Origin of the sequence: Micromonospora sp. NPDC049523 (assembly GCF_040676775.1) — a bacterium.
GTDB lineage: Bacteria > Actinomycetota > Actinomycetes > Mycobacteriales > Micromonosporaceae > Micromonospora_G.
The window spans coordinates 56,230-113,900 of the sequence record NZ_JBFAPP010000009.1 but is presented as its reverse complement, the minus strand read 5'-3'; the positions used below and the strand labels follow the sequence as shown (position 1 = coordinate 113,900).

At 70.5% G+C, this 57,671-nt stretch carries 48 protein-coding genes and 1 riboswitch (2 of these 49 only partly in view); of the genes, 25 read left to right on the top strand and 23 right to left on the bottom strand.

Annotated elements, in window-relative coordinates; translation table 11 throughout:
* Both AB0J90_RS16135 and AB0J90_RS16130 read left to right on the top strand, forming a co-directional pair.
* On the top strand, window positions 1-4,371 hold the end of the coding sequence (locus AB0J90_RS16135; protein ID WP_363596446.1) for a LamG-like jellyroll fold domain-containing protein. Its footprint begins 6,810 nt before the window's first position; only the last 4,371 of its 11,181 coding nucleotides appear in the window; the start codon falls outside the window, past its left edge; its stop codon occupies window positions 4,369-4,371.
* A 9-nt stretch (window positions 4,372-4,380) separates the two neighbouring features.
* Entirely contained in the window at window positions 4,381-4,953 is a 573-nt protein-coding gene (locus AB0J90_RS16130) for a suppressor of fused domain protein (RefSeq protein WP_363596444.1), read from the top strand.
* Between the two features lie 136 nt (window positions 4,954-5,089).
* On the opposite strand, the gene AB0J90_RS16125 is transcribed toward AB0J90_RS16130, so the two are convergent.
* Entirely contained in the window at window positions 5,090-5,290 is a 201-nt protein-coding gene (locus AB0J90_RS16125; protein WP_363596442.1) for a DUF397 domain-containing protein, read from the bottom strand.
* Window positions 5,291-5,297: 7 nt separating this feature from the next.
* Window positions 5,298-6,149 carry a helix-turn-helix transcriptional regulator gene (locus AB0J90_RS16120; protein ID WP_363596440.1) on the bottom strand — a complete coding sequence of 284 codons (852 nt, stop codon included), beginning with the start codon at window positions 6,147-6,149 and terminating at the stop codon, window positions 5,298-5,300.
* 114 nt (window positions 6,150-6,263) lie between these two features.
* On the opposite strand from AB0J90_RS16120, the gene AB0J90_RS16115 reads away from it, so the two are divergent.
* The 3 genes from AB0J90_RS16115 to AB0J90_RS16105 all read left to right on the top strand — a co-directional run bounded on the left by AB0J90_RS16115 (window position 6,264) and on the right by AB0J90_RS16105 (window position 9,223).
* Complete coding sequence (locus AB0J90_RS16115) at window positions 6,264-6,644, top strand: hypothetical protein (RefSeq protein ID WP_363596438.1); 381 nt, start codon at window positions 6,264-6,266, stop codon at window positions 6,642-6,644.
* 121 nt (window positions 6,645-6,765) lie between these two features.
* Complete coding sequence (locus AB0J90_RS16110) at window positions 6,766-7,167, top strand: SCP2 sterol-binding domain-containing protein (RefSeq protein WP_363596436.1); 402 nt, start codon at window positions 6,766-6,768, stop codon at window positions 7,165-7,167.
* Window positions 7,157-9,223, top strand: coding sequence for a glycogen debranching N-terminal domain-containing protein (locus AB0J90_RS16105; RefSeq protein ID WP_363596434.1), 2,067 nt, complete (start codon window positions 7,157-7,159; stop codon window positions 9,221-9,223). The genes AB0J90_RS16110 and AB0J90_RS16105 overlap by 11 nt, the downstream gene beginning before the upstream one ends.
* 25 nt (window positions 9,224-9,248) lie before the next feature.
* Here AB0J90_RS16105 and AB0J90_RS16100 read toward each other — a convergent pair whose 3' ends face one another.
* The 3 genes from AB0J90_RS16100 to AB0J90_RS16090 all read right to left on the bottom strand — a co-directional run bounded on the left by AB0J90_RS16100 (window position 9,249) and on the right by AB0J90_RS16090 (window position 11,230).
* Window positions 9,249-9,587, bottom strand: a complete 339-nt coding sequence (locus tag AB0J90_RS16100) for an XRE family transcriptional regulator (protein ID WP_363596432.1) — start codon at window positions 9,585-9,587, stop codon at window positions 9,249-9,251.
* Complete coding sequence (locus AB0J90_RS16095) at window positions 9,584-9,907, bottom strand: type II toxin-antitoxin system RelE/ParE family toxin (RefSeq protein ID WP_363596827.1); 324 nt, start codon at window positions 9,905-9,907, stop codon at window positions 9,584-9,586. The genes AB0J90_RS16100 and AB0J90_RS16095 overlap by 4 nt, the downstream gene beginning before the upstream one ends.
* Window positions 9,908-10,003: 96 nt before the next feature.
* Window positions 10,004-11,230 (bottom strand): DUF4032 domain-containing protein, encoded by a 1,227-nt coding sequence (locus tag AB0J90_RS16090; protein ID WP_363596430.1) that lies wholly within the window; start codon window positions 11,228-11,230, stop codon window positions 10,004-10,006.
* A gap of 135 nt (window positions 11,231-11,365) precedes the next feature.
* On the opposite strand from AB0J90_RS16090, the gene AB0J90_RS16085 reads away from it, so the two are divergent.
* From AB0J90_RS16085 to AB0J90_RS16075, 3 genes are all read left to right on the top strand, one after another.
* Window positions 11,366-12,148: a phosphatase PAP2 family protein gene (locus AB0J90_RS16085; RefSeq protein ID WP_363596428.1), complete on the top strand. Its 783-nt coding sequence runs from the start codon at window positions 11,366-11,368 to the stop codon at window positions 12,146-12,148.
* A gap of 10 nt (window positions 12,149-12,158) precedes the next feature.
* Entirely contained in the window at window positions 12,159-13,427 is a 1,269-nt protein-coding gene (locus AB0J90_RS16080) for an APC family permease (RefSeq protein WP_363596426.1), read from the top strand.
* Window positions 13,428-13,560: 133 nt separating this feature from the next.
* The gene (locus AB0J90_RS16075) at window positions 13,561-15,345 is read left to right on the top strand and encodes a carboxypeptidase regulatory-like domain-containing protein (protein WP_363596424.1); all 1,785 of its coding nucleotides are present in this window, start codon (window positions 13,561-13,563) and stop codon (window positions 15,343-15,345) included.
* A 112-nt stretch (window positions 15,346-15,457) separates the two neighbouring features.
* Here AB0J90_RS16075 and nagA read toward each other — a convergent pair whose 3' ends face one another.
* Genes nagA through AB0J90_RS16060 form a run of 3 tightly spaced genes read right to left on the bottom strand, consistent with a single transcriptional unit; the run spans window position 15,458 to window position 18,479 of the window.
* Window positions 15,458-16,567, bottom strand: coding sequence for an N-acetylglucosamine-6-phosphate deacetylase (gene nagA, locus AB0J90_RS16070; RefSeq protein ID WP_363596422.1), 1,110 nt, complete (start codon window positions 16,565-16,567; stop codon window positions 15,458-15,460).
* Between the two features lie 11 nt (window positions 16,568-16,578).
* A complete protein-coding gene (locus AB0J90_RS16065) occupies window positions 16,579-17,553 on the bottom strand; it encodes an ROK family protein (RefSeq protein WP_363596420.1) in 975 nt (324 codons plus the stop codon).
* Window positions 17,550-18,479, bottom strand: a complete 930-nt coding sequence (locus AB0J90_RS16060) for a sugar isomerase (RefSeq protein WP_363596418.1) — start codon at window positions 18,477-18,479, stop codon at window positions 17,550-17,552. The genes AB0J90_RS16065 and AB0J90_RS16060 overlap by 4 nt, the downstream gene beginning before the upstream one ends.
* A 191-nt stretch (window positions 18,480-18,670) precedes the next feature.
* Between AB0J90_RS16060 and AB0J90_RS16055 the strand changes: the two genes are divergently transcribed.
* The 4 genes from AB0J90_RS16055 to AB0J90_RS16040 all read left to right on the top strand — a co-directional run bounded on the left by AB0J90_RS16055 (window position 18,671) and on the right by AB0J90_RS16040 (window position 22,120).
* Window positions 18,671-19,456 (top strand): DeoR/GlpR family DNA-binding transcription regulator, encoded by a 786-nt coding sequence (locus AB0J90_RS16055; protein ID WP_363596416.1) that lies wholly within the window; start codon window positions 18,671-18,673, stop codon window positions 19,454-19,456.
* Window positions 19,457-19,635: 179 nt separating this feature from the next.
* Window positions 19,636-20,577, top strand: a complete 942-nt coding sequence (locus AB0J90_RS16050) for an ATP-binding cassette domain-containing protein (RefSeq protein ID WP_363596825.1) — start codon at window positions 19,636-19,638, stop codon at window positions 20,575-20,577.
* On the top strand, window positions 20,574-21,584 hold the full coding sequence (locus AB0J90_RS16045; RefSeq protein ID WP_363596414.1) for an ABC transporter permease subunit: 1,011 nt from the start codon (window positions 20,574-20,576) through the stop codon (window positions 21,582-21,584). Before AB0J90_RS16050 ends, AB0J90_RS16045 begins: the two co-directional genes overlap by 4 nt.
* 116 nt (window positions 21,585-21,700) lie before the next feature.
* Entirely contained in the window at window positions 21,701-22,120 is a 420-nt protein-coding gene (locus AB0J90_RS16040; protein ID WP_363596412.1) for a DUF3263 domain-containing protein, read from the top strand.
* A 35-nt stretch (window positions 22,121-22,155) separates the two neighbouring features.
* Here AB0J90_RS16040 and AB0J90_RS16035 read toward each other — a convergent pair whose 3' ends face one another.
* Window positions 22,156-22,371, bottom strand: a complete 216-nt coding sequence (locus tag AB0J90_RS16035; RefSeq protein WP_326562283.1) for a hypothetical protein — start codon at window positions 22,369-22,371, stop codon at window positions 22,156-22,158.
* Window positions 22,372-22,653: 282 nt separating this feature from the next.
* Between AB0J90_RS16035 and AB0J90_RS16030 the strand changes: the two genes are divergently transcribed.
* Window positions 22,654-23,496, top strand: a complete 843-nt coding sequence (locus AB0J90_RS16030; RefSeq protein WP_363596410.1) for a hypothetical protein — start codon at window positions 22,654-22,656, stop codon at window positions 23,494-23,496.
* Window positions 23,497-23,699: 203 nt separating this feature from the next.
* On the top strand, window positions 23,700-24,191 hold the full coding sequence (locus AB0J90_RS16025; protein ID WP_363596408.1) for a GNAT family protein: 492 nt from the start codon (window positions 23,700-23,702) through the stop codon (window positions 24,189-24,191).
* A gap of 26 nt (window positions 24,192-24,217) precedes the next feature.
* On the opposite strand, the gene AB0J90_RS16020 is transcribed toward AB0J90_RS16025, so the two are convergent.
* Complete coding sequence (locus AB0J90_RS16020; protein WP_363596406.1) at window positions 24,218-24,796, bottom strand: CGNR zinc finger domain-containing protein; 579 nt, start codon at window positions 24,794-24,796, stop codon at window positions 24,218-24,220.
* Between the two features lie 208 nt (window positions 24,797-25,004).
* On the opposite strand from AB0J90_RS16020, the gene AB0J90_RS16015 reads away from it, so the two are divergent.
* A complete protein-coding gene (locus AB0J90_RS16015; protein ID WP_363596404.1) occupies window positions 25,005-25,718 on the top strand; it encodes a type 1 glutamine amidotransferase domain-containing protein in 714 nt (237 codons plus the stop codon).
* Window positions 25,719-25,796: 78 nt separating this feature from the next.
* Here the strand turns inward: AB0J90_RS16015 and AB0J90_RS16010 are convergent, their stop codons facing one another.
* The 8 genes from AB0J90_RS16010 to AB0J90_RS15975 form a co-directional block, all read right to left on the bottom strand.
* Complete coding sequence (locus AB0J90_RS16010; RefSeq protein ID WP_363596402.1) at window positions 25,797-27,062, bottom strand: DUF1996 domain-containing protein; 1,266 nt, start codon at window positions 27,060-27,062, stop codon at window positions 25,797-25,799.
* 194 nt (window positions 27,063-27,256) lie between these two features.
* Window positions 27,257-29,548 (bottom strand): AAA family ATPase, encoded by a 2,292-nt coding sequence (locus tag AB0J90_RS16005; protein ID WP_363596400.1) that lies wholly within the window; start codon window positions 29,546-29,548, stop codon window positions 27,257-27,259.
* A gap of 78 nt (window positions 29,549-29,626) precedes the next feature.
* Complete coding sequence (locus AB0J90_RS16000; protein ID WP_363596398.1) at window positions 29,627-30,259, bottom strand: hypothetical protein; 633 nt, start codon at window positions 30,257-30,259, stop codon at window positions 29,627-29,629.
* Between the two features lie 38 nt (window positions 30,260-30,297).
* A complete protein-coding gene (locus AB0J90_RS15995) occupies window positions 30,298-30,894 on the bottom strand; it encodes an ATP/GTP-binding protein (RefSeq protein ID WP_326563112.1) in 597 nt (198 codons plus the stop codon).
* 178 nt (window positions 30,895-31,072) lie between these two features.
* The gene (locus AB0J90_RS15990) at window positions 31,073-31,573 is read right to left on the bottom strand and encodes a DUF742 domain-containing protein (RefSeq protein ID WP_363596396.1); all 501 of its coding nucleotides are present in this window, start codon (window positions 31,571-31,573) and stop codon (window positions 31,073-31,075) included.
* Window positions 31,570-32,046: a roadblock/LC7 domain-containing protein gene (locus tag AB0J90_RS15985; RefSeq protein WP_363596394.1), complete on the bottom strand. Its 477-nt coding sequence runs from the start codon at window positions 32,044-32,046 to the stop codon at window positions 31,570-31,572. Before AB0J90_RS15985 ends, AB0J90_RS15990 begins: the two co-directional genes overlap by 4 nt.
* A complete protein-coding gene (locus AB0J90_RS15980; RefSeq protein ID WP_363596392.1) occupies window positions 32,043-34,976 on the bottom strand; it encodes a nitrate- and nitrite sensing domain-containing protein in 2,934 nt (977 codons plus the stop codon). The genes AB0J90_RS15985 and AB0J90_RS15980 overlap by 4 nt, the downstream gene beginning before the upstream one ends.
* Window positions 34,963-36,186, bottom strand: a complete 1,224-nt coding sequence (locus tag AB0J90_RS15975; protein ID WP_363596390.1) for a hypothetical protein — start codon at window positions 36,184-36,186, stop codon at window positions 34,963-34,965. Before AB0J90_RS15975 ends, AB0J90_RS15980 begins: the two co-directional genes overlap by 14 nt.
* A gap of 370 nt (window positions 36,187-36,556) precedes the next feature.
* On the opposite strand from AB0J90_RS15975, the gene AB0J90_RS15970 reads away from it, so the two are divergent.
* The 5 genes from AB0J90_RS15970 to paaN all read left to right on the top strand — a co-directional run bounded on the left by AB0J90_RS15970 (window position 36,557) and on the right by paaN (window position 44,984).
* Window positions 36,557-39,415, top strand: a complete 2,859-nt coding sequence (locus tag AB0J90_RS15970) for an alpha/beta fold hydrolase (RefSeq protein WP_363596388.1) — start codon at window positions 36,557-36,559, stop codon at window positions 39,413-39,415.
* A gap of 1 nt (window position 39,416) precedes the next feature.
* Window positions 39,417-40,301: an ABC transporter permease subunit gene (locus AB0J90_RS15965; protein ID WP_363596386.1), complete on the top strand. Its 885-nt coding sequence runs from the start codon at window positions 39,417-39,419 to the stop codon at window positions 40,299-40,301.
* Between the two features lie 137 nt (window positions 40,302-40,438).
* Window positions 40,439-40,571: riboswitch (SAM riboswitch) on the top strand.
* Window positions 40,572-40,582: 11 nt separating this feature from the next.
* Window positions 40,583-41,881, top strand: coding sequence for a threonine synthase (gene thrC / locus AB0J90_RS15960; RefSeq protein WP_363596384.1), 1,299 nt, complete (start codon window positions 40,583-40,585; stop codon window positions 41,879-41,881).
* Between the two features lie 322 nt (window positions 41,882-42,203).
* On the top strand, window positions 42,204-43,244 hold the full coding sequence (locus tag AB0J90_RS15955; protein WP_363596382.1) for a GNAT family N-acetyltransferase: 1,041 nt from the start codon (window positions 42,204-42,206) through the stop codon (window positions 43,242-43,244).
* A gap of 66 nt (window positions 43,245-43,310) precedes the next feature.
* On the top strand, window positions 43,311-44,984 hold the full coding sequence (gene paaN, locus AB0J90_RS15950; RefSeq protein WP_363596380.1) for a phenylacetic acid degradation protein PaaN: 1,674 nt from the start codon (window positions 43,311-43,313) through the stop codon (window positions 44,982-44,984).
* A gap of 64 nt (window positions 44,985-45,048) precedes the next feature.
* On the opposite strand, the gene AB0J90_RS15945 is transcribed toward paaN, so the two are convergent.
* The gene (locus AB0J90_RS15945; RefSeq protein ID WP_363596378.1) at window positions 45,049-45,690 is read right to left on the bottom strand and encodes a GNAT family N-acetyltransferase; all 642 of its coding nucleotides are present in this window, start codon (window positions 45,688-45,690) and stop codon (window positions 45,049-45,051) included.
* A gap of 315 nt (window positions 45,691-46,005) precedes the next feature.
* Here AB0J90_RS15945 and AB0J90_RS15940 point away from each other — a divergent pair, with 315 nt between their 5' ends.
* Both AB0J90_RS15940 and groL read left to right on the top strand, forming a co-directional pair.
* Window positions 46,006-46,209 (top strand): cold-shock protein, encoded by a 204-nt coding sequence (locus tag AB0J90_RS15940; RefSeq protein ID WP_121157415.1) that lies wholly within the window; start codon window positions 46,006-46,008, stop codon window positions 46,207-46,209.
* An 818-nt stretch (window positions 46,210-47,027) separates the two neighbouring features.
* On the top strand, window positions 47,028-48,650 hold the full coding sequence (groL, locus tag AB0J90_RS15935; RefSeq protein WP_363596376.1) for a chaperonin GroEL: 1,623 nt from the start codon (window positions 47,028-47,030) through the stop codon (window positions 48,648-48,650).
* A gap of 53 nt (window positions 48,651-48,703) precedes the next feature.
* Here groL and AB0J90_RS15930 read toward each other — a convergent pair whose 3' ends face one another.
* From AB0J90_RS15930 to AB0J90_RS15920, 3 genes are all read right to left on the bottom strand, one after another.
* Complete coding sequence (locus AB0J90_RS15930; RefSeq protein WP_363596823.1) at window positions 48,704-48,898, bottom strand: hypothetical protein; 195 nt, start codon at window positions 48,896-48,898, stop codon at window positions 48,704-48,706.
* Between the two features lie 249 nt (window positions 48,899-49,147).
* Window positions 49,148-50,140 (bottom strand): GNAT family N-acetyltransferase, encoded by a 993-nt coding sequence (locus AB0J90_RS15925; RefSeq protein ID WP_363596374.1) that lies wholly within the window; start codon window positions 50,138-50,140, stop codon window positions 49,148-49,150.
* A 55-nt stretch (window positions 50,141-50,195) separates the two neighbouring features.
* Window positions 50,196-52,712, bottom strand: a complete 2,517-nt coding sequence (locus AB0J90_RS15920; protein ID WP_363596372.1) for a S8 family serine peptidase — start codon at window positions 52,710-52,712, stop codon at window positions 50,196-50,198.
* 507 nt (window positions 52,713-53,219) lie between these two features.
* On the opposite strand from AB0J90_RS15920, the gene AB0J90_RS15915 reads away from it, so the two are divergent.
* The 3 genes from AB0J90_RS15915 (at window position 53,220) to AB0J90_RS15905 (ending at window position 56,339) form a co-directional block, all read left to right on the top strand.
* Complete coding sequence (locus AB0J90_RS15915) at window positions 53,220-55,034, top strand: glycerol-3-phosphate dehydrogenase/oxidase (protein ID WP_363596821.1); 1,815 nt, start codon at window positions 53,220-53,222, stop codon at window positions 55,032-55,034.
* Window positions 55,035-55,113: 79 nt separating this feature from the next.
* Complete coding sequence (locus tag AB0J90_RS15910; RefSeq protein ID WP_363596370.1) at window positions 55,114-55,707, top strand: hypothetical protein; 594 nt, start codon at window positions 55,114-55,116, stop codon at window positions 55,705-55,707.
* Window positions 55,708-55,772: 65 nt separating this feature from the next.
* Window positions 55,773-56,339: an NADAR family protein gene (locus AB0J90_RS15905; protein ID WP_363596368.1), complete on the top strand. Its 567-nt coding sequence runs from the start codon at window positions 55,773-55,775 to the stop codon at window positions 56,337-56,339.
* Between the two features lie 234 nt (window positions 56,340-56,573).
* Here the strand turns inward: AB0J90_RS15905 and AB0J90_RS15900 are convergent, their stop codons facing one another.
* Window positions 56,574-57,671: the 3' portion of an FAD-linked oxidase C-terminal domain-containing protein gene (locus tag AB0J90_RS15900; RefSeq protein ID WP_363596366.1), read on the bottom strand. Its footprint extends 303 nt past the window's final position; the window shows 1,098 of its 1,401 coding nt (coding positions 304-1,401); the start codon falls outside the window, past its right edge; its stop codon occupies window positions 56,574-56,576.

The window sequence follows — 57,671 nt, the reverse complement described above, 5'->3', positions numbered from 1 at the left end:
GCTCAGGTGGCGCAGGTGTACGGCGGCACGCTGCCGGCGGCGGACGCGCACGTCGTACGCAGCTCGGTGAAGCTGGACCAGAACGGCAACACGAAGGCGAGCACCGACCCGAACGGCAACACCACCTACCACTCGTACGACGAGGCCGACCAGGCGGTCAAGACGACCGCGCCGGCCGTGATGGCGGAGTCGGCGACGCAGGGTTCGGCGCTGGCGAACGCGGTTTCCTGGGCCGGGTACAACACGTTCGGCGAGCCGACCGACAGCAAGGACCCGAACGGCAACTGGTCGGTGACCGGTTACGACCGGGCCGGACGGGTGATCTCGCAGAAGTCCCCGAGTTACACCGCGCCCGGATCGTCCACGCCAGTCGTCGCGGAGACCACCAGCGAGTACGACGACCTGGGGCAGCTCACCAAGACCACCGACCCGCTCGGCAACAGCACCCGCTACGAGTACGACCAGCTCGGTCGTACCTCGAAGGTGATCGCGCCGAACGACGGTGCCAGTACGTTCACCTACGACCTGCTCGGCGATCCGCTGTCGCAGACCGACCCGTCCGGCGCGGTCAGCACCTCCACCTACGACTACCTGGGCCGGCAGCTCACCTCGACCGAGGTGGTCCGCCAGGACGCGACGAACTACACCACCACCTACTCGTACGCCCCGGGTGGCTGGGTGTCGCAGGTCAAGAGCCCCTCGCAGGTGACCACCTCGACCACGTACAACGGGCTCGGTGAGACGTTGACGGTCAAGGACGGGGCGAACAACGTCACCGAGTACCGCTACGACGGTGCCGGTCGGCCGATCCGGACGACGATGCCGGACGGCACGTACAGCACCACCACGTACGACCTGGCCGGACGGGCGACCGCGAGCGGTTCGTACAGCGCCACCGGCACGTTGCTGTCGTCGGAGTCGAGCAGGTACGACCGGGCCGGCAACGTGGTCGCGTCCGTGGACGGCCGGGGCACCACGACCACCTTCGAGTACGACGCGACCGGCATGCTGACCCGGCAACTCCAACCGATCTCCGGGTCGGACGCGATCCAGACCACCTTCGGGTACGACCTGGCCGGCAACCGGACCCGGTTCACCGACGGTCGGGGTGGCTCGTTCCTCACCACGTACAACAGTTGGGGTTTGCCGGAGTCGCAGATCGAGCCGTCGACGACGGCGCACGCGGCCCCGGCCGACCGGACCTTCACCGTCAAGTACGACAAGGCCGGGCGACCGGTTTCCCAGGTGATGCCCGGCAACGTCTCGGTGACCAGCACCTACGACGTGATGGGCCAGGTGAAGCGGCAGGTCGGGGCGGGGGCCGAGGCGACCGCCGCGGACCGGGTCTTCGACTACGACGTGGCCGGTCGGATGACCTCGTTCTCCGGCCCGGGTGGGGCGAACACCCTCACCTACGACGACCGTGACCTGCCCCGCACGATCACCGGCCCGGGCGGCAACTCGACCTTCGGCTACAACTCGGACGGGCAGCTCGCCTCCCGGGTCGACGCGGCCGGCAGCACGTCCTACGGCTACGACGGCGCCGGGCGGCTCGCGTCGGTCGCGAACCCGACGGCCGGTGTGCAGCTCACGACGCTGTACAACAACATGAACCAGGTCTCCAAGATCACCTACGGGGGGACGGGCAACACCCGCAACTTCAGCTACGACGGCCTGCAGCGGCAGACCGTCGACGAGTTGAAGAACCCCGCCGGTGGGTCGATCGCGAAGGTGTCGTACGGCTGGGACGCCAACAGCAACATGGTGTCGAAGTCGACGGTCGGTTTCGCTGGTTCGGCGTCGAACACGTACAGCTACGACCTCGCCGACCGGTTGACGTCGTGGAACAACGGCACGGCGACAACCGTGTACGCGTACGACAAGGCCGGCAACCGGGTGCAGAACGGCAGCAAGCTGTTCACGTACGACCAGCGGAACCGGTTGTTGACGGCCGACGGGGCGAGTTACGTCTACACCGCCCGGGGCACGCTTGCCTCGGCTGGGGGTGTGGCGACGCAGACGGATGCGTTCGGGCAGGTGCGTTCGCAGGGTTCGGCGACGGCGACGCGGACGTACGACTATGACGCGTTGGGTCGGGCGGTGCGGCCCGGGTGGGCGTACGCGGGTCTGGGCAACGACCTGGCCGCGGATGGTACGTCGTTGTATACCCGTGATCCGGGTGGCGGGTTGTTGGGTGTGGCGGTCAACAACAACCGGCGGTATGTCTGGACGGACCTGCATACCGATGTGATCGGTCAGTTCATCGCGACGGACACGACGCTGCGGGGTTCGTCGACGTACGACCCGTTGGGCAAGGTCGTGGCCGAGTCGGCGTTGATCGGTGCGCTCGGGTACCAGTCGGAGTGGAGTGACGCGGCGACGAGCCGGGTCAACATGCACGCCCGCTGGTACAACACCGACACGGGTCAGTTCGACACCCGCGACACAGCGTCGAACTCCCCGGTGCCGGACTCGATCAACGCCAACCGCTACCAGTACGGCGACGCGAACCCGTTGACGGTCACCGACCCGACCGGCCACTGGGGCAACCCGCTGAAGTCGATCGGTAAGAAGATCTCCGGCGCGGCGAAGGCGGTCGCGTCGACCGTTACGCGTGCCGCGTCGTACGTGTACACGGCGGCGAAAGCCGTTGCCACGGTGGTGGTGAAGGCCGTCGTGTCGGTGGCGAAGAAGGTTGTGTCGGTGGCGAAGAAGGTCGTCACCGTCGCGAAGTCGGCGACGAAGAAGGTCGTCAAGGCGGTGAAGAAGAAGGTCGACCAGGGCCGCAAGTATGTGGCGAAAAAGGTCGATCAGGCGAAGAAGGTGGTCAAGAAAACCGTCAACGTGGTGAAACAGGCTGGTAAACAGGTCGTCGCGAAGGCGGCGCGTCCGCTGGTGGTGGCGGCGACCGCGTTGAAGGACTCGTTCTCTGCGGTGAGTAAGTGGGCGGCGGCGAACAAGGACACGTTGCTGGAGTTCGCCGCGATCGGTGGGGCGATCCTCGCCGGGATGGCCTGCACCGCGGTGACTGCGGGTGTGGGTGCGGTGGCGTGCATGGTCGGCGCGGGTGCGTTGATCAACCTGGCGAAGGACGCCGCGCAGGGTGACATCAACTCGATGGGTGACGCGCTCGGTTCGTTGGGTACGGGTGCGTTGTCGGGGCTGGCTGGTGGTGCGGGTGGGTTGCTCGCCGGTAAAGCGGCGGCGGCGGTCGGTACCCGGCTTGGTTCGGGTCTGCTGGGCCGGTTGGCGACCGAGGCGACGGAGAACGGTGTCGACGAGGTCATCAACCAGGCGTTGACGACGGGTCGGATCGATCCGAAGAGCGCCCTGTCCGGCATGGTGCCGGGGTTGAACCTGATCGACCTCAAGGGTGGCGGCGGGGCTGGTTGTTCAACCAACTCGAAGCCGAAGGGGAAGAAGCACAGCTTCGACCCTGCGACGCCGGTGTTGATGGCGGATGGTTCGACCCGCCCGATCGAGGACGTCAACGTCGGTGACCAGGTGGTCGCGACCGACCCGGAGACGGGGGTGTCGCTGGCCAAGCCGGTGACCGAGTTGCACCGCAACACCGACACCGAGTTGACCGATGTGACGGTCACTCGGATCGAGGACAAGAAGAAGAGCCCGAGCAAGTTGGGTGTGAAGGTCGCGGCGGCGGTCGCTGGGTTGGCCGCGGCGGTGGTGTTGCAGACGACCGCGAACCACCCGTTCTGGGACGAGACGACCGACACCTGGGTCAACGCCTCCGAGCTGACCGTCGGCCACGAACTTCGTACGGCTGACGGGGACAAGGTCGTCGTCGACAAGGTCGTCAACTACGACGGCGCCAAGGAGATGCGCGACCTCACGGTCGCCGACATCCACACGTACTATGTGGTAGCCGGCGACGAACCCGTGCTGGTGCATAACTGCGGCGGTGGCGAAGATGGCCACAGTGCGGCATGTCAATGTGCCACTGGTGGGCGACCGATCGGGCCTAATGGGCAGTTCTTGGCAAATCCCAATACGCCCGTCCCGGGCGCGGTGGACGCCAATGGCATGGTACGTGGTACGAATGCGCCCGGTTACACGACGAGTCGGGGCGGTTGGCGTGCAGACACAACGAATGACGCCTGGGCGGACGGTACCCCGGGGCCCAACGGCGGCGTAATGTGTCCACGCCAGGGTCCGAATTGCGTGGGCGAAGTTTTCCGTAATCCGACGGCCGGTCAGCCATCCGGCGATATGGGCCATTACCCCACGGCGCACACGAATCGCCTATATCCAGAGGGCATGAGTCGTGCGGATTTCCTGGACGAATATCAGAAGGATGTGCGAATAGAATGCATACCGTGCAACCGAGGTGCCGGTAATCGGCAGGACGGGTAGGGTATCGGGGTGCCCATACTGATCGATCATCTCGAACGTCGCCTGGGACAGCTGGCCGGTGGCTGGAAGGGCGCTGCCCGTGAAGGGCTGCCAACAGTCAACGTGGCCCGCCTAACCGGTGGCCTCTTCGCGGATACCACCGGCTACGCCACCGTGGGGCTCAGTCGTGTGCCGCTGCACCGTCCTGGTCACGACGCGCACCTCTTCCTGGAGTTCATTGCCGCCGAGCACGGTCCTGAGGACATTTCGCGGAGTATTTTCCCTCGCGCTTTGGAATTTGTCGCGTCAAGGTGCCTGGATACCCGCGAAGCGGTGCTTCGCGGCAACGTTATACCTTTACCGGAAGACATCGTCGGCGGTTCCGGTTTCGTCTCTCTGTATGCAGCGCTCCCCGTTTACTATGACGCGGACTTCAAGTCCGTCGTCGTTGAGAATGGTGATTCGGTAGCTATCGCATGGCTAATCCCCATCACTTCTGGTGAGGCGAAATTCGTTGCGGATCATGGCTGGGAGCGGTTTGAGGGGGAGTTACTCAACCGTGATCCCGATCTGATGGATATGAATAGGGAACAGATTGCCTAAAGAGCATTTCGTAACTCCTATCTTGCGGCGGGCCACTCGGTCATCGAGGGCCCTCGTTGTGGGCGTGCTTGCGTGCAACGAACTCCACCGGACCTGGGCCAGTGTGGCCGAGCTGTAGGAGAGCCGGGTAAGGCGTTCAGTCGGGACCGGTGGTAGGGGTGCGGGTGGCGAAGTGAGCCCACGACATGCGCCCGAAGCTGAGTACGGGCCCACCCGGATCCTTGGAGTCGCGTACGGCGATGGTGTGCGGTAGTTCGGCGACCTCGACGCAGTCGGTGTCGGAGCCGCTGCGGCTGGACTTGCGCCAGACCACGTCACCGAGATCCGCAGCGACCATCAGGGCCTCACTCTCGTTCGTGCTCCGTTGCGATGCGCGCAACGAACTCCACCGACCTGGCCGGGCTGAGCGCCATCTTCGCCAGCTTATCCGCCGAGCGTCGGAAGGCATCGACCTGCGACGGCTCCTCCAGGAAGAGGCTCGACATCCTGTGCTCCAGGTGCACGACGGCCGGGTCACGGACGAAGTCGAGGATGACAAACGGCCCGTCCACGCCGATGTGCCCGCCAACGCCGAACGGCAGTACGGACAACGTCACGTTGGGCCGCTCGGCAGCCTCGACCAGGTGCCGAAGTTGCCGGACCATCACCCTTGGCCCACCAAGCACCCGGCGTAGGGCGGACTCATCCACGATGACGTGCAACTCGGGTGGCTCGTCACGGGACAGGATCGCCTGCCGCCCGAGTCTCGCCGCAACCCTGATCTGGGCATCCGCATCGGGTACATCACAGGCCCGCATGATCGCCTTGGTGTAGTCGGGAACCTGGAGCAGACCGGGCACAAGCATCGGCTGCCAACTGGTGATTCGGATCGCCTCGGTTTCGAAGCGGATGAACGTACGCGACCAGGGTGTTAGCCCCGACCCGTACGTCTCCCACCAGCCTCGGTCCTTGCCGCGTTCGGACATGGCGAGCAGGCGCTTGCGTTCGTCGCCGATCACACCGTAGATCACGAGCAACGAGGCGACGTCCTCCGGCGGGATGCCCTGCTGGCCGGTCTCCATTCGGGACAGTCGGGACGCCTGCCAGCCGAGCTGTGCGCTGACGGCGGCGCCGGTCAGGCCCTTGGCCTTGCGCAGTTGTCGCAGCTCACCGCCGAGTCCACGACCGACAACGGTCGGTGCGTTCTGCTTCGGCATGCCCGCTCGCCTCCACCCCGGGGGTATTGACATCCGTACGCCAGAACGCCAACCTAATCGCAAATTGCGGTGACAAGCAACCTCATGGTGATCATCTGTGTGAGGAGCGTCAACATGAGCGATCTCAAGCCGTACCGCTACGTGCCGCCCTGGGCGCACCCGTACGACCCGGCGGACTCGCCTGGGCCGATCGAGTCGGTGCTGGAGCGGTTCCGGCGCGGGCGGCCGGAGGAGCCACAGCCGAGTGAGGCCGAGGTCGAGGCGGGCCGGTACACGATCGTGCTGGTGCCGCCCGAGGCCGCCGAGAAGATCGGCTACGACCGTACGGACGTGGGACTGCGGATGTTCCGGAACGGCGACTGGGACCACAACCCGGGCGACCTGGACGAGGCGGCCAGCCTGATCCAGGATGCGTGCGGAGAACCGATCAGCCTGGTCGAGCACCACTCCGACCTGACCTACTGGACCGCCCGACTGCGTCCAGCCGTCGAATGAAAGACCAGTTCATCCCATCAGGGTGATGCGGGAGCGACCTCCGCCGGGTCAGGCTGACCCTGACCCGTATCCGCTCGGCGCCCCACCGGGCCGGGTGGCCAGGTGGGAGGGAGGCGAGTGGGTGGACCCGACGGCGGAGTACTTCGCGGGTCCGGCGCGGCAGCGTGCGCACCTGCTGCCCCACGGCTTCTCGGCGACCGTACGCCTCGACCTGCGCCGCCCGGACGGCATGGCCAGTTGGTATCTCACCCTTGGTGAGGACGGCATCTCGGTCTGGCCCGACGGTGAGCGAGAGGCGGACTGCGTGCTTGTCGCCGACGGCGCGGTCTTCGACGGGCTGGTGACCGGCGGCGACGTGACAACGGCCCTGATGCGAAACGACCTGGCGTTTCATGGGTCGCAGCGGATCCTGACCTACTTCGAACGCCTGCTGCCCGGCCCGCCCGACTCGCACGGGCCCGAGCGGGTCACCGGCAGGGGCGGGCGCCATCACGTCGAGGACGGCCAGGACCGTGCACGCTAACCAGATCTCGATCCTGGAGGGGCTGACCTACATCGTCAGCGAGCGCAACGGAGACGTGGCCCCGGCTCCGGGCGAGCCGGCCGGGCTGTACTTCCTCGACACCCGCTTCCTGTCCAAGTGGATTGTGACGATCAACGGAGAGCGCCTGACGCCGCTCTCCGTCGACGACCTGCAGTATTTCGAGGCGAAATTCTTCCTCGTGCCCGGAGAACCTACGCACTACGTCAGTTCGTCCCTATCCGTGATGCGCCACCGGTCGATCGTGGGCGGTCTCGCGGAGAAGCTGAGCATCCTGAACAGCGGCGAGGAGCCGGCCGAGGTGACGATCCGGCTGGAGGTGGCGAGCGACTTCGTCGACGTCGACATGATCAGCCAACCTGGCGTACCCGATGATTCGAAACGGGTGAAGAAGGGCCGGTTCGACCACCAGATCGGTGACCGATACCTCCGCCTGTTCTACGTCCGTGAGAACTTCCACCGGGCGACCGTCATCCAGACCAGTGAGGCGGCGGAGATCGACCAGGACGGGATGACCTTCACCGTCCGGATCCCCTCGCAGGGAAGCTGGTCCACCCAGTTGCAGGTGGTGACCGACCTTCGCCCGCCGGACGCCGAGGACGTCCACGGCAAGGATGCCCTGATCCGCAGGACAAAAGAGGGGATGCGGGAGGAACTGGACCGGTGGATCGCGCAGGCGCCCCGGCTGGAGTGTGATTTCGACCCGCTCACCGAGGCGTACCAGCGGAGTCTGGTCGACCTGGCCGCGCTACGGCTCCCGGGATTCGACGCGAGCGGATGGTATCCGGCCGCGGGCCTGCCCTGGCTGAACACGATTGTCGGTCGGCAGAACATCATCACCAGCATCCAGTCGCTGCCGTACCTGCCGGAGCTGGCAGCGACCACACTCCGGACCCTGGCGACCTTCCAGGGGACCAAGCTCGACGACTTCCGGGAGGAGCAGCCGGGGAAGATCCTCCACCTGACCAGATGGAACGAGGCCGCCGCTTTCCAGGAAACCCCGAACGCCCGGTATTTCGGCTCGGTCGACTCGACGCCGCTGTTCGTGGTCCTACTCGACGAGTACGAGCGCTGGACCGGCGACGCGGCGGTGGTCCGCGAACTGGAGAAGGAGGCACGCGCCGCGTTGCGGTGGATCGACGAGTGGGGCGACCTGGTCGGCGACGGCTACCTCTGGTACCAACCTCCACGGGCGGCGGGCGAGCAGCCCAACCAGTCCTGGAAGGAATCCGAGCTGGCGATCTGCTACGCCGACGGCCGGCTGCCCGGCTTCCCCCGGGCCACCTGCGAGGTGCAGGGCTACGTGTACGACGCGAAGATGCGCGGTGCCCGGCTGGCCCGTACCTTCTGGGGCGACCCCGGGTACGCCGACCGGCTGGAACAGCAGGCCGGTGAGCTGCGGGATCGGTTCGACCGGGACTTCTGGATGCCGGATCGGGGGTACTACGCGCTGGCGCTGGAGGCCGACGGCAGCCAGGTGGACGCGCTCGCGTCGAACCTGGGACACCTGCTCTGGAGCGGCATCGTCGACCAGAACCGGGCGCAAGCCGTGGCTGACCACCTGCTCGGGCCACGGCTCTTCTCCGGCTGGGGAGTGCGCACGCTCGCCGCCGGGGAGGCGAAGCACAATCCGGTCGGTTACCACGTCGGTGCCGTCTGGCCGTACGACAACTCGATCATCGCCGAGGGTCTGCGCCGCTACGGGTTCGCGAAAGAGGCGGGAACCATCGCCATGGCGATGTTCGAGGCCGCGCGCTACTTCCAGGGGCGGCTGCCGGAGGCGTTCACCGGCTACGACCGCGAACTCACCATGGCACCGGTGCGCTATCCCACCGCCACGAGTCCGCAGGGCTGGTCGGCCGGGGCGGTGCTGTCGCTGCTGCGTACCGTCCTCGGTCTGGACGCACACGGGGGCCACCTGGTGGTCAACGCCGCCCTGCCGCCCGGCCTGGGGCAAATCGCCCTGCTCCGTGTCCCCGGGCCGTGGGGTACGGCAGACGCACTCGGCCGCGCCAGCACCTCCAGGCCGTACCCCTGACGGTGGGCTTTTCGCCGCTGAATGCTCAGGCGACGAGGTAGGTGGAGTCGTCGAATTCGGCAGTGACGCGGAGGCGTCCGCCGAGGGCTTCGACGTAGGCACGGAGGACGGATACCGACACCGTGTCGAGTTTCCCGCGTTCGACATCGGAGACCCGGGGACCAGAAACTCCCATGACCTCGGCCACCTCGCGTTGGGTGAGAGCACGGTTGCGGCGCACCTCTGCCAGCCGATACGCGTGGATTTCGTCGTCCAAGCGCTGCTGGCCGGCGGCGCGCTCGGCGTCGGTACGGATCGGATGGCCTGCGGCGCGACGGATGTCCTCGGCGCGACGCTTGGCTTCGTCCCACGATACGGCGCTCATTGATAGTTCCTCGTTTCCAGTTCGGCCAGATGGATGTCGTAGCGGCTGTCGGCGAGGGGTATTGCGGTCTCGTACCAGCCGCGCCAGTTACCGGCCTTGTCGCCGGCGACGAGTAGCACTGCTCGTCGTACCGGGTCGAAGACGAACAAGATCCGAACTTCGCTGGATCCCGTTGATCCTGGCCGCAACTCCTTCATGTTGTGATGCCGCGAGTTCTTCACCCGATCGACCAGCGGGCGACCGAGCACAGGTCCTTCCGATGCCAGGCGGTCGATTGCGTCTTCGACGAGATCGGCCGTGTTGGGATCGTTCTTGGTCAAGTCGTTGAACCACGCCGCAACGTCCTCGACCAGCAGGATCTGCCATCCGCCCACCCCTAGATCTTAACTCCAGGGTTAAGTCCCTGCCAGTGGTTCCTATGCCGTGATGGCTGGTACGGGTACGCCGAGCACGGCCTGTTCGTCCGGGCGGTGGACCAGTACGTCGGCGAGGAACGACTGCACCGCGGGCGCCAGACCCACGTCCCGCCCGGCCTGCTCGGAGAGCCGCCACCGGTGCTCGATCACCTGGACGAACAGTTCCGCCGGCTCCAGTTTCTTGCGCAGATGGCCCGGCACCGCCCGTACGACGGGTTCGAAGACCTCGGTCAGCCAGCGGTGCGCGGACTGTTGCTCGTCGGACAGGTCGCTCTCGGCGCGGTAGGTGTCCAGGTCGTTGAGCAGGCGTCGGGCCTGGTTCTCCTCGGCGTCGAGCCCGGTCAGCCGGAGCAGTCGCCGGCTGTGGTAACCCGCGTCGACCACCTTCGGCCGGACCAGGTAGCGCCCGTTGTCCACGAGGGACATCGCCACCTCGGCGACGTCGAAGCCCATGTCGTTCAGTCGCCGGATCCGGCCTTCGATGTCGTGCCGGTCGTCCCGTTCCACCTGCTGCTCGTACGTGATCTCGTGCCAGAGCCGCTGGTAGCGTTCCGCCACCTGGTCGGCGACCTCCTCCGGGTCGATCGCCTCGTGCAGCAGCCCCGCGGCCTGGAGGTCGAGCGCCTCGCCGAAGATGTTCACCCGGGCGATCTCGATGTCCTCGCTGCGCTGCCCGTTCGACAGTTGCGTACGCAGCGCGCCGGTCTCGGCGTCGACCAGGTAGGCGGCGAACGCACCGGCGTCCCGGCGGAACAGGGTGTTCGACAGCGAGCAGTCGCCCCAGAAGAAACCGGTCAGGTGCATCCGTACGATCAGCGCGGCGAGCGCGTCCAGCAGCCGGGTCATCGTCTCCGGGCGCAGCGTGTGCGAGAACAGCGCCCGGTACGGCAGCGAGAACTGCAGATGCTTCGTGATCAGTACGGGGTCCAGCGGCTCTCCGTGCTGGTCCTGCCGGTCGGCGACGATGGCGATCGCCTGCACGGACGGGAAGTCGATCCGTTCCAGGGCGCGGAGCAGGTCGTACTCGCGTTCGGCGACCCGTTCCCCGGTTTCCTTGACCGCGTACACGGTGTTGGCGAGGCGTACGAAACGTACGATATGCCGGGATATACCCTGCGGAAGTGCCACCAGATGGTCGGCCGGCCACTGCTCCAGCGGCGTCGACCACGGTAGGTCGAGCAGCGCCGGGTCAACGAGGGCCGAAGTGATGCGCACGACCCCAAGCATGCCGCCTCCACCCCTCGTACCACCCCCCACCGTGGCCCGTCACACACACCCGGATCCGTGTCGATCCCGCGCCGAACCCGGGGAGGTCCTGTGCGCGCATGAGGGGTGTGGGTGGGGGCGCGGTAGCGTGGGCGGGTGCGAGAGAGCGGGCGGGGGACCGAAACGGTACGGCGATCGGCGCTGCGGCTGCGACCGGTGTACCCGGCCGGCTGGTGGTTCGACGCCCTGCTGCTGATCGGCCTGGCCGGCATCACCCTCGCCCTCGCCAACGGCCATCTCTACGGCATCGACCAGTCCGTACGCGAGTGGAGCGACACCCACCGCCCCGACGTCGCGTACTGGATCGCCCGGGTGTTCAACTACCTCGGCCAGGGCGGCTGGCTGCTCACCCCGCTCGCCGCGATCCTCGCCATCGCCACCGGCCTGCGCTCGCGCTCGATCCGCCCCCTGCTGGTGGTCGCCGCCGCGTTCGTCGCCACGTACGTCACCATCGGGCCGTTCAAGGTCTGGACCGACCGGGCCGCGCCAAGCTCCGAACTGCCGCCCGAAGAGTCGGTCAAGATCTTCAACAGCCACCTGCCGGTCGACGAATACAGCATGTCCTACCCGTCCGGGCACGTCGCCAACGCCATCGTCTGGTACGGCGTGATCTCCCTGCTCCTGGTCGCGCTGCTGCGTACGCTGGGCCGACCGGACCCGCCCGCGGGCCTGGCGCTGGCGATCCGGATCGCGCCCCCGGCGATCGTCTTCTGCACCACCACCTACCTGAGCTTCCACTGGATCACCGACAGCGTCGCCGGGCTCCTGCTCGGCCTCTTCGTCGACCGGATCCTCACCCGCGTGCCCTGGGACGACATCCCGCTGCCGAGGTTGCCCGGCCACGTCGACCGACCCGGAGTGTTCACCTCCACCTCCTAGGCTGCCGCCCGTGGAACAACAGCGGGCAGCATCGGCGCAGCTCGACCGGCGGCTCGGCGTACCCGACGCGGTTGTCATCGGACTCGGCTCGATGCTCGGCGCGGGCGTCTTCGTGGTCTTCGCCCCCGCGACCGCCGCCGCCGGCAGCGGCACCGGCCTGCTGATCGCGCTCGCCCTCGCCGCCGTCGTCGCCTGGTGCAACGCGACCAGCTCCGCCCGGCTCGCCGCCCGCTACCCCGAATCCGGCGGCACCTACGTCTACGGCCGGGAACGGCTCGGCGACCTCGCCGGTTTCCTCGCCGGCTGGGCCTTCATCACCGGCAAGACCGCGAGCTGCGCGGCGATGGCGTTCACCATCGGCGCGTATCTCTGGCCGGGGCAGGCCCGGATCGTCGCGGTGGTCGCCGTGCTCGCCGTCACCGCGGTGAACCTCGGCGGCATCGCCAAGACCGCCCGCGCCACCCGCTGGCTGGTCGCCACCACCCTCGTCGTGCTCGGCGCGGTCGCGGTCATCGGCCTCACCGCCGGCTCCGCCGACCTGGCCAGGCTCGCCGACACCGCCGGCAGCAGCGGGTACGGCGTACTCGGCGCGGCCGGGCTGCTCTTCTTCGCCTTCGCCGGGTACGCCCGGATCGCCACCCTCGGCGAGGAGGTACGCGACCCCGAGCGGACCATCCCGCGCGCGGTGCCGCTCGCACTCGGGCTGGTGCTGCTGGTCTACCTGAGCCTCGCCGCGGTGACCCTGTCCGTGCTCGGCGCCGACCGGCTCGCGACCTCGTCGGCACCGCTCGCCGACGTGGTGAGCGCCGCCGGCCTGCCCGCCCTCGCCTGGCCGGTACGCGTCGGCGCGGGGATCGCCGTCATCGGCGTACTGCTGGCCCTGGTCGCCGGGGTCGGCCGGACCATGCTGGCGATGGCCCGACGCCGTGACCTGCCCGGTGCGCTGGCCGCCGTACATCCCCGTCGACGGGTCCCGCACCGGGCCGAACTGCTGGTGGCGGGCGTGGTGATCATCCTGATCGGCCTCGGTGACCTCCGTACGGCCATCGGCTTCTCCAGCTGCACCGTGCTGGTCTACTACGCGATCACGAACGCCGCCGCCCTCACCCTCGGCCGCGACCCGACCCGTCGGCTCCCCGTACAAGCCCTGGCCGTCCTGGGACTTCTCGGCTGTCTGGTCCTCGCCGTCACCCTGCCACCCGCCAGCACCCTGACCGGCCTCGCCGTACTCGTGGCAGGTGCCCTCTGGCACGTCACCACCCGCCGGACCCGTCGCTGACCGGGAGGCCGCGCGACCGAAAATGTGTCGCCCGCCGCTGCTAACGTCCGGTCCGAATGCACCATCCACGATGGATGGTGCGGTCGGCCGCCGTGCGGGCGGGCGACCATGTGCGTGGTGGAAGCGGGGAGAAATGAAGAGTACGGTGCTGCGCGCGCTTGCCGTGGCAGCGATGGCCGGCCTGCTGGCCACGAACCTTCCGGCGCCGGCCCTCGCAGCGGCGCAGGGGCCCGGCCTGGAGGGCACGATCACCAACCAGCTGACCGGCGAACCGGTGTCCGGTGCGGGAATCGTCATCCAGCACCGGGACGGCTCCGGCTGGAACTTCGCCAACAGCGACAACGCCGGTATGTTCGCGTTCCCGGAGGCGACCGGCGACTACGTCGTACGGGTGATGGCGAGCGGCTACGTCGAGCAGTGGCTCAACGGTCACCAGAACCAGTGGGAGGCTGACACCATCACGGCTCCGGCCACCCTGCAGATCCCGATGATGCCGATCCAGTACGGCGACCTCGCCGGCCGGGTCGTGACCCAGAACGGCGGCGGCCTCGCCGACGTCGGGGTCGAGCTGCGGCGCAACAACAACTGGGTGGCCCACACCGGCACCGATGCCAAGGGGCGTTACCAGTTCCCGAACATCGAGGCCGGGCCCAACTACACGATCAAGTTCATCCTGCCGAGCGGGCAGCAGATCTGGTACGACGGAGCCAGCTCGGAATGGGACGCCACCCCGTTCACCGTCAACCCGGACACGACGACGACCGTCAACCTCACCCGTCCCCCGGTCGGGCACCTGACCATCAGAGCGCTCGACAAGGTGACGCGGCAGCCGATCGTCGGTTACTGCTTCTACCCGCAGGGCGGCCCGCTCAACTGGGCGACCACCTGCACCGACGCGACCGGCCGGGCCAAGGTGCGCGAGTTGCCGGTGGGGGACTACCGCGGCGGCGGTTTCGACCCCAACGAGGTCTACGTCAACGGCCACTTCGAGCCGGTCGCGGTGACCGAGGGCGACACGACGACGGCAACGGTGCGCCTGGAGAAGTCGGTCAGCCTGCGGGTGAACTTCGTCGACGCGGTCACCGGTGAGCCGGTGGACGGGGCGTGCGTCACCATGGTCGACCCGGTGCAGAGCGAGCTCGGCGACAACGGGCACTGCGGGAATCAGGTCGAGCTGAAGAACCTGTTCGCGCAGGACCACTTCCGCCTCTTCGTGTCCCCGTACGACCAGGTGCACGGCGCGCAGTGGGTGTCGAAGTCTGGGGGCGGCACGGGTGACCCGGACCGTGCCAAGGTCTACCGGCCGAAGCCCGGCGAGCGTATCGAGGTGTCCGTCAAGCTCGACGGTGCCGGCACCGTGGCCGGTTTCGTCAAGGATGCCGTGACCGGTGCGGGGGTGGGCAACGTCTGCCCGACTCCGACGTCCCCGTCCGCGTCGTCCGGGCCGAACCCGCTCGCCGGTTGCACCTGGAGCGACGGCCAGTACGCGATCCGCAACCTGGGCCCGTACCAGTGGAAGCTGGCCTTCCCGGCGTACGACGCCCAGCACGCGTGGACCTGGTCAGGCGGGGGCGTCAACCGCGCGTCGGCGACTCCGGTCCAGGTGGTGGCGGGTACGACGACCGCCCTGGACGTCGCGCTGCCCGCGACGGGCACCATCAGCGGGACCGTCACCGTGCCCGCCGGCACCTGCCTGGAGTGCGTGTCGATCACCGCGGTGGACGCGGCGACCGGTGACTACGCCGGCTACCGGCCGGTCGTACGCGCCGACGGAACGTTCTCCATGAAGGGGTTCAACACGCAGGACGTCCGGCTGTTCTACAGCGCCAGCGAGGACGTGGTCGAATACCCGACCCAGCTCCACACCACCGCCGGTGAGACCGTCAGCGGTATCACGATCGTCGTACCGGCCCCGTAGTCCGGTCGTCGGCCAGCGAGCCCGTCCACCCGTGGTGGGCGGGCTCGCTGCTTTCGGCAAGACCTACCGGTCCGACGAACGAGATCCGTGACCCGCCAGCCGAAGAGCTGGATCAGGAGAGCCAGACACCGGCGCGCATCACGCGGACGACCCGCAGGTCCTCGTCGAGTTCGACCAGGTCGGCGCGGTGGCCGGGGATGAGGGCGCCCAGGTTGTCGCCCTGACCGATGGCGCGGGCGGGGGTGGTGGAGGCCATCCGGCAGGCGTCGGGCAGGGCGATTCCGGCGTCGACCGCGCGGCGCAGGGCGGCGTCCATGGTGAGCGTGCTGCCGGCGATGGCGCCGTCCCGGGCAAGCCGGGCCGCCCGGTCGGCGACCACCACCGTCTGGCCGCCCAGCTCGTACTCGCCGTCGGGCATGCCGGCGGCGGCCATCGCGTCGGTGATTAGGGCGGACCGGTCCGCGCCGCCGACGGAGGCGGCGAAGTTCAGCGTGCCGTCGTGCAGGTGGACACCGTCGGCGACCAACTCGCACACCACACCCGCCGCGCCGAGCAGCGCGAAGACCGGGCCGGGTTCGCGGTGGTGCGGCGCACGCATGCCGTTGAACAGGTGGGTGGCGACGGTCGCCCCCGCGTTCACCGCGGCGATGGTCTGCTCGTACGTGGCGTCGGTGTGCCCGACCGCGGCGACCACACCCCGATTGACCAGCAGCCGGATCGCCTCCAGCGCGCCGGGACGCTCCGGGGCGATGGTGACCATGCGGATCGTGCCCTCGCCAGCGTCGAGCAGTTCGCCGAGTTCGTCGAGCGACGGGTCGCGCAGGAACTCCGGGTTCTGCGCCCCGCACCGAGCTTCCGACAGGTACGGGCCCTCGAAGTGGATGCCGGCGAGCACCCCCTCCTTGACCAGCGGCGCGAACGCCGACGTTGCCTGGTGCATCAGCTCGGTCGGTGAGCTGACCAGGCTGGCCAGCAGGGTGGTGGTGCCGTGGGAGAGGTGGAAGTTCGCCGCCCCCCGGGCCGCGTCGGCGTCCCCGGTGGTGAACGTGTGCCCGCCGCCGCCGTGGGTGTGGATGTCGACGAAGCCCGGCACGATCCAGTTTCCGTCCCGGATCGACGGATACTCGGCGACCGCGGTGATCCGCTCGCCGCCGAGTTCCACACACCCCTGCCGGATGACTCCGGTCGGGGTAACCACCTTGCCAGTCACGCGATCCGTCACGAGGGCTCCTACTACCTGTCGGGGGTGGGGGCGGTGTTGAGGGCGTCGAGGGCGAGCAGTGCGGCGCCGAGGCAGCCGGCTTCGTCGCCGAGCGCGGCCCGTACCAGCTCTGGTTCCCGGTGGAAGGTCAACCGGGCGAGTAGGGCGGCGCGCAACGGGACGAGCAACTCGTCACCCGCTTCGGCCAGGCCGCCGCCGACCACCACCACCGCCGGGTCGTAGAGCGCCTGCGCGATCAGCAGCCCGTCGGCGAGCGCCTCGACGGTTTCCTGCCAGATCCGGGTGGCGAGCTTCTCCCCGGCCGTCGCCCGGCGTACGACCTCGGCCGCGCTCGCCGGTTCACCGGCCAGTTCGGTGTAACGGCGGCCGACGGCGGCGGCCGAGGCGATCGCCTCCAGACAGCCGACCTGGCCGCAGCCGCAGCGGGGTCCGTCCGGCCGGACGACGATGTGCCCGAGTTCACCGGCCGCGCCGTGCGCGCCGACGTACGCCGTACCGTCGATGGTGAGGGCTGCGGCGATGCCGGTGCCGATGGCGACGAAGAGCACGTACCGGCCGCCCTGGCCGGCACCGATCCGCGCCTCGGCGATGCCGCCCGCGCGTACGTCGTGGCCGAGCGCCGCCGGCAGCCCGAGGCGTTCGGTGACCAGAGCCCGCAGCGGTACGTCGCGGAAGCCGACGTTCGCCGACCAGACCGCCACCCCGGCGGCCTCGTCCACCACCCCGGGCACCGCGATGCCGACCGCCACCGGGTCGAGCCCGTCGGCGCGGGCCCGGTCGGCAAGTCCCTCGGCCACACCGAGAATGGTCTGGACCACCGCGTCGGGGCCCCGGTCTGCGCGGGTCGGGTGCCGTTCGGTGTGGTGGCTGGTGCCGTCCGGCCGGACCAGCGCGCACTTGATGCCGGTGCCGCCCACGTCGAGCGCGATCACCACGGAGGGATGGGCGGAACGGGTGGACCGGGCCGCCGGGGCGGCCTCGGTCACGTCAGCACCACGGAGCGGGTGAGGTTGCGCGGGGTGTCCGGGTCCAGGCCACGGCTGACGGCGAGGGCCACCGCGAACCGCTGGGCCAGGATCAGGTCGGCCATCGGGTCGAGCGGCGTACGGCCGGCGGCCCAGTCACCGAGCACGGTGTGGGTGCCGTTGGTGCGACTGTGGACGAAGGCGGCGCCGGTGCCGGCGATCTCCTCGGCCAGCCCCTCCGGGATGTCGCCGAACGCCCACACCATGCGGCCGGGTCCGGCGATGGCGATCGGGCCGTGGCGGTAGTCCATCGCCGGGTACGCCTCGGACCAGAAGGTGGCCGCCTCCCGGCATTTCAGGGCGGCTTCCTGGGCGAGGCCGATGGTCCAGCCCCGGCCGAGGAAGGTGGCCTGTTCGATCTGGGCCGGGTCGACCGGCAGCGGTGCGCGTACGGCCACCTCGGCGTCGTGGGCCAGCGCGGTGAGGTTCTCGCCGAGGTGTGCCCGCAGCAGCGCGAGCGCGCTGGTGGCGAAGCGGGTCTGCACCACGGACCGCTCGTCGGCGAAGGGCAGCCGTACGTCCGCGCTGGCGAGGCCGACGGCGGGTGAGTCGGGGTCGCCGACGATGACCGTGGCGGGGGTGCGGCCGTGTACGGCGGCGAGCAGGTCGAGGACCTCGGTGGTGGTGCCGGAGCGGGTGATCGCGATGATCCGGTCGTAGTGGCGCTCGGCGGGGAACTCCGACGCCTGGAACGCGTCGGTCTCGCCCTGGCCGGCGCGTTCGCGCAGGGCCGCGTACGCCATGGCGATGAACCAGGAGGTGCCGCAGCCGACGACGGCGACCCGTTCGCCTCGTCGGGGAAGTGCGTCGGCCGATGGGCCGGCGAGTGCGGCGGCCTGTAACCAGCAGTCGGGCTGGCTGTTGATCTCCGCGTCGACGTACGCCATCAGGGCTCCTCGCTGGCGAGAAATGCTGCGCGATACCGTTCGTTCCGCACGTCTTTCGCGCGTTATTCTGCTCGAAACATGTTCGACCTGGCAACTGTGCGCAGGTTCGCGCAAGCGCTCTCTTTGCGCCACCGTAGTTTCGCGCACTAGTGTGCACGCAATCAATCACCGTACGTGCATGGAGGCTCGCGGTGGACCGGTACGCGAGATGGAACGCCCTGCTGGAGCTGCTGACCGAGAGCGGCCGGGTCAGCGTGGAGGACGCCGCCGCGCGGCTCGACGTCTCGCAGGCGACCATCCGGCGTGACTTCGACCAGCTTGCCCAACAGCAGATGATCAACCGGACCCGTGGTGGCGCGGTCGCCAACGGGGTCTCGTACGACCTGCCGCTGCGCTACAAGACGGCCAAGCACTCGGCCGAGAAGCAACGCATCGGCACCGCCGCCGCCGCGCTGGTCTCACCCGGCACGGTGGTCGGCCTCAACGGCGGCACCACCACCACCGAGGTCGCCCGCGCGCTCGCCGTACGCCCGGACCTCAACACCAGCGCCGACGGCGCACAGCTCACCGTCGTCACCAACGCCCTGAACATCGCCAACGAACTGCTGGTCCGCTCGCGGATGAAGGTCGTCGTGGCCGGCGGTGTCGTACGCCCGCAGTCGTTCGAACTGGTCGGACCCCTCGGCGGGGCGCTGCTGCGCGAGGTCACCCTGGACGTGGCCCTGCTCGGGGTGGACGCGATCGACGTACAACTCGGCGCGGCCGCCCACCACGAGGGCGAGGCGTCGATGAACAACCTGATGGTGGCGCGGGCAAAGCGGGTGGTGATCATCGCGGACTCGTCCAAACTGGGCGGTCACGCCTTCGCCCGGATCTGCCCGGTGGAACGGGTCGAGACCCTGGTGACCGACTCCGGGGCGGACCCCGCGATCGTCGAGGGCTTCCGCCAGGCCGGCGTACACGTCATCACGGCTTGACCAGTATCGGCATTTTGGGTGTTCGGGGCATCTCCCGCTGATATATCGACTACGGTGGCGCGAGTCATGACCGTTCGCACGGGAGGTCGGCGTTGACGGCCGTACTGGAGATCGAGGGTCTGCGGAAGACCTACCGGAGTAGACGTCGTGGCACCCGGCACGCCCTGGACGGATTCGACATGCTGGTCGAGGCGGGGCAGGTGCACGGCTTCCTCGGCCCGAACGGCTCCGGCAAGACGACCACCCTCCGTACGCTGCTCGGCCTGATCAAGGCCAACGGCGGCCGGATGGCGCTGCTCGGCCGTGAGGTGCCGGCCGCCCTGCCCGACGTCGCCGGTTCGGTCGGCGCGATCGTGGAGAGCCCGCAGTTCTTCCCGAACTTCACCGCACAGGACACCCTCTCCCTGCTGGCCGGTGCCGGCGGGGTGCCGCAGGCACGGGTCGCCGAGGTGCTCGAACTGGTCGGGCTCCGGGACCGGAGCAAGGACCGGGTCAAGTCCTACTCGCTGGGCATGAAACAGCGGCTCGCGGTCGCCTCCGCCCTGCTGAAGAACCCCCGACTGCTGATCCTCGACGAGCCGGCCAACGGCCTCGACCCGGGCGGCATCCGGGAGATGCGGGCGCTGATGCGCAACCTGGCCGAGTCCGGCATGACCGTCGTGCTGTCCAGCCACATCCTCGGCGAGGTCCAGCTCATCTGCGACTCCGTCACCATCATCTCGCGCGGCCGGCGGGTCGCCGCCGGTCCGGTCTCCGAGGTCCTCGCCCAGCACGCCGGCAGCGGCCTTCGGGTACGCCTGGAGGCGGCCAGCGAACTGCCGCTGGCAGCCGAGGCACTCACCCAGGCCGGTGCACGGGTGAGCACCGAACCGGACCATCTGATGGTCTACGGCGTGGAGCAGCCCGCCTGGGTCAGCCGTACGCTCGCCGGCCACAACCTCTACGTCAGCGAACTGGCCCCGGTCACCGCCGACCTGGAGAGCGTCTTCCTGGACCTGACCGCCACCGCGCCGGTGCCCGGCCAGCACCGCCAGGTCGACGAGTCCGCACTCGTCGGCGGCGCCGGCACCGATCCAGGACCCGCCGGATCCGGCGGCACGCCGGGAGGTTGGGGAGTATGAGCCTCTACACGACCGAACTGCGCCGGATCTTCAAGCGCCGGGTGACCCGGCTGATGCTGGCCCTGCTCGTCCTCGGGCTGGCCGGCATCGCGATCGCCTTCACCGTGAACAGCCACAAGGTCGGCCCGGCACAGGTGGCCGCCGCGGAAGTCCGGGCCGAGGCGGCGTACCAGGAACAGATGCGGTACCACGCGGAATCCGTACGCGCCTGCGAGGCGGCCCAGGCGGCCGGAGCGGGCACCGACCAGTTCCCGCCCGACTGCGGGCGGCAGTGGGCGCCGACCCGGGACAACTTCCAGGCGCAGTGGTTCATGCCGTACCAGTTCGAGTTCCGTGAGGAGTTCGGCGCCTTCATCGCGATCTTCGCCGGCATCCTGGCGCTGTTCGCCTTTGTCGTCGGCGCCTCGTACATCGGCGCGGAGTGGCACACCGGCGGGATGACCAACCTGCTGCTCTGGCGGCCGAAGCGGCTGACCGTGCTGTTCACCAAGCTGGCCGCGCTGCTCAGCACGCTGCTCGGCCTCAGCGTGGTGCTCGGTGCGCTGTGGACCGCCGCGTTCTGGCTGATCGGCCGGTTCGACGGCGTGACCGGGAAGATGACGCAGGGGGTCTGGGAGTCGTTCGCGCTCTCCGGTCTGCGCGCGGTCGGCCTGGTGCTCGCGGTCGGCGCGATCGCCTTCGGCCTGGCCTCGCTGGGCCGGCACACCGCGATGGCGCTCGGCGTCGCCGTCGGCGTCACCGTGGTCAGCGAGATCGGCGTACGGACCATCATGGGCCTGATCGGCACCCCGTTCGGTGACCGGTACGTCCTGTCCACCTATGCGCTGGCCTGGTTCGAGAAGCGGTGGACCCTCTTCGACTACGACGCGTGCAACTTCCGGGGCGGCGAGTGCGTACCGGGTGAACTCGTCGTCACCTGGCAGGACTCGGGCCTGGTCTTCGGCATCGGCACGGTGGTGGTGCTCGCCGCCGCGATCTGGTCCATGCGCCGCCGCGACGTCACCTGATCCGGGCCGTTCGTCGACGAAGCTCGCGGTTCGGGGATCTGGGAGTTCGGGCCGGGCGCGATTAGGCTGGTGGGGCCGTACGGCGGGTGCGGCTGCCGAGGTCTGCGAGGAGCGCCATGAAACCGGGTGCTGACGCTCCAGCCACCGACGACGACAACCCGGCGGCGGCGCAGACTGCCGCGCCGACCACCGCGCCGGTCGTACCGGGTCAGCGGATCGGCCCGGAACACCGGACCGACCCGGAGTCGCCGGATCGCGAGCCCGACGACGCCGAGCCGGTCGAGCAGCCTACGGCTGCGAAGACCGTTGGGCTGACCGAGCGGGAGCAGGAGATCCTGGTCTTCGAGCGGCGCTGGTGGAAGCACGCCGGGGCCAAGGAACAGGCGATCCGGGACTCCTTCGACCTCTCCGCCACGCGCTACTACCAGCTACTCAACGCCCTGTTGGACAATCCGGCGGCGCTCGCCGCCGAGCCCGTACTGGTGGCCCGGCTGCGCCGGCTGCGCGCCGCCCGCTCCCGTACCCGCCGCCGCTGACGCCCGACCACGCGGGCGGCAGGACGGGGACGGTGTTACTTCTCGTACGTCCGCAGGCCGTTGCCGAGCGCGATGAACGTGGGCGCCCACTCGCCGACGAAGATGCCCCAGCGGTCCGCGCGGTCGATCTCCGCACCCTTCTCGAACTGCTTGGACATCAACCAGCAGCCGAATGACAGAGCGATGCTCGCGAAGCCCGCCGCGTAGCAGTGATCCGACTTCAACCCCATGTCGTGCAGCTTCTGCAACATCTGGCCCCCCAATCGCGCGGTGTCGTCACCCGGGCGTGGGCGGGCACACCGTTCACGCTTGACGCTACCGTCGGTGACGGCGAAGGATCCTCGTGTTCGCGATAACCGTCCGCCCCGGCACGTACTTTCGCCGGCTGCGCGGGTATTCCGCGGGTGGGAAGGGACTCATTGCCTGAGAGTGGCGGGCCCGTTCGGGTAGACATGGATCAAGGCGAAACTTCCTCGACACCCCTTCGATCGAGCGCAGCCCCGCTGCCTCGCGGCAGAGCCGGAGACCCCAGGATGATGCAGGTATGGTCCGCCTCCGAAGCGGCACCGGACCGACTGGCCAACGAGGATCACGTCTTCCAGTACGGGCAACTGGTCGGCGTACTCGACGGGGCGACCGTGCCGGAGGGCTTCGACACCGGTTGCGTACACGGTCCGGCGTGGTACGTACGCAGGCTGGCCGCGCGGATCGGCCTGGTGGCCGCGGACCGTCCCGGCGCCACCCTGATGGAGATCCTCGCGGGCGCGATCGACGCGGTACGCGGTGACCACGGCAACCGGTGCGACCTGGGCCATCCCGGCACCCCGTCGTCCACCGTGTGCATGATCCGGCAGGGCAGCGAGCACGTCGACTACCTGGTGCTCTGCGACAGCCCGCTGGTCGTGGACCTGGGCAGCCGGTTGCAGGTGATCACCGACGACCGGTTGGACACCACGATGGTCGGGGTGAGGTCGGCCGCGTTCGCGGGCGGGGCGGGCAACGACGACAGCGACCCGCAGGCGCGGTTCCGGCGCTCGGTCACCTGGCAGCGGCAGCAGATGAACACCCCGGGCGGCTACTGGGTCGCCGCCGCCGACCCGGACGCCGCGTACCACGCCATCGGCGGCGGGTTGTCGCTGACCGGGCCGGACCGGGTACGCCGGGTCGCGCTGCTCACCGACGGTGCGTCGTACGCGGTCGACAAGCTGGGCCTGTTCGACTGGCACAACCTGCTGGCCCTGCTCACCGCCGAGGGGCCGAGCGAGTTGATCCGCCGGGTCCGCGCCGCCGAGCAGGACACCGGCGACGGCGAGGATCGGCACCGCTTCAAGCGGTACGACGACGCGACCGCCGCGCTCTGCCGCTTCGACCGCTGACGGCCGTTCGTCCGCTATCGCCGATCCCGTCCCAGATCGGAGCGACACGGGAGCCGATCGACGTGACCGGCCTACTGTCGGTCACCACCGCCCCGGCCGTTCATGCAGCCGCGCGGGCTGTACCGGACAGGGCCTTTTGGCGTAACGGCCGCGCTTGGCCAAAGCGGTGGACGAGGCGGGTGCGCGCCGGCAACACTCCGAACGTGAGCAGCAACGTACAACTGACGCCGATCGACGAGCAGACCCTGGAGCCGTTGCTGTCTGTAGCCGTCGCGGAGGCGGAACCCGACGACGTGATGCCGCCGGTCGAGGCACCGGCCGGCTGGTCGCACGCGCGCCGGGAGGCGTTCCGGGAGTTCCACCGGGCGCGCTTCGACGGGCTGGACGGCACCGCCCGTACGCTGATGTTCGCGATCATGGTCGACGGTGACGTGGTGGGCATGATCCGGATGAGTCACCACGAAAAGCCGGCGACGATGGAGACCGGAATGTGGCTCGGCAAGTCGGCGCGGGGTCAGGGCATCGCCGCCACCGCGTTACGGCTACTGCTCGCCGAGGCGGTCGGTGCCGGCGCCCGCCTGGTGGTGGCCGAGACCACCGCCGACAACACCCCCGCGCTGGGTGTACTGCGACGGGCCGGTGCCGAGTTCGAGCGGGACGGCGAGGCGGTCAGGGCTCGGATCCGGCTCGGCTAGCCGGTCCTGAGCCGGCTGCGGCTCGGTTAGCCGGTCCTGAGCCGGCTGCGGTACGCGCGCATCGACGCCTGTGAGCCGCACGCGGCACTGCAGTAGAGGCCGGAGGTGTTGCGGGTCTTGTCGAAAAAGCCGGAGTGGCAGGAGGAGTTCTTGCACACCTTCACCCGCGACCAGCCGCCCCGGGCGGCGAGGTCCGCGACGGCGGCGAAGAGCGAGCCGAACGCCCCCGGTACGCCGGACTGGGACGCGACGAGCGTGCAGCCCTCGGCACTGATCCTCGGGGTGAGCGGGTAGCGCTCCGCGATGCGCTGGAGATATGCCTCGGCGTCCGGAACCGCCGTTTCGTCGTCGACGCAGCCGGCGTGCGACCGGAGGATCGTGACGAAGGCCGCGCGCAGTTCCTGGGCGGCGACCGCGTCGGCGTACGTGGCGGAGGGAGCGGCGTCGGCGAGGCCGGCTCTGGTCAGCCAGTCGGCCAGCCCGGTCCGGCCGTCGAGCAACTCGGGTTGTCCGTCGCCCGTGGGGCGGGTGTTGACGAAGCCCAGGATCAGATCCGAGCTGTCACACACGCTGGGCGCACAGGCGTCCGCCTCCGTTCCCGGCATGGTCAACCACCTCCTCGTGCGACAAAACTACCGTACCTCGGGCCCGATGCCGAGGTGATGAGCTAAGTTACTACGACAATAACGCACGCGATGTCTGTCGAGTTGCCGTTAGGACCGAAGGTGGTACGGTCGTTGCAGTGGCGCGGTTCGTGGCGCGCCCGGCACCGATCGCGGCCCGTTGTGGGGCCGCGTCACCCAGGGAGTAAACATGTCATCGATTCTTATGATCCTGACCTCGGCCCGCACCTGGAGCCTGCGGGACGGGGGTCAACGCCCCACCGGCTTCTGGGGCGAGGAGTTCGTGGTGCCGCACCGCCTGCTCACCGAGGCCGGAGTGAACGTCACCATCGCCACCCCCGGCGGACTGGTTCCCGTCGCCGACGAATTCAGCCTGGTGCCGGAGACGAACGGGGGCGACGTCGAGAAGGTGGCCGAGTTCAGGGCGTACCTGGAGCGGGTAGCCCACCTGCTGGAAAAGCCCGCCCGGCTGGAGGACATCGACCCCGCCGACTTCGACGGTGTACTCATCCCCGGTGGTCACGGCCCCATGCAGGACCTGGCGGTGAACCCCGACGTCGCCCGGGTGCTGGCCACCCTGCTGCCCGACCAGAGCAAGGTGGTCGCCGGGCTCTGCCACGGCCAGGCGAGCTTCTTCTCCGCCGGCAACCCGGACGGCAGCTGGCTGTTCAAGGGACGCAAACTCACCGCGTTCACCGACGAGGAGGAGACCCAGACCGGTCTCGCCGCCAACGCCCTCTGGCTGTTGGAGGAGCGGCTCCGTGGGGGCGGCGCCGAGTTCTCGTCCGGTCCGGCCTGGGGGTCGTACGTGGTGGTCGACGGCAACCTGGTCACCGGTCAGAACCCCGCGTCCGGCGAGGCGGCGGCCAAGGCCATCCTGAAGGAGCTGGCCGCCCGCGCCTGAGCGACCGGCACCGGCCGCGAACGCACCCGCCGGCTCACGGCGCTGTTCTGCCATGAGCCGGCGGGAGTCGCGTCGGCGTTACTTCTGGTACCCGTAGTTGTCGCAGGTCCTGCGCTGGAAAACGCAGTTCTTGGTGCGCTTGTTCATGGTGGTGGTGTCCCACATGACAAACGCGTCACCGTGCATCGAGGAGGCGCTCTTGCCGTCCTTGTCGGAGGAGAGATAGTAGCCCGCGGGGGTGCCCTTCGCTCCGTACTGGATGTCGAAGGTGATCGCCGGGATCTTCACCGGGTGACTCGACGGGCAGGCGTCGCCGGAGGGGTACGCCACGTGGTCCTTGTGGTTGGGGCTGTCCAGGTGCTTGCCGTCCCAGCAACCCGGGAACTGCATCATGAAGTGCAGCGTGGCGTCCCCGCCGCAGATGGGCCAGTTGCCGTTGGTGCTGCGGGCGATGCCGTCGAGGTCGCCGGGGCCGTAGAAGGCGCAGTAGAACTGGCCGGTCGCGCCGCGCGGCGTCGGCGTCCTCTTCTTGGCGTCGCCACTGACCATGCGCAGGCCGTTCGGCATCGGTAGCTGACCGGCCGGGTTCTTCGTCTGCGCGCGGTAGTAGACCCGGAAACCCGTGGTTTCGACCGGCTGGCCGGTCGCGTTGTCGTAGAGCGTCGGCACCCAGTACGCGGAGTGGTCCTGGACCGGCTTGCAGGAGGTGGCCGTGAACTTCATCAGGTCCTCGGCCACGGTGTCCGCGTCGACGGCCTTGTTGCCGACGAACGAGTGCATGTGCGAGGCGCCCGGAAGGCCGGGCGCGACGATCGGGTCGTCCGGCAGCCGGTGGCTGTACTGGCAGTCCGCGCGGAACTCCGGGAGATTGCCCACGCCGGCCGGAACGGGGTCGATCTTCAGCGCGTTGTACGCGTTGACCTGTGCCTTCCACGCCGCGTCGTCAACCGGGAGCCAACCGGGCGCGGTGTTCTTCGGCCTGGTCACGGCCTGTGGCCCCGACGCCCCGGCCGCTGCCGACGGCGACGCCCCGCCGGCCGCCGACGCCGCTGGGGTGGCCGACGGCACCGAGCCGAGCGCCTCGGTCTGCCCGGCCGGCTGACCGTTCGTCTCCCCGGTCGACGGCGAGGCGTACGCGAGGGCGTTGGCGGCGTTCGCCGGATCGGGCTCGGCGGCCGGGTCGCCACCCAGGTACACGGCTGCGGCCGCGACGACGATCACGACAGCGACCGCGCTGGCGGTCACACCGGCGACCATGCCCAGCCTGTTACCGGCGAGCCGCCCCAGGAGGCCGGGACGTGGCGGAGGACTTGCGTCGGGTTCGCGGAACGAGCTGTATGACACGGATTACTCCCCAACAAGCAAGGCACGACAAGCTGACCGGACGGCCACGGCCGCCGTATGTTAGGCGCTTTCGACCCGTACCCGAAAGTTTCTTAAAGCCCTCTTAAAGCGGGTAGCGCTAATTGCCCTTCGAAGGCATCGAAGGACCATTCCTGCGCATCGGGATTACGAAAAACAACTGACAATATCGTGGGTCACCCGGGAGTGTGCTGCTCCGCGTACGCGGCGAGCCAGGCGACCTGTACGGGGTCGAGCGACGGGCGTACCCGTTTGCGGGCGGCGGCGACGTGCGCGGCGGTGACCGTGGCCGCGGACAGTGACTCCCGCATCGCGACCAGCGCGGCCTCCCGGATCAGCGCCGCACAGTCGGCAGCCGAGAACCCGTCCAGCGACTCCGCCACCGACACCAGGTCCACGTCCGGCGCGAGCGGCACCGGCTTCGCCACCGCGCGCAGGATGTCGGCCCGGCCATCGGCGTCCGGCGGCGGTACGTAGACCAGCCGCTCCAGCCGGCCCGGACGCAGCAGCGCCGGATCGACCAGGTCGGGCCGGTTCGTCGCCCCGACCACTATCACGTTCCGCAGGGTCTCCACCCCGTCGAGTTCGGTGAGCAGGGCGGCGACCACCCGGTCCGTGGTGCCGCCGTCGGTGGCCTGTCCACGGGTCGGTGCGAGCGCGTCCACCTCGTCCAGGAAGATCAGGGTCGGTGCGGCGTCGCGGGCCCGGCGGAACAGTTCGCGTACGGCGCGTTCGCTCTCGCCGACCCACTTGGAGAGCAGTTCGGCGCCCTTGACCGACAGCACGTTCGCCCGCCCCGAGCCGGCGAGCGCGGTGACCAGGAACGTCTTGCCGCAGCCGGGCGGCCCGTAGAGCAGCACCCCGCGCGGCGGTTGCACACCGAGCCGGGCGAACGTGTCCGGGTAGGTGAGCGGCCACAGCACCGACTCGGTCAGCGTCTCCTTCACCTCCGCCATGTCACCGACGTCGTCCAGGGTCACCGTCGCCAGCCGCAGCGTCGACGACGACATCGAGGTCGGGCGGACCACCTCCAGCGCGGCGATGAAGTCGACCATCGCCACCACCGGCGAGGCGTCCGTGCGTTGGCGCAGCGCCGCCCGGACCCCGGCCTCGCGGGCCAGCGCGGCCAGGTCGGCGGCGACAAATCCGGGCGTACGGGCAGCGACCTCGTCCAGCCGTACGTCCTCGGCGAGCGGCATCTGCCGGGTGAGTACGGTCAACTGCTCGCGCCGCAGGGCGGTGTCCGGCAGCGGAACCGCCAGTTCCAGCGACAGCAGATCCGGGGCGCGCAGCGACGGGTCGACCGCCTCCGGTCGGCTGGTCGTGCAGACCACGGCGGCACCGGCCCGGATCGTCTCGCCGAGCAACTGCCGGAACACGGTGGCCAGCGGACCCGGCTGGTCGTACGGGGCGAGCGCCTCGACATCCGTGACCAGGAGCACGGCCGGGCCGTTGGCGCGTACCGAGGTGGTGACCTCGTCCAGCCGGCGGGCGGCGGCGTCGTTGGTCAGTGCCGCAAGCTCGGGTGCCCAGACCGCCTCCACCCTCGCTCCCACCGTGCCGGCCACGGCCCGCACCAGCGCGGACTTGCCGGAACCGGCCGCACCGGTGATCAGTACGCCGAGCGAGACGGTGGTGCCGAGCCGCCCCAGCACCTCACCGTGATGGAAGCCGAGGTCGAGCAGTTCGCTGAGCGCCTGCGCCTGGGCCCGTACGCCCGGCAGGTCGGCCAGGCTCGGCGTCGGCTCCGGCTCCACCACCGGCTCGGCGGTGGTGGGCGGGACGCTGTTGCCGAGCGGGGCGGCGGTGTTCCGGTCCGGGCGCGGCACCCGGTCCCGGCTGGGATCCGTACCCGGCGCGGTGGTGCCGGTCGGGCGCGGGGCCGTACTCCTCGGGAGGTCGTCCGACCAGCCGACGACGGTGTCCATGGTGACCAGGGCGGCGGACGAGGGCTCGGCGGCGGCGACGGTGACCAGGGTGCTGGTCCAGGCGTACCCCATGGTGTTGGCCAGGCTCCGCCGGGCGGCGTCGAGCAGCGCCCGTACCCCCTCGTCCGGCAGTACGTCGCGGGGCAGCAGCGACACGTCGTCGCCGACGGTGACCAGCTTGCCGAGCAGGGCGAGCCGGAGCAGCTCCGCCCGTACGACCGCGGTGACCTCCGGCGGTCCGGCCAGGACCACCCGGCGGGCGGCGACCACCGGCGCCGGTGCGACCGTCACCGGGTCACCGGCGCGCACACCCAGGTTGCCGAGCAGGAGATCGTCGGCATGCAGCAGGTCCCGGCCGGTGCCCGCGTCCGCACGGGCCACGATGCCGGCGGTGCTCCGCCGCCCGGTCAGCCGTACGGGGTCACCGGGATGCAGCCCCAGCGCGGTCAGTACGGTCGGATGCAGCCGGACGATGCCCCGGCGGGCGTCCAGGGTCGCCGATCGCAGGTTCGCGGTGAGAATGAGATCGGGCTCGGCCACCGGCCGAGCGTAGCCGCCGGGGGCACCCCGGAACCGTCTACCCGGCTCGCCCACACCGCAGCGCGCGGGCCGGCCGCGTCACTGCTCGTCGGGGCCGCCGAGCAGGGACGGGTCTCGCCGGATCAGCTCGGCCAGCCGGGCGGCCGAGTCGACCGACGACTCGCCGGGCGCTGCCGCCGCCCAGTTCGGCATCGGCTGCACCGGCAGCGGCCAGGTGGGCGGGGCCGGAGCAGGTACGGGTGCGGGTGCCGCCGGTTCGTCGGCGGGAATGACCGTCACCCTCCCCTCCGACCAACCGACCCGGATGGCAGCGTGCGACGTACCCTGCTCCATCGACAGGCGGACCGTGAGGCCCGGATGGTGGGCGACCACCTGCCGGACCGCATCGGCCACGTCGTCGACCGGCGTCCGCTGCGCCGGCACGGGCGGCCGGACGACCTCGGCCGCGGACCGAATGCTCTCCGTGGACGAGCGGATGGTCTCGGCCGGCGGGCGCAGACCGGCGTTCGGGGACCGGGTGGGCTCGGCCTGGTAGCGGGTGCCCCCGACCGGGTAACGGGTGCCCTCGACCGGTGGGTGGTTGCTTTCGACCGCCGGGCGGGGGGCGTCGACCGGAGAGCGGTCACCCTCCGTAGGCGTGGCGGAGCGCCGTCGCAGCAACTCCTCCCGCCGGGCCATCCGGGCCAGCGCGTCGTCCAACTCGCCTCGCATCACGCCACCTTTCCCGACCGTCGTGCCGTGGTCACGGGCTACGACTCCCGCTCCCGGATCGCCCGGTCCAGCGCACGGTCCAGGACGACCAGCAGGGCGTCGCGTACCGATAACCGGTCCCGGGCGTCGAACCGCACCAGCGGCACATGTTCGCCGATCGCCAACGCCCACCGGATCGAGTCCAGGTCGTGGGCGAGTTGTCCGTCGAACGCGTTCACCGCGACGACAAAAGGCAGTCTCGCGCGCTCGAAGAAGTCGATCGCAGGGTAGCAGTCATCCAGCCGGGCGCTGTCGACGACAACCAGCGCCCCAAGCGCACCCCGTGCCAGGTCGTCCCACATGAAACCGAACCGGGACTGACCGGGAGTGCCGAAGAGGTAGAGCTTCAGGCTGCGGTCGATCGTGACGCAGCCGAAGTCCATCGCCACGGTCGTCGTGGTCTTCTCCGAACGGGTGCCGGGGTCGTCGACGCCGATCCCGGCGGTGGTCATCTCCGCCTCGGTGGTCAGCGGTGCGATCTCCGAGATGGCACCGACCGTGGTGGTCTTCCCGACGCCGAAACCACCGGCGATGAGGATCTTCACCGGGATCGGCGCGGACTTCGGACGACCCGGTGCGGCTCCGCCAGCCCCCATCGGCTCGCCGTAGTCGATACCGGCGCTCGGCCGGGCGTGCCGGGCGGCGGGCGCGGACGGCCCGGCGTACCCGGCCGGGATGGCGTTGCCACCCGGGCCGCCGTGGCTGGCCGGTCCGCCGTACCGACTCGGCGCACTGTTGACGGGGGAGCCGGCGGCCGTCGGGGTGGCCGGCCACTCAGGAGATCGCACGAAGTCCATCGATCACTCGCAGAATGAGGTCGGGGTCGTGGGCATCCTCGATGTCGTAGGTGTGCACATCGAGGTGACCGGTGGCCCGGAGGTCACCGACCAGAATCTTGGTTACGCCGAGATGCAACCGCAGGCGAGCGGAGATCTCGGCCACCGACATCGGTTCGGCGCAGAGCGTGACGATGTCCTGTAGCTCCGGTGCGAGTCGACCCAGCGGCGGACTGGTCCAGGACGGCCCGTCCGGCCGGGCCGTGACCTGCGTCTCCAGGCAGATCGCCGGGTCGACGCTGTCCACCCGGCCGGCGGTCAGGACAAACGGCCGCAGCCCCTGTGGCACCGGGCCGCCGAGCCCCAACTCCGCGTTGGAGGCGTCGCCGTCGAGCTCCGGACCAGGTTCGCCGGGTGTCGACGCCGCCGCATGCAGATAGGGGCGGATCCGGATGGCCGGCTCGGGCTCTCTCCCCGCGCCGGCCGCGGGCCGGGTCACGACTGTACGGAGTTCTTCAACTCGACGATGAGCCGAGGCGTGAGCGCACTTCCCGCCCGGCCCGCGAAGAGCGTCATCTCGTACGCGACCGTGCCCAGGTTTGCTGAGCGGTCGGCGACGACGCCGAGTACGGAGCCACTGCTGATCGAACTGACCAGCAGATAACCATCGGTCATGTCCACGATCACCCGATTCAGTCCGCCGAGTGAATACCAGTTGGCCGCGCCCCCGGCGAGGCTGGTCATGCCGGAGACGACCGCTGCGAGTCGCTCCGCGTTGGACCGGTCCTTGATCGCTGACATCGCCATCAGCAGTCCGTCGGACGAGACCGCGATCGCCTCGACCACCCCGGCCGTGTTGGTGGTGAACGAGTCCAGCAGCCAGTTGAAGGTCCGGGCTTCCTGGCTGAGTTCTCCAGTGGCCGTACCGGACTGCTCGCGATCGATGCTGTCGCGGATGAAGGGGCTGGTCATCGTGGTGTTTCCTCTTCGTGACGGTGGTCGGTACGGACTTCGCTCAGGGCACGGGCCACCCCGGCCTCGAACTGGGTGACGAGGTTCCGGACCTCGTCCGGGTCGTCGGGGCGGCTGCCGGACCGATGCCGGTCCCAACGTGGTGCCGGTCCGGTCGGCTCCAGGTTGCGGCCCGGTACCCGCCGGGTGAGCTGCACCGGTCCCGCGGCCACCGAGGCCACCTCCGGTGCCAAGCCCCGGGTCGCCCCCTCCGGTTCCCCGAGCGGGGAGGCGGTTCCCGGCTGCTGGCGCTGCGCCCGTCGTACGCCGGCTTCGAACTCCTCGATCAGGGCGCGGACCACGGAGGGGTCGGCCGGCTGGGGGCCGCTGTTGCGACCCGGTCCCCGCCCGGCCGCGCCGGGTCCGTTGTTGGCGGGCAACTGGGCGCCCGGTACCCGCTGGCGCAGTCCGAGCGCCTTGGCGGCTCCGGCGTCGTCGGCCGAGGTCGACTCCCGGGTGTCGCCCGGCCCGGGCGGAGCGGTCGAGGCGTCGACCGGTGCCCCGGCGAACGCGTTCCACGGCACGCCTGCCGCCAGCGACCGGCTGGCCCGGTCCAACAGCGCCGCGTCGAACACCGGCTCCACCACACTGCCGACCGGAGTCACCCCCGCATCGGTACGGTCCCCGACGCCGCTGCCGGCGGCCTCGGCGGTGTCCGCGCCGACCGGCACTTCGAGGCCGCTCGGCCCGACCGGCGCTTCGAGGCCGCTCGGCCCGACCGGCGTGAGCTGTGCCGGTGCGACCTGCGGCGGGGTGTGCTGCGGCGGTGCGGGCTGGCCCGGTTCGCTCTGGACCGGCTCGCTCTGGATCGGCTGTGCGTGCACCGGTGCGGGCTGGACCGGTTCTGCCTGGGCCGGCGGGGCCAGCGCCGTGCTGACCAGCGCCCGGATCGGGTCGGCGACCGGTCCGATCGGCGCCGGTTTGCGGGTCGGCAACGTTCCGGCCGGGGCTGGATTCGCGTTCTGCACGACCTCCGCCCAGGTCAGCGATGTCGTCGGCACGGTGGCCCGGGCCACCGCGACCGCCGACGGTTCGGTACGGCGGTTCACCAGGAGCCGGTCGGCGATCTCGATCTCGACGGTCACGCCGCCGCCGGAGGTCGCCGACAGGGTCACCTCCCAGCCGTGCCGGCGGGCCAACCGGCCCACCACGAAGAGTCCGAGTACCTCGGTCGGGGCCAGGTCGAGCCGTTCCCGGCGGGTCAACCGGGCGTTCTCCTCGGCCAACCGCTCGCTGGTCATGCCGATGCCGTGGTCGACCAGGGTGAGCTTCACCCCGCCCTCGACCACCTCGCCGGTGACCGTCACGCGGGTGTGCGGCGGGGAGAAGGCGGTGGCGTTCTCCATCAACTCGGCCAGGGTGAGTACGAGGTCACCGATGACCGCCGGTGCCACGCCCATGTCGACCCGTACCTGGACGTCGACCCGGGTGTAGTCCTCGATCTCACCGAGGGCGAGCCGGACGACGTCGCCGAGCGGCATCGGCGCCACGTGCCCGTCGGCGCCGGCCGAGCCGGAGAGGACGACCAGGCTGCTGGCGCTGCGGCGCAGCCGGCTGGAGACGTGGTCGAGCCGGTAGAGGTGCTGCAGGCGGGTCGGGTCGGTCTCCTGGTGCTCCAACCGGTCGATCAGCGCGATCTGCCGGCCGACCAGGTTCTGCGTACGCCGGCCGACGTGACCGAACATCTGTGCCACGTTGCGCCGGCTCGCCGCCTGCCGTTCCACCAGGCGGGCCGCCGTACCCTGCACCCGGTCGAAGGCGCGGGCGAGGTCGCCGATCTCGTCCCGGGCCCGGATGTCGACCGGGTCGAGCCGGATCGGCGTGGCCGACTCGGACTCGTCGTCGGCGATCCGGACCAGTTCACCCTCGGCGACCCGGGCGACCCGGTCGGCGGACTGGGTGAGCCGGATCAGCGGCCGGGCGACCGTACGGGCCACCGCCAGGCTGAGCAGCACCACCACCAGCAGGGTGAGCAGGACCAGCCCGCCGACCCAATACGCCGTGGTCAGCGCCGCCCGCTGTTCCGCCGTCACCTGGCGGATGACGTCGGTGACGATCCGCTTCTCCACGAACTGCCCGAGGGTGATCAGGGAGGCGACGGCGGGGAAGAGCCGTTGCATGCTGAACCCGGCGATCGTGCCCTCGGGGTCCTGGACGAACCGGGTGAGGAACTCGCTGCTGGTACGGTTCGCCACCGCGTCCTCGACCAGGCGGTAGAGCGCGTTCTGCTCCGGGGTGGCGAAGGCGCTGAACCGGGTCGTGTTGACCGTCAGCGCGGCCATGTTGCTGACGTACGCGGTGATCGCGGCCTGGTTCTTGCTGGCGACCACCAGCACGATGATCGACGCGCCGGCGCTGATCCCCTCGTCCGTACGGAGCACCGCGTCGAGTGCGACCACCTGGCGGCCCTGCGGCGTGGCGGTGTCCACCCCGTCGGTGAGGTGCAGGGATTCGATCAGCGCCACGTTGACCGGCCCGAACTTGCCGAGCACCTGCTCCGGGGTGGCTCGGCGGCTCAGCACCGCGCTGCGCAGCTCGGCCAGTTGCTGCACTCCGGCGATCGCGGTCGAAACCCGGTCGGTCAGCTTGTCACCGAGGTCGGCGCGCAGGTCGGCGATCTCGTCGCTGACCGTGGCGGACTGCTGGATCAGCGTGGACCGGGTGGCGTGGCCGAGCAGGTAGCCGATGGACAGCAGCCGTTCCTGCTGCAACTCCTGCACCAGCGAGCCGACTCGGCCGGCGGTGCGTACCGCCTCTGCGGTGTCGGCGGCGCGGCTGGCCTGGCTCACTCGTTCGACCACCACCGGCACGGCCAGTCCGACCATGGTGAGTAGCGGGGTGATGACCAGCAGCGCGAGCTTGGCCCGGATCCGGAGCCTACCGAGCAGCATCGGAACGCCCCCAACCGCCGGGACCGTCGGAACCCGCACCGGCCGTGGCGACCGGGCGACCGGGCGGTTGCGCACCCGCCGCGCCGGCCGGTCCGGACGCGGACCATTCGACCAGCGCGTCCCAGCGTCCCGGTTCGGCGTCGAGCGGCTCGACCGGCGGGCCGTCCGGCGTACCCGGTGCGGCCGGTGCGGTGCGGCGGCGACGGCCGCTGAGCACGATCGCCGTGGCCAGGCCGACCATGAGCAGCAGGGCCAGCGCGGCGGCGCCGTAGGTGACCTGCTGGTCGCGGGCCAACCGGTTGTTGCGGTCGTCGATCAGGGCGGAGAGTTCGGTGAGGATGATCGAGGAGAGTTGCTCGGCGGCGGCGTGGGCGGTCACCCGGGCCCCGGCGATCTGGGTCAGATCGGTCTGGGAGGTGCCGTCGGTCAGTGCCGCCGCCGCGCTGAGCGCCTCGGTCGCGCGCTGGTAGCTGTCGAGCTGGTTGAGCAGGTTGCCGCCCAGGTTGGGGCTGTCGGTGCTTTCCACCGCGGACTGCAGGGACTCGATCAGGTCGGCGGCCGGGTCGAGCAGCGAGGTGCGGGCGGCGGTCAGCTCGGCGACCGTGCTCAGACGTTCGGTCGACCGTCGGGCCGCTCCGATCACCGCGAGGTCGGCGAGCCGACCGGCGGCGACCATCGCGGTGGGTAGTTCCTCACCGGCGGCGTCCTGCAGGTAGTACGAGTCGGCCTCGGGGTCGCGCATCAGTCCGGAGCTCTCCCGTACCTTGGCGTAGAGGGCCAGCAGCAGGTCGGCGGCCTCACGGTAGACGGTGTACGCGGCCTCGGGGCTGGTCCCGCCGCGATCCGGCAGAGCCTCGACCTTGGCCCGTACGCCGGCCCACCGTTCGCGGGTGCGCAGTTCGGCGCCGAGCCGGGTGTCGACGGCGGTGGTCCGTTCCACCGCCGTGGCCAGGGCTTCGCGCAGCACCGGGCGGCCGGCCACGGTCGCCGACTGGGCTTCGGTGAGGGCCACCGTCACGTCGGCGAGCGAGCGCAGATACTCGACTCCGTGTTGTTCCCGGATGGTCAGGTCCTGATCGGCGTCGACCGATCGCTGCAACTGAACGAAAAGCACGGCAACCGGCACCAACAAGATCACCACGAGGAACAGGCGCAGTGCGTTACCGGGCGCGTTCGGCCATCGTCGGGGCCGCTGCGCGGGAACTGTCATCGTGTATCTCCTCCGGCGACGGCCAAGGTCCGGGGGTGGGCGCCGAGGCCGCCGGGGTCCCGCCCACCGGAGCGGAAAACTAACTGAACGCCCGACTCTGTCCGTCCATCACGAACAGTCAGTTTCACGTCAGTTGCGGACCTGTGGTCGCGGGTACTCATATTCGTGACTCTGCGTGCTTATTGTCGAGCGACATGTATCGATTGAGTTTAATGTCCCAGTAGATCGGAATTCACATAGTCCGAATTTGTCCTCCCGTGCTCGGCCTTGGGATGTTCGTACGATGCATTTTGATCACCGATCGGGTTGACCGGACGGACGTACGGCGGATCTCAGGCACAGCACAGGTTCCGGCCCGTACGGTGTGCCCATGCCTTCCGCGCTGCCGTCCCGGCTCCGCCGTGCCCTCCACCATGTCCGGTCGCGGGCGAGCCGGCTGGGCCGACGCCGGCTCGTAGCGTCCGCCCTGGTCATAGCGCTGCTCGCGACCCTGGTCGGCTGGGCGGTCTGGCCCGAGGGCGTTTCCTTCCGTACCGAGGACCAGATGATCACCGTCCGTTCCGGACCCGACGGGAACCAGCCGGTCGACCTCGACACCACGCTCTACCTGCCGGACGGGGCCACCTCCGGAGATCCGGTGCCGGCGGTCCTGTTGCCGCACGGCTTCGGTGGGACCAAGGAATCGGTCCGCGCCGACGCCGAGGAACTGGCCGAACACGGGTACGCGGTGCTGGCGTACACCGCGCGGGGGTTCGGGCGCAGCGGCGGGGAGATCCACCTGGACAGCCCCGACTTCGAGGTGAAGGACGCCTCCCGGCTGGTCGACTGGCTCGCCGCCCGACCGGACATCAGTAAGGACACGCCCGGTGACCCGAGGATAGGCGTCGTCGGAGGTTCGTACGGCGGCGGCCTGGCGCTGCTGCTCGCCGCCGACGACCCGCGGGTGGACGCGATCGTGCCGATGATCACCTGGCACGACCTGGCCACGTCCTTCCTGCCCGAGTCGAGCGGCGGATCCCCCCTGGACGGAGTGTTCAAGAAGGGCTGGGCCGGAGTCCTGTTCGGCAGCGGCGGCATCGCCCCGGGTGTCGGGGCCATCAGTCCGGGCGCCGGGCCCGGAGACGGGTCGACCGGTCCGGGCGCCGGTCCCGGGGTCGGGCTGACCAATCCGGGCTGCGGCCGGTTCGCCGCCGACGTCTGCGCCGCCTACCTGGAGATCGCCACCACCGGGCGGGCCAGCGAACAGGCGGTCGCCCTGCTGCGCCGGTCCAGCCCGGCCGGCGTACTCGACCGGATCAAGGCGCCGACACTGCTGATCCAGGGCGAGGCCGACACGCTCTTCCCGCTCAGCGAGGCCGACGCCAACGCCCGAGGCATCGCCGCCGCCGGAACCCCCGTACGCGTGGCCTGGTTCACCGGTGGGCACGACGGCGGTGCCGGCCCGCAGACCGACCAGGACCGGACCAAGTTCCTCACCGTGCAGTGGCTCGACCACTACGTACGCGGCGACGCCGCCAACCCCGGCACCGGCTTCACCTGGTCCCGGCTCGCCGGCTTCGACGCGCTGGACCGGGGCCTGGTCGCCACCGGCTTCCGGACCGCCGACTACCCCGGCCTCACCGGCACCGACACGGCGGCCGGCGGCGGCACCCGCACGGTCACCGTGGGTGGCCCACCACAGCAGGTGGCGAACCCGCCGAACGGCAACCCGGCCGCGATCTCGACCCTGCCGTTCGCCGGTGTGCTGTCGAGCGTGGTCGGCGGGGTGGCCGGGGACCTGCCCGGCCAGCACGCCCGGTTCGTCACCGAACCGCTCGGCGAGCCGGTCGACGTGGTCGGCGCGCCGACGGTGTCGATCCGGGCCGCGTCACCGACCGGTGAGGCGGTGCTGTTCGCCAAGCTCTACGACATCGGCCCGGACGGGACCGCCGACCTGCCCAGCGGCCAGATCGCCCCGGTCCGGCTGACCGGCCTTCCGACCGACCCGGTGATGGCCGCGCCCACCCGGGTGACGCTGCCGGCGATCGTGCACCGGGTCGAGGCCGGACACCGGTTGGCTCTGGTGGTAGCAACCTCCGACCAGGGCTACGCCACCCCGGTCGAACCGACCGTCTACTCGGTCGCGCTCGGCGACGACCAGATCACCCTGCCCACGTTGACCGGCGAGCCGATCCCCACCACCGGAGCGCTCTGGCGCTGGGCGCTGGCCGCCCTGCTCGCCGCGATCGCGGTCGGGCTCGTCGTGGTCCTGCTGGTCGTCCGCCGCCGGCACCGCCGCCACGACACCTCGGTGACCGCGGAGTACGCCGACATCCCGCTGGTCATCCGCGAACTGCGCAAGGAGTACGCGGACGGCTTCGTCGCCGTCTCCCGGGTCGACTTCGAGGTGCACAGGGGGCAGGTGGTCGGCCTGCTCGGGCCGAACGGTGCCGGCAAGACCACCACCCTGCGGGTGCTGATGGGGCTGACCCAGCCGACCGCCGGAAAGATCTTCGTCTTCGGGCACCGGCTGGTTCCCGGGTCGCCGGTGCTCTCCCGGATCGGTTCGCTGGTCGAGGGGCCCGGCTTCCTGCCACACCTCAGTGGGCTGGAGAACCTGCGGTCGTACTGGCGGGCGACCGGGCGGCCGCTCGCCGACGCCCACTTCGAGGAGGCGCTGGAGATCGCCGGCCTCGGTGACTCGGTGCACCGCAGGATCAAGACGTACAGCCACGGGATGCGGCAGCGGCTGGCCATCGCGCAGGCCATGCTCGGCCTGCCCGAGCTGCTGGTGCTGGACGAACCGACCGACGGGCTCGACCCGCCGCAGATCGCCGAGATGCGCCGGGTGCTGCGCCGGTACGCCACCGGTGGCCGGGCGGTGCTGGTCTCCAGTCACCTGCTGGCCGAGGTGGAGCAGTCCTGCACCCACGCGGTGGTGGTCAACAAGGGCACCATCGTCGCCGCCGGGCCGGTCGAGGAGATCGTGGGCGAGTCGCCAAGCGTGCAGTTCGACGTCAGCGACCCGGCCGCCGCACGCGCCGTACTCGATCGGCTCGACGGGGTGGAAGTGCTGTCGAACGGTGACGGGACGCTGGTGGTGGACGTGAACGGGACCGCCCGCAGCGAGGTGGTCGCCGAACTGGTCCGGGCCGGGGTGGGAGTCGACCGGGTGATGCCACGCCGCCGACTGGAGGACGCGTTCCTCGCCCTGGTCGGAGACAACTCACGGGGAAGCGGGGACCGCTGACATGGCCGGCACGGATCAGGTGACCGTCGAAAGCGCCGGTGCGGCAACCGGCTACCGGCCGGGCGCGACCCTGTCGGTGGCAACCGAGTGGCGCCGCCAGTTCGCCCGGCGACGTACGCAGTTGACCCTGGCGGCGATGGTCCTGCTGCCGCTCATCGTGCTGATCGCGTTCCAGTTCAACTCGGGCGGGGACGACGACAACGGCAACAACGAGTTCGCCAGCCTGATCGACCTGGCCACCTCCGGCGGGCTCAACTTCGCCCTGTTCTGCATCTTCGTGTCGTCGTCGTTCCTGCTGGTCGTCGTGGTGGCGCTGTTCTGCGGCGACACGGTGGCCAGCGAGGCGAGCTGGGGCAGCCTGCGTTACCTGCTGGCGGTGCCGGTGCCCCGGTCGAGGCTGCTGGCGGTGAAGCTGGTCGTCGCGCTGGCGTACTCGGCACTGGCCCTGCTGCTGCTCGCCGGCACCGCGTTGGTCGCCGGCATCCTCCGCTACGGCTGGGAACCGTTGCAGAGCACCGTCGCCGCGCAGATCCCCGCCGGTGAGGGCCTGCTCCGGCTGCTCGGCGTACTCGGATATCTGGCGGTGGCGCTGCTGGTGGTGGCCGGGCTGGCGTTCCTGCTCTCGGTTTCCACGGACGCCGCCCTGGGCGCGGTCGGTGGCGCGGTGCTGCTCTGGATCCTCTCCAGCATCCTGGACCAGATCCAGGCGCTCGGCGTGGTCCGCGACTTCCTACCGACCCACTACAGCACCGCCTGGCTGGGCCTGCTCTCCACCCCGATCCAGACCGACGATCTCGTACGCGGCTGCATCTCGGCGATCAGCTACGCCACCATCTTCTGGAGCCTCGCCTTCTGGCGCTTCACCCGCAAGGACGTGGTCAGCTGACCGGCGTCGCCGGCCCGCCAGGCTCTGGTGACAAAACTCGCAAACCGCCCGTACTCGGGGTGGGGTGTGGGTCACAGGGGTGGCGGGGTGCTGGGCTGGGGCGGGCTTCACCCGTAGGATCAGGCGTACAACTGAATACCTCATCCAGAGGGGCAGAGGGATACGGCCCGATGAAGCCCCGGCAACCACCCACCGGCTCGATGACGAGCAGGTCGTGGCAGGTGCCAAGTCCGTCCCCGCCGCACCGCGCGGCGTTGGGAAAGATGAGAGGACGGCATCGCATGACTGCGATCCTTGGCGAAACCCAGACTCCCACCAGCGGCGAAACCCCGCCCAACCCGGCGCGCGCGTTGGTCTGCAGGGGCTGCGGTGCGCAGTATCCGCTGATTGCGCAGCATGCCTGTTACGAGTGTTTCGGCCCGCTCGAGGTCGCCTACGACCAGGATGCACTGGCGAAGGTCACCCGGGCGGACATCGAGGCCGGGCCGCAGAACATCTGGCGGTACGCCGCACTGCTCCCCGCCGGCCAGGACCCGGCAAGCCGGGTCACCCTCGACCCCGGCCTGACCCCGCTGGTCGCCGCCCCGCACCTCGCCGCCGAGCTGGGCATCACGGCGCCGCTCTGGGTCAAGGACGACAGCGCGAACCCCACCCACTCGTTCAAGGACCGGGTGGTCTCGGTGGCGCTGACCGCCGCGCGTGGCCTGGGCTTCAACCGGTTCGCCTGCGCCTCCACCGGCAACCTGGCCAACTCCGTCGCCGCGCACGCGGCCCGCGCCGGAGTCCCGTCGATCGTGTTCATCCCCGCCGACCTGGAGCAGGGGAAGATCATCACCACCGCGGTCTACGGCGGCGACCTGGTGGCCATCGACGGCTCGTACGACGACGTGAACCGGCTCTGCGGCGAGCTGGTGGAGACCGACGAGTTCGAGGACACCGCGTTCGTCAACGTGAACGTGCGGCCGTACTACGCCGAGGGTTCCAAGACCCTGGGGTACGAGGTCGCCGAGCAGCTCGGCTGGCGCATCCCCGAGCAGGTGGTCATCCCGATGGCCAGCGGCGAACTGCTGACCAAGATCGACAAGGCGTTCAGCGAGCTGGTCGAGATCGGGCTGGTCGAGGCGCCGGCCAACGGCTGGAAGGTGTTCGGCGCCCAGTCGGCCGGCTGCAACCCGATCGCGACCGCCCTGCACGACAACACCGACACCATCGTGCCGGTCAAGCCGACCGGCATCGCCAAGTCGCTCAACATCGGCGACCCCGCCGCCGGGCTGTACGCGCTGGAGGCGGTGCGGCGTACCGGCGGCTGGATGGAGTACGCCGACGACGACGAGATCCGCGACGCGATCCGGCTGTTGGCGCGTACCACCGGGGTGTTCGCCGAGACAGCGGGCGGGGTGACGGTCGCCTGCCTGCGCAAGTTGGTGGCGAGTGGGCGGCTCGACCCGGCCGCCGAGACCGTCGTCTACAACACCGGCGAGGGACTCAAGACGATCGACGCGGTGGCGTCGCTGGTGGGGCCGACGTACCGGGTGAAGCCGTCGTTGAAGGCCGCCCGCGAGGCCGGTCTGCTGGGCTGAACCCGCTGGTCCGACGGCTGATGGCGGCCCGCTCGACGGAGCTTGCCGTCAGCCGATCGGACCGGGACAACTAGGCTGATCGGCGGATGTGTCGGATGCGGTGGGTAGCTGCCGATTTGCCGCCCGTTAGCAAAATACCCCGGCGAGGGCTTGACGGCACGAACCGGGCGACGCAAAATGCTCCGTGCGGGAGGGCGTATCGCCGTAGACTTTTGAAGTTCTTACGACCCAGCGCCGGAGGCGTTGTGCGATCGTCCTCCCGACCAACACCCCCGGCCTAATTCGGTCGCGCTCGTCGCTGGGGCCGGGCACCCTCGGGGACATGGACACCGCCGCCACCCCCACAGCCCTCACCGTCACGCCACTCGACGTCGCCGACGACCTCGCGGTCGAGCAGGCGTACGCGCTCAGGTCCGCGATCGTCGCCGCCGACGTGCCGGATTTCCCGCCGCTCTGTCGCCAACGCTTCTTCGGTCAGCTCCGCCATCCGATGCCCGGTGAGGAGATGCGGTTCGCCCTGGCTCACCTCGACGGCCGGGCGGTCGGATACCTGAGCATCGAACTGCCCCAGCTGGAGAACACCGAGAAGGCCTCGCTGGACATCGAGGTGCTGCCGGACTACCGGCGCCAGGGCATCGGCCGGGCGCTGTACGAGTACGCGGCGCGTACGGTGCGGGAACTGGGACGTACGCGGGTGAACGGGATGTCCCAGGGGCCGCTGCCCGGTGAGCCGGCCCGGGTCGAGCCCGGCCGGGAGTTCGCCACCTCGTTCGGGGCGAAGAACGCCCTGGTCGACATCCGGCGACGGCTGGACCTCGACACGCTGGACCAGGCGCACCTGGACGAGCTGCTGGCCGCGTCCTGGCTCCGGGCCGACGGGTACTCGCTGGTCCGGTGGATCGGTCCGACGCCCGACGAGTACCTCGACGACATCGCCTATCTCGACGGCCGGCTGGTCCAGGACGCGCCAATGGGTGACCTGGAATGGGAGGCCGTGAAGCCCGACCGGGAACGGATCCGCAAGGTCGACGAGCTCCTGGTCGTACGCGGCCGGCAGGGGTACAGCAGCGCGCTGCGCCACGACGCCTCCGGCAGGGTGGTCGCCTGGACGATGATCGACGTCGGCGCGACGCCCGACTGGCACGCGTACCAGCAGATCACGATCGTCGACCCGGACCACCGAGGCCACCGGCTCGGCACCATCGCCAAGATCGAAAACCTGCGGTACGTCATGTCGCACCAACCTGCCGTGCGGATCATCGACACCTGGAACGCCGGCGTCAACGACTACATGATCTCCATCAACGAGGCCATCGGCTTCCGACCCGTCGACGCCTGGAACAACTGGCAGCTCACCCTCTGACCGGCCGCCGGACACGGCGGAGGGCACAGCGAGGGGGTGTCGGGTGCGCTGGTGCATGATGACGGGATGACGGAGACCCCGCATCCCCTCTACGCCACGCACGCCGACACCCTCGCCCGGGCGCTGACCGCGATCACCGAACGTGGGTACTGGTCGGCCTTCCCCGAGTCGCCCAGCCCCCGGGTGTACGGCGAGACCGCCGCCGCCGAGGGCGAGGCGGCCTTCCGCGCCTACCTGGACGCCGACTTCCCGCTCGACCAGCCCGGCACCGCGGGCCGGGTGGCCACCGAGGTCAGCCCCTTCGGGATCGACCTGGGTGTGCGCTACCCGCACGGGACCGCCGACGCGCTGGTCGGAGCCGCCGTCGCGGCCCTGCCCGGCTGGCGCGACGCCGGGCCGCAGACCCGGGCCGGTGTCTGCCTGGAGATCCTGGCCCGGCTGCACCGGCACATCTTCGAACTGGCCAACGCCGTACACGCGACCAGTGGGCAGGCGTTCGTGATGGCGTTCCAGGCCGGCGGGGCGCACGCCCTGGACCGGGCGCTGGAGGCGATCGCGTACGCGTATGCGGAGATGACCCGGCATCCGGGCAGCGCCGAGTGGGAGAAGCCGGCGGGCAAGGGCGAGCCGCTGCGGATGGTGAAGACCTTCCACGTGGTGCCCCGGGGCGTGGCACTGGTGATCGGCTGCAACACGTTCCCGACCTGGAACTCGTACCCCGGCCTGTTCGCGTCGCTGGTCACCGGCAACCCGGTCGTGGTCAAGCCGCACCCGGGCGCGGTGCTGCCGCTGGCGATCACCGTCCGGTACGCCCGCGAGGTGCTTGCCGAGGCGGGGTTCGACCCCAACCTGGTGCTGCTTGCGGCCGAGGAACCGGGCGAGAAGCTGGCCACCACGCTGGCGTTGCGCCCGGAGGTCCGGATCATCGACTTCACCGGCTCGACCGAGTACGGCGACTGGCTGGAGGACAACGCCCGCCAGGCCGCGGTCTACACGGAGAAGGCCGGCGTCAACACCATCGTGGTCGACTCCACCGGCGACTTCGCCGGCATGTGCCGCAACATCGGCTTCTCGCTGACCCTCTACAGCGGACAGATGTGCACCACGCCGCAGAACATCCTGATCCCGGCCGCCGGCATCGAGACCGACCAGGGGCACAAGAGCTTCGACGAGGTCACCGCCGGCATTGCCGGTGCGGTCGGGAAGCTCACCGGCGATCCGGCCCGCGCGGTGGAGTTCACCGGGGCGATCGTCAACCAGGGTGTACTGGCCCGGTTGGACGAGGTGGCGGGCGTCGGCGAGGTCGTGCTGGCCTCGCGTACGGTCGAGCACCCTACGTACTCCGAGGCGGTTGTGCGTACGCCGACGATCGTGCGGCTCGGCGCGGACGCCGTGTCGACCTACGGCCGGGAGTGGTTCGGGCCTATCTCGTTCGCGATCGCGACCGACTCCACCGCGCACAGCCTGGAGATCCTGCGGAAGACCGTGGGGGAACGCGGCGCGCTGACGGCGGCGGTCTACGCCACCGACGACAAGGTGCTCGACGCGGCCGAGTCGGCGGCACTGGACGCCGGGGTGCACCTGTCCTGCAACCTCACCGGCGGCGTGTTCGTCAACCAGTCCGCGGCCTTCTCCGACTTCCACGCCAGCGGTGCCAACCCGGCGGCGAACGCCGCGTTGACCGACGGCGCGTACGTCGCCGGCCGCTTCCGCGTGGTCCAGTCCCGCCGCCACGTCTGAGCGCGAGGAAGGGCCCTTGGAAATCGCTCCAGGGGCCCTTTCCCGCACCGCGGCCCCGGTCGGTTCAGGCGCGGCGGCGCATCTGTAGCTCGGTCAGGGTCGGTATGCGGGGGTGTGGCAGCCGGACGCCGGTGTCGACGAAGCCGAGCCGCTGGTAGGCGCGGATCGCCCGGTCGTTGCCCACCACCACCTCCAGCATCAGCTCCGGTCGCCCGGATGCCCGCGACCAGGCCGCCACCGCCTCGATCAGGTCGGTGAGCAGGCCGGTGCCCCGTCGTGCCGGGGTGAGGTAGACGGCGAAGATCACGGTGAGCCCCGGCTCGGCGGGTACGGCGTGCCCGCCCGCGTGTCCGAGGAGCCGGCCGTCGGGGTGGCCCGACGGGGGGTCGGCGACAAACGCGGCGATCTGGCTTCCGAAGGCGTTCTGGCGTACCCGGCTCGCGTACTCGGCGTGTGGGCGGGCGGCGGCCTCGGCGACGGTCTCCAGGAAGGCGAGCGGCGCGTCGGCGAGCATCTCCAGCCGCAGTGCGCGCATGCGGGCGGTGTCGGTGGGTCGGATCCGCCGGACCCGCGGGCGGTCGTCGACGCCACCACCGTGGTCGGAGCCCCCGGTGCCGCTACCGGCCGGGACGTCCGTGGCCGGTGTGCGGGCGGTGGCGGACGCCTCCGGTGGGGCGGTCGCGGCGGACGCAGGCAGGCTGGTCATGGGGCATGCCTACCCTCGACCGACCCCGGCGGGCAACCGGATTGCCGATCACGGTCGCGTCGCACTTCGCGAGATACATGATCAATTGTACGACGTAAAGACGTCGGACGATGTCAGCACAATCGCCGCCAGTCGCGGTACGCGTCGCGCGTGCTGTCCCTTTTGGGGTAGTGCACTGCGGTCGGACCTCGTGTAGCGTGCGATTTCGGTTGCCGAATTCGGGGATCGATATGGGTCCCGAGTCGGTGGCTCCGGCCGGCGTACGTCGGCACCGGGGGTGTTTGACCCAGCACGATCGAAGTGAGGAAGTGCACCGTGGCACAGGGCACCGTCAAGTGGTTCAACAGCGAAAAGGGCTACGGCTTCATTGCGGTCGACGGCGGGCAGGACGTATTCGTCCATTTCTCCGCGATCGAGATGGATGGCTACAAGGCGCTCGACGACGGGCAGCGGGTGGAGTTCGAAATCGCCCAGGGCCAGAAGGGGCCGCAGGCGGAGAAGGTGCGCCTCCTCGCCTGACCGGTTCGCCTGAACCGTCCGACCGGTCGGGTGTCCCGACCGAATGCAACCGACAATCACAGCCGGAATCGATATCGACAGGGCGTCGGTCTCCCGTGGAGTACGGCGCCGCTGTCGCATCTCTGCTTCCATCGGTGGCCGCTGCCGGGTAGCTGTCGATCCTGAGGGCCGGTCCGGCTGCCTTCCGGTCGTCGCGCTGCGGGCTCCGGTGGCTCCCGCTGACGACCGCTGGGGCGGGATGGCTCGTGTGGTGTCCGAGCGTGTGCTGCTCCGGGTCTTTCGTCGCATTTTGCCGTTTCGGCTCGTCTGTGGTTGCCGGATCCGCTCGATGTTCACCTCCGCGTTGCCCGCCTGCACCCGTACGTCGTCCACGCGCTGCCCGTACCGCGTCGACCCGTACGGCCCGGGCGTGGGCGTACGCCACTCCCGGCGGCGATGTCCCTGGTCGGCGGGGTGGCCGATCGCGCGCGGAGGTACGGCCGACCGGCCCCGCTGCGGCACACTCGCTTGCACTCGCCATGGGAGAGTGCTAAACAAGTGATTGGCACTCGCGCGGTGTGAGTGCCAGAGGTCGGGGCGGTTAGGGCCACGGTCGCGTCACCGGTGACGGGGGCGGGGCAGATGGCCGGTCGTCGCGGGCTGTCCGGCCCGACCGACGGACGTCACTGCCGCCTAGTGCGCGGGAGTCGGTCCGGTGCAATCGCGCCGGACCAAACCGCGCGCCAGCGCAGTAGTGACGTCCGAAGGTGCGAAGTCAGGCGGCCGATCCGGGACCAACCGGCTCGGGTGGCCGTGAGTGTCCAGGAGGACAACGCCGTATGGCCAAGATCATCGCGTTCGACGAAGAGGCCCGCCGTGGCCTCGAGCGGGGCATGAACCAGCTCGCCGACGCCGTCAAGGTGACGCTCGGCCCCAAGGGCCGCAACGTCGTGCTCGAGAAGAAGTGGGGTGCCCCCACCATCACCAACGATGGTGTGAGCATCGCCAAGGAGATCGAGCTCGAGGACCCCTACGAGAAGATCGGCGCTGAGCTGGTCAAGGAGGTCGCCAAGAAGACCGACGACGTTGCCGGTGACGGCACGACGACGGCGACCGTCCTGGCTCAGGCGCTGGTACGCGAGGGCCTGCGCAACGTCGCGGCCGGCGCGAACCCGATGGCCCTGAAGCGGGGCATCGAGGCTGCGGTGGCGGCGGTGGCGGAGGAGCTGGCCAAGCTCGCCAAGGACGTCGAGACCAAGGAGCAGATCGCCTCGACCGCGTCGATCTCCGCCGGTGACACCACCGTCGGCGAGATCATCGCCGAGGCGATGGACAAGGTCGGCAAGGAAGGCGTCATCACCGTCGAGGAGAGCAACACCTTCGGGCTCGAGCTTGAGCTCACCGAGGGCATGCGCTTCGACAAGGGCTACATCTCGCCGTACTTCTGGACCGACCCGGAGCGTATGGAGGCCGTCCTCGACGACCCCTACATCCTGATCGTGAACAGCAAGATCGCTTCGGTGAAGGACCTGCTCCCGATCCTGGAGAAGGTCATGCAGTCGGGCAAGCCGCTGCTGATCATCTCCGAGGACGTCGAGGGCGAGGCCCTGGCCACCCTCATCGTCAACAAGGTGCGGGGCACCTTCAAGTCCGTCGCCGTCAAGGCTCCGGGCTTCGGCGACCGCCGCAAGGCGATGCTGACCGACATCGCGATCCTCGCGGGTGGCGCGGTCATCAGCGAGGAGCTGGGCCTGAAGCTCGACGGCATCGGCCTCGACATGCTGGGCCGCGCCCGCAAGGTCGTGGTGACCAAGGACGAGACCACGATCGTCGACGGTGCCGGTGACGCCGACCAGATCCAGGGTCGGGTCAACCAGATCCGCGCCGAGATCGAGAAGAGCGACTCGGACTACGACCGCGAGAAGCTGCAGGAGCGCCTGGCCAAGCTGGCCGGCGGTGTTGCGGTGATCAAGGTCGGCGCGGCCACCGAGGTCGAGCTCAAGGAGCGCAAGCACCGCATCGAGGACGCCGTTCGCAACGCGAAGGCGGCCGTCGAAGAGGGCATCGTCCCCGGTGGTGGTGTCGCGCTGGTGCAGGCCGGCAAGACCGCCTTCGACAAGCTGGACCTCTCGGGTGACGAGGCGACCGGTGCGACGATCGTCAAGATCGCGCTCGACGCCCCGCTGCGCCAGATCGCCGTCAACGCCGGCCTCGAAGGTGGCGTCGTGGTGGAGAAGGTCCGCAACCTCGAGGCGGGCCACGGCCTGAACGCCGCGAACGGTGAGTACGTCGACCTGCTCAAGGCCGGCATCATCGACCCGGCCAAGGTGACCCGTTCGGCGCTGCAGAACGCGGCCTCGATCGCGGCACTGTTCCTGACCACCGAGGCAGTGGTGGCCGACAAGCCGGAGAAGAACCCGGCTCCGGCTGCTGCCCCCGGCGGCGGAGACATGGACTTCTGAGTCCAACGCAACATCGGTAAGGGGCGGACCGCGACTGCGGTCCGCCCCTTACGTCATGTTGGCAGTCGTCGCTGATTGCGTTGCTTGTCTGCTCGGGAGAACGGCTTCCTGATCTGGATCGGGGCGTCGACCATCTCCAGCGGTTCATCGGTCGAAAGCTCGTCCAACCGATCCATTTCCGCACGCTGCTCCGCGTCGCCGTAATCGAGGCGATGTGCCGGCGTTTCGGCGGGGATCTCCGCTGCCATCCTGGCCCAGGTGGCCGGAGGGAGATCGTCAGTCGGTTCGTCGTCGTTCGCCATGACTTCCTCCTTGGCTCAAACGGTAGGAGCCAGGGAGGCGTCAGTGCTGAGAAACGGCACTATAAACGGATATCTCCTATTCGCCCTTTTCGTGGCGACCGGAGTGGTTCGCGGTGCCGGTGAGAGCTGCTCGCGGTAATCCCGATCAGGGTGGCTTGCGGTAGTCCGGGTCAGGGTTGCTTGCGGTAGTCCCGGTCAGAGTTGCTTGCGGTAGAGGAAGAAGACCCGTTCGATCCGCGCGCCGGAGTTGCTGGCATAGAACGGAACCGGGCCGACCCAGCCGATCTCCGCCCGCTGATGTCCGGCCGCCCGCTGATCAGCCAGGCAGCGACGCAGCAACACCCCGCCGATCCCCAGCCCCTGCGCGGCCGGCGCCGTGCCCATCGGCCCGAACCAGTTCGGCCGGGACGACCCGTACGCGGCGAAGCCGAGCACCTCGACCTCCGGGCTGCCGGCGGTGTCCTCCGGGCTCTCGCCGGTGGTGGTGACCCGGTCCCGTACGGCGATGTGGCAGCCGGCGCCCGCCCGCCCGATCGAGTCGGCGACCTCCCCGCCCCAGGCCGCCCCGAAGGTCTCCTGGGCGAAAGCCACCAGCATCGCGGCGTCGTCCGGTTCGGCCCGCCGTACGGTGATGCCCTGCTCGGCCAGCCGCTGCTCGGCGGGCTCGGTGCTGCGCAGTGCCGGCGACTCGTCGTACGACAGGTCGGCCGTCATGTTCCAGGCGGTGTTCTCCTGCTGGTAGCCGAGCGCCATCGCGGCACAGATCGCCGGTGTGTAGCGCACGTCGATGCCGGGCCAGGCGTAGTGCGGCGGGTTGCCGGCCAGCAGCACCTCGCCCGCACCGAGGCCGGACAGCGCACCCTCGATCCGGGCCAGCAGAGCCCGCCCGATTCCGCGTCGGCGGTGATCGGGGTGTACCGCGATCAGGTCCACGTGACCCAGCGACGAGTCACGGTGGGCGATCGAGCCGAGCACCACGCCCACCGTGGCGGATCCGACGACGGCGACGAAACCGACCGTACGGCGGCGGGTCGGGGCACCCGGCAGCGTGGTGGTGTCCCGCAACCGGGCCACGATCACGCCCGCCTCGGCCGCGTCGTCCGGCAGGTCCAGCGCCTCACCGCAGAGGGCCACCACCGCGGGCACGTCGTCGTCGGTCAGCTCGATGATCGAGAAATCGTGATCCACGACCGCCGACCCTAGGACATGGTCACCCCGCTCTGCTGCCCGCCCCGATCCTTCCTCACCGCTGTTGGGCGGCCTGGACGGCCGCGTACGCGTCGACGAGGCCGGCGCCGGTCAGGTTGCTCGACGGGCCGCAGGTGGCGTCCGGCACGGTTGGATCGCCCTCGGGTGACGGCACCGATGTGGCGGTGTCCCGCAGGATCCGCCACGTCCGGTCCAGGTCGCCGACCAGCGCCGGGTTGGCCGACCACATCAGCGCCACCACCCCCGCCACGTGCGGCGTCGCCATCGAGGTGCCGCTGAGCGTGGCGTACCCGCCGTCGGGCATCGCCGACAGCACGTCGGCGCCCGGCGCGACCAGGTCGGGCTTGGCCGCGCCACCCGCCGCCGGCCCCCGGCTGGAGAACGGCGCCACCTGCCGCTCCCGGTCCACCGCACCGACGGTGAAAACATCGGCGTACGGCGCCGGTGGGTCGTCGATCGATCCGCAGCCCGGCCCGGTGTTGCCCGCGGCGGCGGTGAAGAAGATGCCGGCCGCGGCGAAGGCGGCCGTTGCCGGGCGGAGTGCCCCGGCGTCGCAGCCCTCGATCGGCGGGCAGCCCCACGAGTTGGTCAGCACCTGCGGGGCCCGGTCGGGCCGGCCGTCGGTGAACGGATCCCCACCGTTCGGGAACGGTGCCAGCATGAACTGGAGACAGTCCAGGTAGTGCGCCGGGTTGCCGAGGTTGCGGTCGAGGTTGACGCAGCCGATCCAGCGGGCACCGGGTGCGACTCCGACGTTCTCCGCGCCGACCGCGGTCGCGAGCGTGTGTGTGCCATGGCCGCCCTGGTCGGTGGGGGAGCGGGTGCCGTTCCACGGGTCGTACCAGGAGTCGTCACCGCCACGGAACCCGGCGGCGAGAGCGGGATGGCGACCGTCCACTCCGGAGTCCGAACTGCCGACCACGACACCCGAGCCGGTGGTCCGCAACTGTGACCAGACCCGGTCGGCGCCGATCTGGGTCAGGTTCCAGGACGGTACGGACGGTCCAGGCTCGGCACCGTGGCTGGTCCCCGGCGGCTGCGGCAGTGGGCGCAGTTGCTGGCTGAGCAGCACCCGGGCGACATCGTCCCGACCGGACAGCCAGGCGCGTACGGCCGGTCCGCCGTCCACCTCTATCCCGTTGACCAGGTAGTACGGCGTGTAGTCCAGACCCCAGCGGTCGAGTTGGCGGCGCAGGTCGACCTGCGTCCGGGACGCGGTGTCGACCAGTCGCCGGTAGACCTCCCCGACCCGGGCCGGTTGAGCGGACGTCCCGGTCGGCCCGGCACGCAGGTCGCCCAGCGACGCCTGCTCCTTGAGTACCACGAAGAGCTTCTCGCCGTGCAAGCCCGGCTGCCCCGGCCCGAGGTAGACCGCACCCGTGGCCACCAGCAGCACCGCCACGGCGACCGCACCCACCCAGCGGCGCGGAATCCCGGCCCGGGTACGGCCGAAGGCGACGCCGTAGCCGGTCCCGAGCAGCAGCGCCACGGCAAGTGATCCACCGGCGGCGACCGCAGCCCAGAACGGTATGTCCCGGCTGCTGGACAGCAGAATCGAGATCTCCTCCGGGTCCACGAAGGCCAGTGGGCCGAGCACCGCCAAACCGACCAGCCAGCCGACGAACGCGGATCCAGTCATACGCCCGGCGGGCGCGGACTCATTGGCGTGGCTGGCGGACGCGGGTTCACTGCCGTGGCTGGCGGGCGCGGGTTCACTGGCGTGGCTGGCGGGCGCGGGTTCAGTGGCGTGGCCGGCGGGCGCGGATTCAGTGGTGTGGTCGACGGACGCGGGGGCGGCGGGTGTGGTGTGGTCGGGTCGGCTTAGTCGGCGGAGGGCGGCGGCGGTGAATCCGGCCGCCGGCAGGACGAGCAGGGTGGCGAGTTGCGTACCGGCCGCGCCGGTTCCGCCCGCCACCAGCGCGAGCGCGACGCCGGCTACCAGGCCGCCGAGCAGCACCAACCGGGCCGGGCCGGCGGGACTACCGTCGGCCTGCTGCTCGTACCCGGTCCAGAAGTGCTGGTCGAGCAGGCTGGCGACGAACCAGCCGATGGCCGCCGAGGCGGTCAACGCCAGTACGGTTTCGAGCAGACCGCCGAGCGCGCCGAACCAGACCCAGGGCAGCAGCAGCGCCAGCCCGGCGGCGATGGCGAGCCACCTCCCGGCGGAGGAGCCTCGGGCGGGAATGGTGCGGTGGCGGCCGGCGTGCCAGCGTACGAGTGCTGCCGCCAGTGCCGCGGTCGCGGTGAGCGCGGCGAGGTAGGCCTCGTTCTGCGCGGGTGGGATGGCCCGGAGCAGCCCGAAGGCGCCGAGGGCGAGCGCGCCGACCAGCCATGCCCGTCCGGCGGCCCGCACCGGGACGGCTCGGGGCAGTACGGCGAGCAGCACCGCCGGTACGCCCACCAGCACCGCGTTGACGAGGCCGGTCACCGGCCATACCCACGCCGGCTGGGTCAGCCCGGCCACGAGCAGCACCTGTTCGACCAGCCAACCGACGGCCTGGGCGCCGACCGTCACCGCGACCGCCCAGCAACCGACGAGTACCGCGGCCACGATCGGCCACGGCCCCCCACCCGGACGGCCCGCCGCCGGTCCGGGCCCCCAGGGCGGCGGGCCAGCCGTCCAGGGCGGCGGGCCAGCCGGTCCGTGCGGTGGACCGGGCGTCCAGGGCGGCGGGCCAGCCGGTCCGTGCGGTGGACCCGGCGTCCAGGGCGGCGGACCGGCCGACCCGGGCGGCGGACCCGCTGGTCCTGGCCAGGGTGCCTGGCCGGGCTGGCCCGTCGGCCAGGGTGGCGGGCCAGCAGGCCATTGCGCCTGTGCCTGCGGCCAGGGCGGCTGTGCTGCCGGCCGGGGTGCCTGCGTCGCCGGTCCGGCGGGTGGGTCCGCTGGTGGGGCGGGCGAGACGGGTGGCCGCGGTGACTGCGACGGGCCGGCCGGTGGCGGAGACGAATCGTCGGCGGGCTGCGGGGGTCCGACCTGCATGTACGAAACAGTACGACGCACCGGAAGCGCGACCTGTTCACCGGATGCGGTTAACGTGGACGGGTGCGCGATCCGAACATCTCCCGGTACACCGCCGGCCAGCTCTCACCGATCCGTCGCGCGGCGGATCTGCGTCGCCTGCGCGGCGAACGGTTCGACGTACTCGTGATCGGTGGTGGGGTGACCGGCGCGGGCGCCGCCCTCGACGCGGCGTCGCGCGGACTTCGGGTCGCCCTGGTCGAGGCGCGAGACTATGCCGCCGGCACGTCCAGCCGATCCAGCAAGCTGATCCACGGCGGCCTGCGCTACCTGGAACAACTGGAGTTCGGGCTGGTACACGAGGCGCTCACCGAGCGTGGCCTGCTCGCCACCCGACTCGCGCCGCACCTGGTCCGGCCGGTGCCGATCCTCGTTCCGCTGCCCTCGGGTGCCGGGCCGTCGGCACTGCCCGCCCGTGCCTGGCGCCGCTCCTACTACGGCGCCGGGGTGGCCGCGTACGACGCGTTCGCCGGCCTGTTCGGCGGCGGTCGCGGCATGCCGCTGCACCGCCACCTGAGCCGGGAGGGAGCCCGCCGGCTCTTCCCGAGCCTGCGGGCGGACGCGGTCGCCGGTGCGATCCGCTACTACGACGGCCAGGTCGACGACGCCCGGCTGGTGGTCACCCTGGCCCGCACCGCGGCCAGCCTGGGCGCGGCCGTGGTGACCAGCACCCGCGCCGTCGGCCTGATCCGCCAGGCCCGCGAGGTGACCGGGGTACGGGTACGCGACATGGAGGCCCGGCCCGGCTCGCCCGACGCCGAGTTCGAGGTGTACGCCCGTACGGTCATCGCCGCGACCGGGGTGTGGAGCGACGACATGTCGCGGATGCTGGGCGACATCGGCGCGCGTCCCGGGCTGCGGGTGCGTTCCTCGAAGGGTGTCCACCTGGTGGTGCCGCGCTCGGCGATCACCGGCGAGGCCGGGCTGATCCTGCGGACCGCCACCTCGGTGCTCTTCGTGCTCCCCTGGGGCGGCCACTGGATCATCGGCACCACCGACACCGACTGGCGGCTCGACCGGGCGCACCCGGCGGCCTCCGCCAGCGACATCGACTACCTGCTGGAACAGGTCAACACCGTACTCGAACGGCCGCTGGCAACCTCGGACATCGAGGGCGTCTACGCCGGGCTGCGCCCACTGCTCTCCGGCGAGGCGGACTCCACCTCCAAGCTCTCCCGCGAGCACGCGGTGGTCGAGCCGATGCTCGGGCTGCTGCTGGTGGCCGGCGGGAAGTACACCACGTACCGGGTGATGGCCAGTGACGTGGTCGACCGGGCGGCCCGCCGGCTCGGTCTGGTCCGCCCGTCGCGTACGGCCGACCTGCCACTGCTCGGCGCGGACGGCTTCCCGGCCATGTGGCGGGACCGGGCCGACCTGGCCCGCCGGCACGAGGTGCAGGTCGGGGTGGTGGAACACCTGCTGGAGCGGTACGGCACCCTCACCGTCGACCTGCTCGCCCTGATCGCGGCCGATCCGCTGCTCGCCGCGCCGCTCGCCGGAGCACCGGAATACCTCGCCGCCGAGGTCGCGTACGCGGCCAGTGCCGAGGGGGCGCTGCACCTGGACGACGTACTGACCCGGCGGACCCGGATCTCGTTCGAGACCGCGCACCGGGGCACCGAGTCGGCCGAACACGCGGCCGAGATCATGGGACGGGTGCTCGGCTGGGACGCCACGGTCCGGGCCCGCGAGGTGGAGCACTACCTGGCCCGGGTGGAGGCGGAACGGCAGTCGCAGCGGATGCCCGACGACGCCACCGCCGACGCGGCCCGGCTCGGCGCACCGGACGTACGCGGCTTCGCCGCCGATCGGGGCGCGGGAGCCGACGTCGCCGGGGCCGAGGCGGCGAGCTGACAGCGGTGGCGACGCACAACCGGTCCGGCGCGCCCATGCTGGGCTGCGCTGGAGCCGGTCTGCCCGTACGGTGTGTCGAATGAGCGCCCGGCTGTGGCAACGTGCGGTACCCGTCATCGCCATGAGCCTGTTCCTGATGCCGTTGGCAGCCTGCGGTCAGGCCGATCAGGACCCTCCCGTGTGGGAGGCGGGCTCACCGACGACGGCGAGCGAACCGCCGACCGAGGCCGCACCGCCGCCGAGCCCGGTTACGCCCTCGCCGACCGCCGCCTCGCCCACCCCGAAGGCCAGTGCGACGCCCCGGCCGAGCGCGAGCCGGACCACCAAACCGCCGGCCATCGGCACCGCCCGCGTCTCGGTCGTACGGACCGCGGCCGGGCAGGGGGCCCGGACGCTGTCGGTGGAGGGCGACGGGCGGTGGAGTTACCTGGCCGGCACCCGGGACGACAACGGCACGCTGAACCAGTCGCAGCGGGAACGGTTGCAGGCGCTGCTCGCCGACCCGAAGCTCGACGCCGAGGCTCGGGAGCGGGACCGACCCCGCTGCCGCGACGCCGCGTCGTACGCGCTCAACACCGGCTCGACGACCGTGCTCTGGCAGGCCTGCTCCAACGGGGCGCCCGCGACCGCCACTGCGATCGTCCGGCTGCTGGAAGGTGCCACCCCGCTCTGACCACCCGGAATCGACGCGCCGAAATCGAATGGTCCGCCCGGACGCGTTTCTGGCAACCTGTCGCCATGTCCGAGACCGTCTCACCGCCGCGTGACGTCGACGAACTGCTTCTGCTGGCGCAGCGCGGCGTACGGCTGCGGTTTCTGTTCTTCTGGGGTCACCGGCCGCAGCGTGACGGCGGTCCGGGGGCGGGTTGCCTGAGCCAGTGGTGGCCGTCCCCGTTCGTGGTCGACGGGGTCCGGTACGCCACCGCCGAGCACTACATGATGGCCGGCAAGGCGCGGCTGTTCGGCGACGAGTCGAGTGCCGAGCAGGTGCTGGTGGCACCGAGTCCGGGTGCGGCGCAGGCCCTGGGACGCCGGGTACGCGGCTTCGACCAGGCGGTCTGGGAGGCGCACCGCTTCGACCTGGTGGTGGCCGGCAACGTGGCCAAGTTCGGCCAGGACCCGGACCTGCGGGACTACCTGCTCGGCACGGAAGGTCGGGTGCTGGTGGAGGCCAGCCCGATCGACCGGATCTGGGGCATCGGTCTGGCCGGGCCGGATCCGTCGGCAGAGGACCCGGCCCGCTGGCGTGGGCTCAACCTGCTCGGATTCGCCCTGATGCAGGCCCGCGCACAACTGGCCGGCTGAACTCCCGCCAGCCCGCACGACGGTCGCCCCCGACCGAGCCCACAAACCCCCAACCCCCAACCCCCGCCCCCCGCCCCCGCCCCCGTCCCCCCCGCAACACCGATCCCCTCGACGATCTTGCACTTTTGGCGCCCGGATCAGGGCACTTATCCGGATTTGTGAGCCACCACAACTGCAAGATCGTCGTGCCTGGGCGGTGGGGGCGGGAGGGAGGGGGGTGGGGGTGGGGGGTGGTTAGATGACCTTGCCGGGGTTGAAGAGGCCGGTTGGGTCGAGTGCGTTCTTGATTGCGTGATGGACCTGGATGCCTACGGGGCCGATCTCGCGGGCCAACCAGTCTCGCTTGAGCAGACCCACCCCGTGCTCGCCGGTGCAGGTGCCACCGAGCGACAGGGCCAGTTCCATGATCGCGTCGAACGCTCGTTGGCTGCGGGCGACGCTGTCCGGGTTCGCCCGGTCGACCACGATCAGTGGGTGCATGTTGCCGTCCCCGGCGTGGCCGACCACGCCGATCAGCACGTCCTGTTCGGCCGCGATCCGCTCCACCCCGTCGAGCAGCGCGGCCAGCGCGGTTCGGGGGACGGCCACGTCGTCGAGGAAGAGCCCACCGTTGCCGCCGGGGAAGGCCTGCGCGGCGTACCGTTCCATCGCCGGGTGGGCCAGGCGCCGGGCCTGGAGCAGGGCCGCCGCCTCCACCGCGTCGCTCGCGGCGAACACCTCGTCGGCGCCGGCCGCGGTGCAGACCTCGGCGAGCCGGTCCAGGTCGGCCGGGGCCCGAGTGCCGGTGTCGACCGCCGCGAGCAGCAGCGCACGCGCATCCGTACGCAGACCCATTGGCCGGTACGCCTCGATCGCCCGCAGGTGCGTCTGGTCCAGCAACTCCAGCAGGCTCGGGGAGAGCCCCTGGGCGGAGATCTCGGCCACCGCCGCCCCGGCCTCGGCGATCGACCCGAAGACCGCGACCAGGGTCAGTGACTCCTCCGGGGCGGGACGCAGCGAGACGGTGATCTCGGTGATCACCCCGAGGGTGCCCTCCGAGCCGACGAAGAGCCGGGTCAGGTCGTACCCGGCCACGCCCTTGGCCGTACGCCGTCCGGTGCGCAGCACCTCACCGGAGGCGAGCACCACCTCCAGGCCGAGGACGTACTCGGTGGTCACGCCGTACTTGACGCAGCACATGCCGCCCGCGTTCGTGGCCACGTTGCCGCCGATGGTGGACGACTCCCAGGAGCCCGGGTCGGGCGGGTAGCGCAGCCCGTACTTCGCCACCTCGCCGGCCAGGGCGGCGTTGACCACGCCGGGTTGCAGCACGGCGATCCGGTTCACCGGGTC

What these genes read in the sequence shown, in the direction of transcription:
- AB0J90_RS16125 (WP_363596442.1), bottom strand. Translation starts at nt 5,290, where the DNA reads ATGGTCGCTGCGGATCTCGGTGACGTGGTCTGGCGCAAGTCCAGCCGC.
- AB0J90_RS16120 (WP_363596440.1), bottom strand. Translation starts at nt 6,149, where the DNA reads ATGCCGAAGCAGAACGCACCGACCGTTGTCGGTCGTGGACTCGGCGGT.
- AB0J90_RS16115 (WP_363596438.1), top strand. Translation starts at nt 6,264, where the DNA reads ATGAGCGATCTCAAGCCGTACCGCTACGTGCCGCCCTGGGCGCACCCG.
- AB0J90_RS16100 (WP_363596432.1), bottom strand. Translation starts at nt 9,587, where the DNA reads ATGAGCGCCGTATCGTGGGACGAAGCCAAGCGTCGCGCCGAGGACATC.
- AB0J90_RS16090 (WP_363596430.1), bottom strand. Translation starts at nt 11,230, where the DNA reads ATGCTTGGGGTCGTGCGCATCACTTCGGCCCTCGTTGACCCGGCGCTG.
- AB0J90_RS16075 (WP_363596424.1), top strand. Translation starts at nt 13,561, where the DNA reads ATGAAGAGTACGGTGCTGCGCGCGCTTGCCGTGGCAGCGATGGCCGGC.
- AB0J90_RS16060 (WP_363596418.1), bottom strand. Translation starts at nt 18,479, where the DNA reads ATGGCGTACGTCGACGCGGAGATCAACAGCCAGCCCGACTGCTGGTTA.
- AB0J90_RS16050 (WP_363596825.1), top strand. Translation starts at nt 19,636, where the DNA reads ATGCTGGTCGAGGCGGGGCAGGTGCACGGCTTCCTCGGCCCGAACGGC.
- AB0J90_RS16045 (WP_363596414.1), top strand. Translation starts at nt 20,574, where the DNA reads ATGAGCCTCTACACGACCGAACTGCGCCGGATCTTCAAGCGCCGGGTG.
- AB0J90_RS16040 (WP_363596412.1), top strand. Translation starts at nt 21,701, where the DNA reads ATGAAACCGGGTGCTGACGCTCCAGCCACCGACGACGACAACCCGGCG.
- AB0J90_RS16035 (WP_326562283.1), bottom strand. Translation starts at nt 22,371, where the DNA reads ATGTTGCAGAAGCTGCACGACATGGGGTTGAAGTCGGATCACTGCTAC.
- AB0J90_RS16030 (WP_363596410.1), top strand. Translation starts at nt 22,654, where the DNA reads ATGATGCAGGTATGGTCCGCCTCCGAAGCGGCACCGGACCGACTGGCC.
- AB0J90_RS16020 (WP_363596406.1), bottom strand. Translation starts at nt 24,796, where the DNA reads ATGCCGGGAACGGAGGCGGACGCCTGTGCGCCCAGCGTGTGTGACAGC.
- AB0J90_RS16015 (WP_363596404.1), top strand. Translation starts at nt 25,005, where the DNA reads ATGTCATCGATTCTTATGATCCTGACCTCGGCCCGCACCTGGAGCCTG.
- AB0J90_RS16000 (WP_363596398.1), bottom strand. Translation starts at nt 30,259, where the DNA reads ATGCGAGGCGAGTTGGACGACGCGCTGGCCCGGATGGCCCGGCGGGAG.
- AB0J90_RS15995 (WP_326563112.1), bottom strand. Translation starts at nt 30,894, where the DNA reads ATGGGGGCTGGCGGAGCCGCACCGGGTCGTCCGAAGTCCGCGCCGATC.
- AB0J90_RS15985 (WP_363596394.1), bottom strand. Translation starts at nt 32,046, where the DNA reads ATGACCAGCCCCTTCATCCGCGACAGCATCGATCGCGAGCAGTCCGGT.
- AB0J90_RS15980 (WP_363596392.1), bottom strand. Translation starts at nt 34,976, where the DNA reads ATGCTGCTCGGTAGGCTCCGGATCCGGGCCAAGCTCGCGCTGCTGGTC.
- AB0J90_RS15975 (WP_363596390.1), bottom strand. Translation starts at nt 36,186, where the DNA reads ATGACAGTTCCCGCGCAGCGGCCCCGACGATGGCCGAACGCGCCCGGT.
- AB0J90_RS15970 (WP_363596388.1), top strand. Translation starts at nt 36,557, where the DNA reads ATGCCTTCCGCGCTGCCGTCCCGGCTCCGCCGTGCCCTCCACCATGTC.
- AB0J90_RS15965 (WP_363596386.1), top strand. Translation starts at nt 39,417, where the DNA reads ATGGCCGGCACGGATCAGGTGACCGTCGAAAGCGCCGGTGCGGCAACC.
- thrC (WP_363596384.1), top strand. Translation starts at nt 40,583, where the DNA reads ATGACTGCGATCCTTGGCGAAACCCAGACTCCCACCAGCGGCGAAACC.
- AB0J90_RS15955 (WP_363596382.1), top strand. Translation starts at nt 42,204, where the DNA reads ATGGACACCGCCGCCACCCCCACAGCCCTCACCGTCACGCCACTCGAC.
- paaN (WP_363596380.1), top strand. Translation starts at nt 43,311, where the DNA reads ATGACGGAGACCCCGCATCCCCTCTACGCCACGCACGCCGACACCCTC.
- AB0J90_RS15945 (WP_363596378.1), bottom strand. Translation starts at nt 45,690, where the DNA reads ATGACCAGCCTGCCTGCGTCCGCCGCGACCGCCCCACCGGAGGCGTCC.
- groL (WP_363596376.1), top strand. Translation starts at nt 47,028, where the DNA reads ATGGCCAAGATCATCGCGTTCGACGAAGAGGCCCGCCGTGGCCTCGAG.
- AB0J90_RS15930 (WP_363596823.1), bottom strand. Translation starts at nt 48,898, where the DNA reads ATGGCAGCGGAGATCCCCGCCGAAACGCCGGCACATCGCCTCGATTAC.
- AB0J90_RS15910 (WP_363596370.1), top strand. Translation starts at nt 55,114, where the DNA reads ATGAGCGCCCGGCTGTGGCAACGTGCGGTACCCGTCATCGCCATGAGC.
- AB0J90_RS15905 (WP_363596368.1), top strand. Translation starts at nt 55,773, where the DNA reads ATGTCCGAGACCGTCTCACCGCCGCGTGACGTCGACGAACTGCTTCTG.